This is a genomic window from Spirosoma fluminis (assembly GCF_054778895.1).
On sequence record NZ_BAAGZD010000015.1, the window covers coordinates 57,672 to 115,342 of the forward strand.

The following is a 57,671-nucleotide window of genomic DNA, read 5'->3' on the forward strand; positions in this document are numbered from 1 at the left end:
ACGATTTCAAAAGCACAGCCCCGGATCGATACTTAATTCCCAACGAACTGGATAGTGGTCCATTTGCCCCTAAAAGCGTGGTTATTGATGAGGCCTTTGATTGGGAGAACGATGCGCCACCGACCATACCGTCTCACAAATCGCTTGTCTACGAACTTCACGTAAAAGGATTTACCCAGCAACATCCTTCTATTGATCACTCGCTGAGAGGGTCATACGCAGCCCTGGCTAGCCCCGAAGCAATAAATTACTTCCAGACATTAGGTGTCACTGCGATCGAGCTGATGCCGGTTCACCAGTTTACGAACGAAAGCTACTGGGGCTATAACACCATCGGTTTTTTTGCTCCTCATAACGGGTATGCCTCGTCGGGAAGCCACGGGGAACAAGTTACCGAATTCAAACAGATGGTTAAGGCGCTCCACAAGGCAGGTTTAGAAGTAATCCTGGATGTGGTGTATAATCATACAGCCGAGGGCAACCGGTTTGGCCCTACTTTACTATTCAGGGGCATTGACAGCCGCACTTATTATCGGGTGGTTGAATCGCAGCCGGAATATTACATGGATTACACAGGCACGGGCAATACACTGGATCTAACTCACCCACGGGTGCTGCAACTGGTCATGGACAGTCTACGCTATTGGGTTACTCAGATGCACGTTGATGGGTTCCGGTTCGATCTGGCCACGGCCCTGGCCCGAAACGAGGCTGAAGCCGGCCGAGTTTCGTCTTTTTTAGATACGATCGCTCAGGATCCCGTGTTGGCCCGGGTGAAATTAATTGCCGAACCCTGGGACATCCAGGCCTATCAGGTTGGCCATTTTCCGGTTCGCTGGGCCGAGTGGAACGGACGATTTCGGGACTGCGTACGATCCTTTTGGAAAAGCGATGAAGGAAAGGCCAGGGAAATGACCTATCGGTTACTGGGCAGCCCGGATTTGTATGGCAATGATGGACGCTCACCAACCCATAGTATTAATTTAGTTACTGCCCACGATGGCTTTACCCTCCACGATCTGGTCAGCTACAATGATAAACATAACGAAGCCAACGGTGAAGATAACCGCGATGGCCACGACCATAATTTAAGCTGGAATCACGGGGTAGAAGGTCCCACCGACGATGCTGGTATTATCGAACTGCGGGAACGGCAAAAACGTAACTTTTTAACGACCTTACTACTAAGTCAGGGTATACCCATGTTGGTGATGGGCGACGAGTTTGGTCGCACTCAACAAGGCAATAACAATGCGTATTGTCAGGATAATGAAATCAGTTGGATGAACTGGGAGTGGAGTCCACGACAACAAGCTTTGTTTGATTTCACTAACCAGCTTGTTGCGCTTCGGCAAGCGATTCCGCTGCTTCATCGCCGTAAATTCTATCAGGCTCATGAGATCGTCTGGTTGCGGAGCGATGGCTTACCCATGGGTCATGACGATTTCCATAACCCACACACCCGATGCATGGGCTTATTAATGGACGGCTCAAAAGTAGACGAACAGGGCGAAGATGGTACGTTGATCGGCCAGCGCGACGGTCAACCGGAGGTGTTCCTTTGGCTGTTAAATGCGTATTGGGAAGAGCTATCCTTTCATCTGCCCAAAACAAGTTTTGGGCATTGGGAAATCATTGTAAACACGGCTACGGGCCAGGTTCATCCTCAAGATGATCTGATGCCCGGGGGGAAAATCTATTGGATACCAGCTCGCTCTTCCTTACTATTTCGCGTTCATCCTTAAAATCAGCAGCACCAATTGAGCAATCAACACCAATTTCCTGTACCAGTAATTTAAACTTACTTTCTGACTAAGTTCTAAGTTTCCATTGAGGTGTAAGCGTCATATTACTACGGTTTATAAAAAATAATAGCCATCCGATAGGTATGATTCAGTTTCTTTACACTAAGCGGATTTTATGACTACACTACAACGTTTCTTAAACACTTCATTGCCAGCCCGATTAGCTATGCTCCTGAACATGGGCTTTGTGTCGTGATAGCCCTTTGGGGACCTGGTTGCAGCTATTTACTTTACCAGAATTGAAAACTGAATTCGCCAATGAAAGAACCAGCTTGTTGACCAACAGAGAAAGATAACTTTATCAACAAACAAGAAGACTCAGGACATTCTGTTCACCTCCTGCTTTCCGGCTCATCTGCTTCGAAAGCAGGAGGTGTATTTCAATATGAACTGTGGGCACCGGTGCCCACAAACGCTCAGGAACGCCGGTTGCGTTTTACACGCATGCTCTAATTCTACTTATTCCGCCCATTCGTCAGCCGAAACACGTCTGTGACCGCTCGATAATCAACGTAGCCATGGTGGCCTCGTCATTTTGTTGCGGATTCACGTTTTCCCGGTCTATCTGTAGACTTTCAGCAGAGTAAGAAAACTAATTCAGAGCAATTATTCGACTTCATGCCTTCTACTAAATAAATTAAGGTAACCTTTTGTTGAACAAATGCTTACGATAGCTATCTTATATAAAAATAGCTTAAAAGATTTATGGACAATCCTCCCCCCATCCCGCCAACAACACCTCCATACATGAGTCAGAACGACGAACGGATGTGGGCGATGTTAACGCATTTAAGCGCCCTACCCGGTTCACTTGTGCTTATCGGAAGTATTGTGCTTCCCCTGGTAATCTGGCAGATTCAGAAAGGGAAATCGGCCTATGTAGATTACCACGGCAAAGAGGCCGTTAACTTCAACATCACAATGGCCATTGCCGCGGCCATATCGTTTCTATTGATGTTTATCCTGATCGGCTTTGTATTGATCTGGATAGTTGGCGCTGTGTGGATTGTGTTCACCATTATCGCAGCAATCAAAGCGAACAATGGGGAGTACTATCGCTACCCCGTAACGATACGGTTCATCAACTAGAAAAGTCATTGGTTGTCATTCGCCTTTGTTTGCCAGAACCACTAATGATGGTAAATGACGAATGACAACCAATGACTTAATAATCAAATTTCAGTTCCTTCTTCAACCGCTTCGGGCACCTCCCTACCATCCCCGTCGATACTAGCCGGGCGAGGTCGACGGCGGTTGACGAGGTAAAACAAGGGTGGTATGATCAGCGGTGTAAAGAACAAGGTTGTCGTTAAACCACCGATGATTACCGTTGCCAGAGGCCGCTGTACGTCGGAGCCAATGCCGCTCGAAATGGCCGCCGGTACCAGACCAATGATCGCCACAACCATAATGGCCATAATAGCCCGGAATTGCTCCTGAGCCGTTTCAATGGTAATGTCCAGTAATGGCTTTTCGCTGCTCCGAAGGTTACGGTTAAGAGCCGACACCAGCAAGACACCGGCCATAACCGAAATACCGAAGATCGACACAAATCCTACCCCAGCCGATACGTTAAAATTGTAACCGCGCAGCAGCAAAGCCCCAATACCACCTGCCAATGCAAACAGCAAACAAGTGAGCGTTAACAACGTATCACGGACGTTACCATATAGCATAAACAAGAACAGGAATACGACCACAATCGTCAGCGGAATAGAAATAGCCAGCTGACCACCGGCCCGCTCAAGGTTTTCATACTGCCCGCCGTAAATAACACTATAGCCTTCAGGAATCTTAACGTGCTGCCTTACTTTCTGACTAATCTCTCGTACAAATCCTCCCTGGTCACGACCCCGAATATTGGTCCGTACCGTAACCATGCGTTTGCCATTGATTCGATAGATGTTCGTCTGTCCTTGCACGTAACGAATATCGGCCAGTTCGCTCATCGGAATCAACGCACCCGTTGCCGAAGGAACTTGGAGCAGCCGAATAGCGTCGATACTTCCGCGACTTTCCGGCGTGAAGCGTACGATAATATCATACCGCTTGGCTTCGTCGTAAACCGAGCCGATGGCTTTACCGCCAATGGCCGCTTCGATCATGTTTTCAATCTCCGAAACGTTAATACCATACCGAGCCGCAGCGGGTCGGTTAATCTTAATAGCTAGTTGATCCTGCGGACCTTCCTGCTCAATATTAACGGACACCGCTCCGTTCATCCCCCGCACCAAAGCCGCAATACTATCGGCTTTGGCACGCATCAGATCCAGATCATTACCAACCACCGAAATGGCCAGGTCAGCCGCGCTGCCCGTCACAATCTCCATAACCTGGTCAATGATGGGTTGCCCCGATGAGAAGAACGCGCCCGGAAATGCTTCCTGCAGTTCGTTCTGCATCGAACGTACAATCTCCTTCTTCGACACGCTATCCGCCCAGGTGCTGTAATCTTTCAGGCCAACCAGGATCTCAGTCCGGTCGGATGGAAACGGGTCGGTGCCGTCGTCGTTACGTCCTGACTGCGTAATGACAAAGTTGACGGGCTTGTACTTGCCTATGATATCGCGGATTTTTGGCGCAATCTTGGCGTTTTCCTGAATGGTTATACCGGATGGCATAAACGCCCGCATGAAAATCGACCCCTCGTCAAGCTCTGGCAGGAATTCCGTTCCGAGTTTCAACCCAAACCCGATCATAATCAGCACTATCGCCAGACCACCGCCCACAACCAGGCGTGGAGCCTTGAACAGTGTCGATTTCAGCAGCCACTGATAGCCCCGCTCCAACGGCGACAGTAAGAAGTTCTTGTGTTCTTTAAGCGGCTTACCGTCCGGCGAAAGCGCCTTGCGGAAGGCGAACGATATCAAGACTGGAATTATAGTCAAGGCACAAAGCAACGAACCAATAACGGCAAACGACAACGTCAATGCCATCGGGCTAAAAAGCTTACCCTCCACCCGCTGCATGAGCAGAATCGGCATGTAGGCCAGAATGATAATCGTGACCGAGAAGAAGATTTCCCGAGCTACCTCGCCCGCTGACCGCGCCGTTACGTTGACAACACCCTGATTGCGCTCGGCTGGCCCCGCTGATCGGTACCTTCGAATCAGGTGTTCGGCCATGACGCTCGCTCCGTCGACGATGATACCGAAGTCAATGGCACCCAGTGAGAGCAGGTTAGCCGGAATACCTACCAACTTCATCAAAATGAACGCGAACAACAGCGAGAACGGAATGGTGACCGTCACGACCAAAGCGGCCCGCAGGCTACCCAGGAACAACACGAGCAGAATCACCACAATCGAAATGCCTTCGATGAGCGTATGCGCAACCGTCTCCAGTGAGTGATCAATCAGAAAGCCCCGATCATACAGTACACGCAGATGAACCCCTTTCGGCAGTTCGCGCGCTTCGAGGTCAGCGATTTTCGCTTTGAGCAGCTCAAGAACCTCACTAGGATTTTCACCCCGGCGCAAGAGCACAATTCCTTCGGTTGCGCCCACGACATCAAGTTTCTCGTCCGGTATCCGATACCCCAAAATTCCGGATGGTGAGGGTGGGTTAATCTCGACACTTGCCACATCGCGCACCAAAACCGGTACGCCTTCATTGACCTTTAATACGATATTGCCGATATCTTCGGGTGTCTTGAGCGCCCCAAGGCCGCGAACGGCAAATCCCTGTCCCCCCCGCGCAATGATGTTCCCACCTGTATTCTGATTGTTTTTTTCAACGGCCCCGATCACGTCCTGCAGAGTCAGATTAAACTTGCGGAGATTAGCCGGGTTCGGAATAACCTGATACTGCTTGATCGGTCCGCCAAAGGTCGTTACGTCGGCCAGGCCCGGAACTTGCAGCAATTGCGGAATAATCGTCCAATCCTGCAAATCGCGTAGTTGCATGGGCGTCATACTGGCCGGTGCTTCAATGACGTACCGATAGATCTCACCCACGGCTGTTGTTAACGGGGCAAGTTCCGGCTCGACTCCTTCGGGCAACTGAGCCTGGCTAAGCCGTTCAATGATTTGCTGGCGGGCAAAGTAATCCGATACGGTCTCGTCAAAATTTAGCTGAACGACCGACAGCCCGAAAATCGTTCGCGAGCGCCGATCCGTTACGTGCGGTACGTTGTTGAGCACCCGCTCAATGGGAATTGTAACCTGCTGTTCTACTTCCTCAGCCGCCCTGCCTTCGTACTTGGCAATAACAATGACGTTTGTATCGGCTATATCGGGGTACGCTTCAATCTTCAGGAGTTTGAAGCACCATAAGCCTAGTCCCATCATCGCAACCGCCAGCCCAACAACGACCCAGCGGTTACGAAGAGAAAATATTATTAATTTCTGAATCATAATGTATCAGGAGGAAAGGGAGAGAGGGGAGGAATGGAAGGAACGGGACAAAGTGTACTGAGCACGCCTAATTTTCCCTTTCCCCCTACTCCTCCTCTTTCTTTCCTCCCCCTTTTTATCAATACCCAAAACTCAAACCTTTCAGCTGCAATACATTATCGACAATCACGGACTCATTCTCGCGTAGGCCGCTCTGCACAACAATCCGATCGGCTCGTTGCTGACCGAGCTGAACGGCCCGACGTTCGATCGTCTGCGGGCCCGCCTGGACGAATACGTAATCACGCCCCTGCACGGTCACCACCGCATCGCGCGAAACAGTCATGAACTGACCTTCCGTAACTCCAAACTGCACGGTGGCAAACATGCCTGCTTTCAACCGACCGTCGGGGTTGCTCACGGCAATGCGCAGCTTAATCTGGCGGGTGGTGTTATCGACGTAGTCGTTAATATCGTCGATACGGCCTGCAAACCGCTCATTTGGAAACGAGGCAAAATTGAGTGTACAAGGCAATCCTTTCTTGATACTACCAAACTGGTTCTCAGGAATTTCGCAGACGACCAGAATGGTATTCGGCTTTGCCCGACGTAACGCTTCCGGATCAAAACCAGCGAGTTTAAGCGTGGCTTCGTCGGAAATGATGGCCGCTTCTTCATTGGCCAGTTGCGTTTGGGCTTCAATCACTTCTTTGCCCGATGCCGCTCCGTGGGCCTGCAAATCTTTTACACGCTCCAGGTTTCCGCGCTGCGTTTGAATGTTGATCCGGTGCTGCAAAATGGCCGTGTAATTGTCTGATAAACCAGGATCATCGAACAGAACAAGCCGCTCAGCCGGGTTTTCCACAGACCGCAATACCATGGCGGCTATATGGCCTGGCGCGGCAAAATCAGTTTGTACGGCTCCAGATTTCGCGGGCTGCGTTCTGAATGGCCGGATCATAGCGGCATCTGGAAACGTAATGCGCATGCCATCCGAACTGATTGTCGGACGCGGTACGGAGTTTACCACTGGTTTTGCCTTGTCCTTACAGGCAAATGCAACAAATACCAGCAAGACGAGTGAATGACGAAACTTCATGTTAATAGTTATTGATCTGACCGGTTACATACAGCAGCCGGACGTAGTTTTGACGGTAGGTATAAAGCTCTTCGTAATACGTCGTTTGCGTATCGAACCAGGAGCGCTGGGCTTCTAATAAGTCGATGAGGGTGGTAGCGCCCCGCAGGTACGCGTAGCGGACGGACGCCAACACCCGATCGGCATCGCGCCGGATGCCGGTATAGCGATCGATGTTACGTCGGCTGGTCATAAATGACTGGTACGCCGTTTCGACCTCCGACCGAATACGCGCCTGCGTTAACGTAGCGGTCTGACTGGCCTGCTCCTGTAAGACCCTCGATTTCTGAATTTCGCCCTGATTGCGGTTGTAAACGGGCAATTCAAGTGTCAGAAATATACCCGCATACGGCACAGCGTTCTGCGGGTTCCAGATTAAACCGGCTTCATTGCGGGGCTTAGCCAGCACCTGTTGCAGATCCACGTTGCGACGGGCTGTTTCGAGATTCGCTTCCGCAACCTGCACATCCGAGCGGGTCGTAGCGGCTAGGCGAATCAAACTATCCGGACTGGCCACTACGGTGGGGTACAAACGTAGCGGATTGATAACCATCGGATGAACGATCGAATCGTTCATGGCTACGCTGATGCTGTCGGTTGTCCCCAACACCAACTGCAATTCATTCAGGCGATTACTCAGCGTCTGCTGCGCGGAACGGGTCTGAATGTCATACTGGTCGGAGATTAACTGCGTACGGGTAAGGTCGGTACTGCTAATGACCAAATCTTTAAGCCTTACTTTGTTCAGCTGTACGAGCGTGTCGACGTTTGCTTTTGCGCGTTGCAGTAAGGCAAGCTGCACCCGAGCGTACCAGGCATCGAGGAACCGGTTAGCCACATCGAACAGCAGATTGCGTTCAGTTTCGGCAACGCTTTTTGCGGCCAGGTCGGTATTAGCTTCGGCGAAGCGGCTCCGGTAAGTACGTTTGTTATAAATGTCAAACTCCTTGGTCGCCTGTAACCAAAACTGCCGGCGCTGCCGATTAAACGGGCTTACCGCATCGGAAACCGGAGCGACTGCCCCCTGGTTTAACTGAAAGAGAGTTTGATTATTCAGTACAGGATTCGGCCGGAGATTCGCCGTAACCTGATCGGCCTGCGCAGCATTGATGTTTAAACGCTCAACGCGCAGCACCGGGCTCGTAGCCCGGACTTGTTGCAGGGTCTGTCGCAGCGTCAGTGGCGTCTGTGCAGAAGTGCACAAACTTAACAAACTGACAGACAGTAAATAATAGATGCGTGTTCGGTACAGCATTCGATTAAAAGGAACTCAGCAAAGAAACAGTCCCGTCGATCGAAATACTGCAAAAGCTCAATTAAAAGGTTGTTAAATATACTTAGTAGAATCTTGTGTGCTTCGCTCAGCAAATCATGTCGGCTGGCTAAAACCAGGGTCGACGGACTTTAAATGACTTGCGTAGGCCACTAATCAACAGGAATGCTCCAACAATACCGAAGATAATGGCCAGCAACGTAATGTGTAAGATGGCGAACAGGACGGCGACCAAAATAATGATGACGGATGCCTTTAGCTTCCAGCTAATGCGTTGCCACCAGTTCAGCTCTTCACGTAACGGCAGGCCAAGGCCCTGCCGGATGCGGTTACCGAGCCGAAGCTGATTTTTGGGCTTCGGTTTCGGCCGGGGTTGTTGCGTCGTTGTTTCGGTTGACATTGCCAGTACGGTCTGCATTCGGTGGAGTCGACGCGTAACTCGGGTGTTGGTTAGCTCAATTGGCGATACGTCAGCGCGGGCAACAGCGATATCATTTACGTTCGTATCACGTACGGCCAGCTCCTCTCCTTTATCCAGCAAATCGAGCGCCAGCGCAACCGAATCACGTGTTACGGGCTCCACTGGCAGCCGGGCGGCCGCACGAGGGGTTCGCTGAAAATAAGCAACAGGGCGATGGCAGGACGAAAAGAAAAGGCACAGAGAAGCTGCGAAAAGGATAACGGCGTTTTTCATCAGGTTGTATTTCGTACAAACAAAGTTGTAGGCGCAAAACCGTTTAGACAACGAAACAGGTAAGCCAGTTAATATGATTTGCTTAAAAAAGCGCCAAAAACTGATTGACGTATCGGCGCTCCCGCCGACCAATAAGTATAGATAAGGAGCCTCCCTACTTTTTCAGCTAAACTGTTTGATCCATTGTGTTTATGCGTCGAATTCTGCTCTGGTTAGGTGTATGTATAGGAACCGCTCAACTTGCTAACGGTCAAGCCTCGGAACCTGTTTTCAATTATGATGAAGCGAAAGTAGGTTCCTATACGCTTCCCGATCCCTTACTTGCAGCAAACGGCAAGCGCATCACCACCAAAACCGAATGGAAAAGCCGCCGGACAGAACTGCTTAATCTGTTCGCCGACAATGTGTACGGGAAAACGCCGACCCAACGGGTACGACTGCGCTTTCAAACGACTCATACCAATCCCAATGCGCTAGGCGGACGAGCCATACGCAAACAGGTCTCAATCTTTTTCGCAGACTATCCGAAATTACCCTCAATCGACGTACTGCTTTATATCCCGAAAGCCGCCAAACAACCAGTCCCCGTTTTTTTAGGACTTAATTTCTGCGGCAATCACTGCGTCACAACCGAGGCTGATATTCCGCTGTCGACCCGTTGGATGACTAATGCTCCCGGTGAAGTTTCGGTCAACAGCAAAGCCACCGAAAAAGCCCGCGGTATGCAGGAGCGTCGCTGGCCAATCGACACGATTCTGGCCCGGGGTTACGCGGTAGCGACTGCTTACTATGGCGACATTGAGCCCGATCATCCAGCAGGATGGCGGTCAGGTATACGGTCAGCCCTCGGCGATACGACCCGCTCCGACAACTGGGGAGCCATTGGTGCCTGGGCGTGGGGCATGAGCCGGATACTCGACTACTTGCAAACCGAATCGGCCATCGATACCAAACGGGTTATTGGCATCGGGCACTCGCGCATTGGTAAAGCGGCTTTGTGGGCCGGTGCGCAGGATGAACGCTTTACGGCTGTTATCTCCAACGAATCGGGTGAAGGAGGAGCGGCACTCGCCCGCCGTTGGTACGGCGAAACTGTGGAGCGTCTTAACACCAGCTTTCCGCACTGGTTCTGCAAGCAGTACAAAACTTACAACCAGCGCGTCGACGCCTTGCCCGTCGATCAGCACGAGTTACTGGCTTTGATTGCCCCGCGACCGCTTTATGTTGCCAGCGCCGATGGCGATCAATGGTCAGACCCGAAAGGCGAATTTTCAGGGGCCGTTCAGGCAGAATCTGTTTATACGTTATTCGGCAAAACCGGATTGGGCACAACTTCGTTTCCGGCTATCAATCAACCCGTTGGCCAGACGGTACGTTACCACAACCGCAGCGGCAAGCACGACGTTACCGTATATGACTGGATTCAATATCTGCGGTTTGCCGACGAATTAGTTCGGTAGCCGTGCCTACCTTTAGGGCATGATACCCGAAAATGATCCGCAACCCTGGCAGGTTGAAAACTCCGAGTACATCCACCAACGTCCCTGGTTTACCGTTCGCAGGGACTCCGTTCGGATGGCAAATGGCGGCTACATTCCCGACTATTTCATCTTCGAATATCCGAGCTGGATCAACGTAGTGGCCGTTACCACCGACGGTCAGTTGGTGTTCATCCGTCAGTATCGGCATGGTATTGCGGGCGTTCACTACGAACTGTGCGCGGGCGTTGTCGACGCGGGCGAAGGTCCCCTGGTGGCAGCTCAGCGCGAACTTCTGGAAGAAACCGGCTTCGGCGGTGGGCAGTGGGAGCCTCTGCTGACGCTTTCGGCAAACCCCGGCACGCACTCGAACCTTACTTACTCCTATCTGGCAACCGGCGTTGAGTTGAAGCAAGGCCAGCATCTTGAAAGCACCGAAGAGATTACGGTACATCTGGTGTCACCCGAACGTGCCCAACAGATTATCGACCATGGCGAGATGATGCAGTCATTGCACATAGCACCGTTGTTGCGGTATCTGTTAAGTCTTAACCAACCATCCGTTTAAATTGGCTTTTCAGCTTTGCGGGCAGGTGCGGAAGGGCAAGTAAGGCTTGTAACGCATCCTGATCGGTCGTCTTACCTAAATACCAGTCGGCCACATCCCGGATGGTAACGGGATAAGGCGATTGCTCAAGTAACTGGATGCGGTCTCCCTGCTGCAGGCAGCCCCCCTCAGCCACCCGAAAGTAGATGCCGCACCGAACGGCCTCACTGAACTTCCTGGCCATGAGTCGGTCATCGAAGCGGGCGTTTAGCTTATAACACGGAAAACGGGGCTGAACGGCCCGGAGCGTTACGCTACCGATCCTATACAGATCGCCGATACAGACATCGTCGTCGAGTAAGCCAGCCGTCGTCAGGTTTTCGCCAAACAGGCCATGCGACCAGTCCGTACGCACGGGTAGCTGCTCCTGCCAGTACGCATAATGAGCGACATCATAGGCATAAACGGCCTTATCGAGTCCGCCATGAACGGTCAGGTCGGCCTGTGCATCACCCGCGATGTTTAAGGACGTAACGGCTAACTTGTCCGGAGTCGGCTGTTTATAAATGCCTGTTTCAATAACTCGCCCACCCCAGGTTATGGTGGCTGGCGTTCCCACATTGACGGATAAAACTTCCATACGTATTGCCCCTGTATTGATTTCGTTAAACGTACTACGCGACGGCTTCACAGCGCCCGGCTGCTTACTGCGCTCGAAAATAGCGTATCTTTGTGGCCCTTCGTCAATTGTTCCCGTAGTTAATTAATACGTGTAATACCGCTCAGACAGTGATTATTCCTCTGGCCCATCGCGCCGACCAAACCCAAGAGTACTACTTCTCCGTCAAGCTGGCCGAAGTTCGTCGCCTTCAGGCAGCCGGTCATGATGTCATCAATATCGCCATCGGCAATCCCGACATGATGCCTTCGGATGGCACCATCGATGCTCTCATTGCATCAGCCAGGCAGCCAGGTTCTCACGGGTATCAACCCTATAAAGGTACGCCAAACCTGCGCCAGGCGATTACGCAGTTCTATGCGCACACCTATGGCGTTACGCTCGACCCTGATACGGAAGTCCTCCCCCTCATTGGTTCCAAAGAAGGCATCACGCATATTTCGTTAACATTCCTGAACGATGGCGATGGCGTATTGGTACCTGAACTGGGCTATCCTGCGTACCGGGCCGTTAGCCAGATGCTGGGCGCCACTGTGCGCGAGTATCCGCTGCTCGAACACAGTGGCTGGCAACCCGACTGGGACGTAATGGCCGATTTGGTTGCAGAATCTGCCAACAGGAATGCGGCAAAAATCATCTGGCTAAATTATCCGCACATGCCGACGGGCGCTCCGGCTACGCGCTCGCTGTTCGAACGGGCGGTTCGTTTTGCGCACGATAACCGTGTGCTGCTCTGCCACGACAATCCTTACAGCCTCATTCTGAACAAGAAGCCGCCCATCAGCCTACTTTCGGTCGATGGAGCCAAAGACGTAGCAGTCGAGCTAAACTCCATGAGCAAGTCGCATAACATGGCGGGCTGGCGGATCGGCTGGATGGCCGCAGCCAAACCGTACGTCGACGCCGTATTGACCATGAAAAGCAACGTTGACTCCGGCCAGTTCAAGCCCATCATGGACGCAGCCGCGGTTGCGCTCACCAACTCCGACGACTGGCACCGCCAACGTAACGATGTGTACCAGGGCCGGTTAAATGCGGTTCACGCTTTCCTGGATGCACTCGGCTGTACGTACTCAGCGGATCAGGAAGGGCTTTTTATCTGGGCTAAGCTGCCCGACTCCGTCACTTCTCCCGAAGCGCTGGTCGACGATCTGCTTTATAACAAGCATGTGTTTATCACGCCCGGCTTCATCTTCGGCCCGAAAGGTCAGCGGTACATCCGCGTTTCGTTGTGCATGCCCAAAGAGCGCATCGAGCAGGCAGTGGGTCGTCTGAACCGGGATTGAGAGGATTAAATGGATTAGCAGGATTTTGTTTGAGATGAGACACATGGACTTGACTCGGGAAGTCATCGGCGGAGCGATGGAGGTTCATCGCGTACTCGGGAATGGCTTTCAGGAGGTCATTTATCAGCGAGCCTTGGCTCATGAGCTAAACTGTCGAAGCGTTAGTTTCGCCCGGGAGTTTGAAATGCCAATCTTTTACAAAGGCGTATCTATTGGAAGCCGACGCGTTGATTTCTTGATCGAGAACGTAGTAATGGTTGAATTGAAGGCGTTAATCAAATTAGAGAATACGCACTTAGCACAGGCAATTAATTATCTGGAAGCTTACAACCTTGAAACAGGGCTCCTTATAAATTTTGGCGCATCAAGCTTAGAATTTAAGCGACTGCAAAATCCTCATTTCCGCAACCTGTAAGTAAAACAAAATCCCGTTAATCCATTCAATCCTCTCAATCCCGGTTATGACAATCAGCATTATAGGTATCGGCTTACTCGGCGGCTCATTCGCGTTGGCAGTACGTGAAAAATACCCCAAAGCCCGGTTTGTTGGCGTCGACGCTTCACCGGTACACGGGCAACTGGCGATTGCCAAGGGCATTGTCGATGACGTTCGTTCGCTCGACGAAGCTGTAGCGATAAGCGACCTCATCGTGTTGGCCATTCCGGTTAATGCCATTGTTGAATTACTCCCATCGCTGCTGGATCAATTACCCGAGAAAGCGACTGTAGTGGATCTGGGGTCGACAAAAGAGCTGATCTGCCAGGCCGTAGAAGGACATCCCAAACGTTCGCAGTTTGTGGCAGCCCACCCCATGGCAGGTACGGAAAACTCGGGGCCGGGGGCCGCCTTCCGGGAGTTGTTACCCGGCAAAAATCTCATCATCTGCGACCGGGAAAAGAGCCGCCCCAATAGCCTGAAACTGGCCGAAGCGCTGTTCCTGGACATTGGCATGAAGATTTTCTACATGACGCCCCAGGAGCATGATTTACACCTGGCTTATGTTTCGCACCTGAGCCACATCAGCGCCTTCGCCCTGGGCCTGACGGTGCTGGAAAAAGAAAAAGACGAACAGGCCATCTTCGATATGGCCAGCACGGGCTTCAGCTCGACGGTACGTCTGGCTAAAAGCTCACCCCAGATGTGGGCACCTATTTTCGCTCAGAACCGCACCAACGTATCACAGGCGCTGGCTGATTATATTGAGTTTTTGCAGCAGTTCAAGCAGGTCATCGACGATCAGGACGTACCAACCTCGCTTGAATTTATGCAGCGCGCCAATGTAATCCGGCGCGTGCTGGATGGTATTGAAAAGCGGTGAGTCTTATTGGCCATTCCTTGTCATTAATAATGGGTTATCATTGCTTGTATCAGGCAGAACCAACCTACCCTGACAACCCATGATTAAGGACCAATGACTAATTAACTAAGGTTTTTTGAGAAGGTAGTTGATGCCAACGGTTGTTTGTGTTTGCAGGGTTGAATTATCCGATAAACAACGGCCGTAATTCCGCTCGTGAAGGGCTTCGAGCGACCACCGCTTACCTAGCTGGTACTGGCCCCCTACCCCTGCATTGACCATTCCGAACCGGTTGGTTTCTTCAACCCGCAACGTACCACCGGTTGGCGTTGCTTCAAACGTATACGTCCGGTTGCGGCTCTGGCCGTAATAATAGCCAGCCTGTCCGAATACCGTTACCTTATTCGTACGTATGAAGTAGTACCGGGTCGACAAACCGGCGCCCGTGTAACTGTACTGCTTGCCATTGGTCTCGTGCCGCCCCTCAACATTCACCGACCAGCCATTCTTCACAAAATACTGCGCCCGTGGCGTTATCCGCCCGTAGGTGCCTGCAGGCCCGCTCGTTCCGCCCCCAAGCCCCAGCCCAACGCTAAATTTACCCTGACCCAACAGGTCATTTTGCTTACTCTTCGGTTGGGTCTGAGCCACAGCTACCAACGGGAGCAAGACGAACAGAAGTGAGAGTTGTCTTTTCATAAAACAGTTTCCCAAGTTACGCAGTAGATATATAGTACAGTCGCAGTAATCCAGGCGACTTAACATTTATTAACAATAATCTTAGCGTTTATGCAACCACAAACTGCTCAGCCAGCCACCCAGTCTGGTACGTTCACCATCGGGAACGATATTACCATCAATCGGCTAGGCTACGGAGCCATGCGCATCACCGGCCAGGGTATTTGGGGCCCGCCCAAAGACCGCGACGAGGCCATTCGCGTTTTGAAACGGACGCTTGATCTGGGCATTAACTTTATCGATACAGCCGACAGCTATGGGCCTAACGTATCGGAAGAGTTGATCGCCGAAGCCCTGTACCCTTATCCCGAAGGCTTGCTGATCGGTACTAAGGGGGGATTGCTTCGGACAGGACCGAATCAGTGGCCGGTTGACGGAAGCCGCAAGCATCTGGAAGAAGCGCTCGACGGCAGCCTCAAACGCCTGAAAGTCGACCATATTGATTTGTATCAACTACACCGATTCGACGATAAGGTACCCGCCGAGGAGTTCCTTGGCTTTTTGCAGGAAGCGCAGCAAAAAGGCAAAATTCGGCACATTGGCTTATCAGAAGTGGATGTCGATAAAATAAAGCAGGCGCAGGAATACTTTGAGGTGGTTACAGTCCAGAACATGTACAGTTTCGGCCAGCAGCAATGGAATTCGACGCTGAAGTTCTGCGAAGAAAACAACATCGGGTTTATACCCTGGTACCCGCTGGGCGGTGGCGACCTGGAATCCGAGCAGGCTATTCACCGCGTAGCCGAACGTCACGGTGCCAGTGAATATCAGATTGCGTTAGCCTGGTTGCTGGCCGCATCGCCCGTCATGCTGCCGATTCCCGGTACATCGTCGGTGAAACACCTGGAAGAAAATACGGCGGCCGCTGAAATAAAGCTGACCGAAGAAGACCTTCAGGACTTACCGTTGCCCAAGTAATTCACTGAAACAGACTTCTTATGACTTCTCAACAGAAACAGGATCCACAGCAGTTGCTGATGTCAACGCTGCAACGGCTCCAGGATGGCGTCGAACGCGTTTCGCCGGCCAGCGATTTGATTGATCAGTGGAGTCAGGTGCTCGGCGAAAGCAATCAAACGCTGGAGAACATTGCGGATGAATTGTACGTATTGAAACGATCAATGGCTGAAGGAAAAATTCCGCAGATCGCCGGGGCATTACACACGTTGAGTAAACTCACGAAGCAAGCCGCGAACGAATCGTCAGAGGCTGACTTGGTGGGTCAGTTGAACCAACTCGCCGAACTTCTCGACGATGCCTCAGCTCGTATAGCACAGTCCCGCTAAGCCGGGCCGTTCAAGCACAAAAAAGCCAGCCGTTTACGCGGCTGGCTTTTTTTATGGTCTGATGCAGTACTAAGCAGCTTTGTGCAGCGCTTTCACTTTTTCGAAAGCGGCTTTCAGTTCGCTCAACTGTTTTTGCAGATCCTCCTTGATGTAAGCAGGAATATGATCTTTTTCGATGGCATCCTCATAGGCTTCAACCGCTGCATTCTCACCAAACTCTACCGAGCTCAGGACAGTATCGCGGTCTTTGCCGGTCAGCGCGGATTTGATATCGATCCAGGCCCGGTGAATCTTGCTCGATACATCCGTCGACGTAGCGTCAGATACGGCGGAACCATCGATCCGAACAATGTGATCAGCAAGCTGACTCCGGAAGTTCTGGCTTTGAATGACGTAGTGCCGGAACAGGTCATCCAATTGCGGATCTTCGTTGTCTTCGATGGCTTTTTCAAACCCCATGATGCGGTCGTTATTGATCTTCACCAGATCATTGAGATCATCGACAATTTCTTCATTCTTGATCATAATCGTTGTGTTTGATAGTTGTGAATCAGCCAATATAACTGCGTCTACTCCGAATTGTTCATCCATCGGGCGAACATCTTTTTGCGGAAACTGCGTACGCACGAGCCAGTCATTTAAGTTACTCAAGAATGAACAGTGGAATAAATTTATACTTCGGCCAGCTCATACAGTCTATTACGACTATATAATAAATTCCTACTATAATGATTTTTAGGCTTAGTTTACTTTTTTTTATTTTTCTTTCGTAAACGGCGTGTTTTATCCCGTTAGCTCGGTTAGTTCGTGTTTCAACAAATTATTTTTCGGTCATGCAAAACCATAGTACTAGGTTGTTCGTAGTTACATTAATTCTCTGACGAACAGGGGAACGATGCACTAACTTTTTTACTCAATGAAAACATTACCTCAAGACAATACTGATGTCCGTCAGATGCTGAGCGGTAAAGAATCCGCAGCCGTCGGGCGCCGAATGTTTATGCGTTATGTAGGCGCTACGGCCGCGGCAGGCGTAGCCTTAAGTGCCTGCCGCGATCAGGTTATGGAACCCGTTAGCCGGGGGGCGGCCCGTGCGGGCGACACGGTTGATCTGGGCGATATTGGGTATAACGATGTAGGTGTTCTGAACTACGCATACGCGCTGGAACAGTTGGAAGCTGCTTTCTACACCCAGGTTATTATGACCCCCTACATGGGCATGAATGGCTACGAGCGGACGGTTCTGATGGACATTCGTGACCACGAAATTGCTCACCGCGAACTGTTCAAAGCCGCGTTGAGTAGTGCTGCCATTCCGGGTTTAACGCCCAACTTCAGCAGCATCAACTTCAGCAGCCGGGCGTCGGTACTGGGCACGGCCCGCGTTTTTGAAGCCGTCGGCGTATCTGCTTATAACGGAGCGGGTAAACTGATTAAAAACGCCGATTACCTGACACTAGCGGGTAAAATCGTTTCGGTAGAAGCACGGCATACGTCGATTATCAGTGAAATGTTGAATCCAATGACTGCATCTTTTGCTGGCGACGATATCGTAAACCCAGGCTCAAGTTCAGGCTTAGGGGAGGCACGCATGCCCGAAGAGGTTCTAGCTCTGGTAAGACCCTTTATTCAGGAAACAGTCAACGGTAAAAACTACGTAGTAAGATAAGCCCCCAACAGCCATGAATTTACAAAACATACTTAACGAAATAGAAAACGTTGACGCCGAAGTGTACGAACGGCTTGACCACGTATCCCGTCGCCACGTTTTCCAGAATCTGCTTAAGAAAGCGGTTCTGGGCGTAGCGCCTGTTGCTTTCGGTGCTATTTTAAATAAAGCGTATGCACAAAATTCGGCGGTAGTCGAGGTGTTGAATTTCGCCTTGACGCTGGAATACTTGGAAGCCGAATTTTACAACCGGGGACTGGCAGCGCCTAATCTGATTACCGGTGCCGAGGGTCTGAATACGTTCCGGCAAATTGCCAAGCACGAAAATGCTCACGTAGCGTTGCTGAAATCAGCCCTGGGTGGCGCGGCTGTTGCAAAACCGAATTTCGATTTCACGGCCAAAGGTACATTCCCAACCGTATTTAGCAGTTACCAAACGTTTATCGCCGTGGCGCAGGCGTTTGAAGACACGGGTGTTCGCGCTTATAAAGGCCAGGCCCCTCGTCTGATCGGTGCGCCGGATGTCCTGACCGTTGCGCTGCAAATTCACTCGGTTGAAGCTCTTCACGCGGCTAAAGTACGCTACTTTAATGGTAATAAAGGATGGATTATGGGATCGGCGGGCTTCCCGGCCGCTGTCTACGCGGGTGAAGGAGAGGTAACACAAGGCGGTGTTAACCTTACGTCGCTCACAGGTCTTAGTGCTGACCGTATTTCGGAAGCGTTTGATGAACCACTAACTAAAGAGCAGGTGCTGGCCATTGCCACTCCGTTCCTGGCCTAGTGATTTCTTCTCCCAAACAAAACGACCGACAGAAATCCTGTCGGTCGTTTTGTTTAGAGACTATTTACCTACTTTAGCCATTGGGCGAACTCGAGGTTATGCCGCCGAGACGTAACGTTGCCCCTTTTTCGTAGGCGGTCGGATTAGACGGGTCAAGGCTGATCTGTGCAATGATGCCATTCCAGCCGGGTATCCGGCTCAGGTCAATTTCGTACACCCGATACTGCCCATCCCCAACGATCGGGAAATTGACGTATCGGTCTTCGAACGGCATGAAATCAATATCGCCGGGTCGAAGCCAGCTCAGGCGGGCCGTGGTCGCCTTGGTTTTGAAAGCGGCCTCTATGTACATCTTGGGCACATCACTTGCCTTCCAGAAAACCCACGGACTTTTTATGCGGAAATCCCGCTTTGTGGTATCTGTCCGCTCCCACCGGATGTTCAGCTCGTTCTGAATGGGCCAGCCTTTATCCTGCGCGTTATAATAATGCCATCCTTCGCGGTCGCGGTCGAACCGGAAATTCGGAGCGGCCGAAGGACGGGGCTGACTATAGGCAAATTGCCGGATGTCGGCCAGCGAACCAACAACCAGGTAGTATTCATAGTCGTACTGCCCGTTATGATCGATCACCAGGAACCCGTCGCTGTTCATATATCCGCTGGACTGGTCAAACTCTCCACCGATTTTAGGCGTTCCGAATCCAGCCGTCCGGTACCGGAATTCGTTCCCTCGATACAACCCAACGCCCCGGCCTTTATCGTTCAGTAACGCAACCCAGTTTTCAGTCCCGTACCGGGTAATCATTTCCCGGTCGGTATACTCCGATATGGCAGCATTGGTGAACGGCTGCAGCCCCGTATACGTCACCATCCGGTAGTAGGGACCATTCAGATACACGCAGGGCGTTTCCTGCGTACGGGCTTCATACTGGGTGGTATCGGAACGATTGACCACCAGGCGGCACCGCACGTGCACTACGTTCCCCTGAAGTTCATACCAATGTTCCATAATGCAGTCAGCGGGCTCATCGAAGAGCGGCCAGATCGACGGGATCGTTTTAACGTACAGCTGATTCTGCGTCTGCTGATAGCTAAGGATACGGGCTGGGTGATTGTAGTAATCGCCGGTTTGAACAGGATTCCAGCCTAAGCTTCGCCATTGGTAAACCGGATTCTTACCGTTCACGCTGTACGGAATCGGTCCCGAATAGAACGCCGTCTGGAGTTGCCGCCCTAAATCGGCATTGTTGATCATGTTTTCTGAGCTACCGGCCTCAGCGAGGAAGTTGATCGCCCCTCCCATGTTCAGATCGATGGCGACCCGAACTTTATCGTTGGTCAGGAAGAGCCGCTTTTCGGGGGCGAGTTGCTCCTGAGGGGGTAATCCGGTGCTGGGCGTATTTGGCTTTACGGGCGCTACGTATGGCGCAGTAGCTGGGTAATCCCGCGTACAGGTGAAAGCCAGGAACCCAATACTAATATAAATTATCGACTTGTAGAAGCGAAGCATGAACAGAGAACAGTGTCTGGTTAAACCAAAAATAAGGCGCTTATGCGCGTTTTCCAAGTATACTTATTCTGTAACCCTTCCGTCACGACTTGGTAAAATCTAGGAATAGTCACGCTTTTTTTGGAATAATCATCCGCTGTTTCGGCTGAATCCACTATTTTTGCAGGATTTTTGGCCACCCACTAAGGGCCTCATAGTCACGGCATGACGTATTGTCATCTTTAGGAGCCATCACTCATTTGGAGCCGCCCGCACGGTTTATTGTCCGCTGAAAAATGCCTAAAAACACCAAAATCCGCTCAATTCTTATTATTGGCTCTGGCCCTATTATCATTGGTCAGGCGTGTGAGTTCGATTATTCCGGTTCGCAGGCCGCCCGGTCCTTACGGGAAGAAGGAATTGAGGTCTCGTTGATCAACTCCAACCCGGCTACCATTATGACTGATCCGATCAATGCGGATCACGTTTACCTGCTGCCGCTGGAGAAAAAATCCATTATCGAAATCCTGAAAAAACATCAGGAGATGGGCCGGCCGATCGATGCCGTTCTGCCGACGATGGGCGGCCAGACAGCGCTGAACCTTGCCATCGACTGCGACAAGGCAGGTATCTGGGAGAAGTATAACGTCCAGATCATAGGCGTTGATATTCGAGCGATTGAGACGACCGAAGACCGCGAAAAGTTTCGACTGAAAATGCTTGAACTCGGCATTGGCGTTTGTAAAGGCCGTACGGCGCGTTCGTTTCTGGAAGGGAAAGAGATTGCTCAGGAAATAGGCTTTCCGCTCGTTATTCGGCCGTCGTTTACCCTCGGTGGTACAGGTGGCGGTTTTGTGGAGCGTCCCGAAGATTTCGACAAAGCCTTAACTGCCGGTCTGCACGCATCACCGGTGCATGAGGTGCTGGTTGAACAGAGCGTAATGGGCTGGAAAGAGTATGAACTGGAGTTGTTACGGGACGGTAATGGCAATTTTATCATTGTCTGCTCGATCGAAAACTTCGACCCGATGGGTATTCATACCGGCGACAGCATTACGGTTGCTCCGGCCATGACCTTGCCCGATACGTTGTATCAGCAGATGCGCGACTTGTCGATCAAGATGATGAACGCCATTGGGACGTTCGCTGGGGGTTGTAACGTACAGTTCTCGGTTAATCCGCAGACCGACGACATCATTGCTATTGAGATCAACCCACGCGTAAGCCGCTCGTCGGCACTAGCGTCGAAAGCAACGGGGTACCCAATTGCCAAGATTGCCGCTAAAATGGCCATTGGCTACAACCTCGATGAGCTGATCAACCCGATTACGGGAACCACGTCGGCCTTCTTCGAGCCCGCCATCGACTACGTAATTGTGAAAGTGCCCCGCTGGAACTTCGACAAGTTCCCCGGTGCTGACCGTTCACTGGGCTTGCAGATGAAGTCCGTCGGTGAAACTATGGGTATCGGCCGGAATTTCCAGGAGGCTTTACAGAAAGCCTGCCAGTCGCTCGAAATCCGCCGGAATGGGCTGGGTGCTGATGGCCGCGAACTAACAGACCGGCAGGCGCTGACGCAGAGCCTGGCTCACCCAAGCTGGAACCGGCTTTTTCATATCTACGATGCGTTTAAAGCAGGCATGTCGTTCCGCACGATTCAGCAGCTTACCAAAATTGACCCGTGGTTCCTGCATCAGATTGAAGAGTTGATTGAGCTGGAACGCGAAATCCAGCAATACGATCTGGACGACCTGCCACCGGAGCTGTTACGTACCGCCAAGCAGAAAGGCTACGCCGACCGGCAACTGGCCCACCTGCTGAGCGTAAAAGAAAGTAAGGTATACGAGTATCGCCAGCGCCATAATATTCGTCGGGTTTACAAGTGCGTAGACACCTGTGCGGCTGAGTTTGAAGCGAAAACGCCTTACTACTACTCGACATTCAACAACCAGGTACCGATCACAACCGACCGTCCGGAGCCGGTATCAGATCTGCCGGGCAACGAGTCTGTACGTAGTAACCGGAAGAAAGTGGTGGTTCTAGGTTCGGGGCCAAACCGCATTGGTCAGGGGATTGAGTTCGATTATTCGTGCGTTCATGGCGTACTCGCGGCTAAAGAAGCGGGGTACGAAACGATCATGATCAACTGTAATCCTGAGACCGTATCGACTGATCCGGATATTGCCGACAAGCTGTACTTCGAACCGGTATTCTGGGAGCACGTCCACGCGATCATCATGCATGAGAAGCCCGAAGGCGTGATTGTGCAGTTGGGTGGTCAGACGGCCCTGAAAATGGCAGAAAAGCTGACGCGTTACGGCATCAAGATTATCGGTACGAGCTGGGAAGCACTCGATCTGGCCGAAGACCGGGGGCACTTCTCGGAGATGCTGCGTAAGCTGGACATTCCTTATCCAAAATTCGGTACGGTACGTGAATCAGAAGCGGCTATAGAGCTGTCGAGAGAGCTTGGTTTCCCGTTGCTGGTTCGCCCGAGTTACGTATTGGGTGGCCAAAGCATGAAGATCGTTATCAACGAGTCCGAACTGGAAACGCACGTCATGAAGATCCTGCAGGATATTCCGGACAACAACATTCTGCTCGACCACTTTCTGGAAAATGCCATCGAAGCCGAAGCCGACGCCATCTGCGATGGAGAAGACGTGTACATCATTGGCATCATGGAGCACATCGAACCCGCCGGTATTCACTCGGGCGATTCGTATGCCTTGCTTCCGCCTTTCGACTTAAGCGAACACGTAATCAGCCAGATCGAAGAGTACACGAAGAAGATTGCCGTGGCGCTGAAGACGGTTGGCCTGATTAACATTCAGTTCGCCATCAAAGACGAGCAGGTGTATGTGATCGAAGCAAACCCACGCGCCAGCCGTACGGTACCGTTTATCTGCAAAGCCTATCAGGAGCCGTATGTAAACTACGCCACCAAGGTGATGCTGGGCGATAAAAAAGTCAAAGACTTTGATTTCAAACCCGTTAAGAAAGGCTTTGCGATCAAGATTCCGGTGTTCTCGTTCAATAAATTCCCGAATGTCAACAAGGAACTCGGCCCGGAAATGAAATCGACCGGCGAAGGCATCTATTTCATCGATGATCTTACCGACGACTTCTTCCAGAAGATTTACGGCGAACGTAACTTATACCTGAGTCGATAGACATCGGTGATATGTAAAAAACAGTGTGCCACGCCCTACCGAGCGTGGCACACTGTTTTTATCTTTGTCCAATCTAAACCAGGAGGACGACCTCCCCCACAATGGGAAACTGATTCGGGACGACCCGACCTGCTAAAAAAATCGGTCAGTATCATGTCCTGGGTTTATTTAGTGTTTGCTGGACTATTAGAGGTTGTCTGGGCTTACTCCATGAAGCAGTCGGCTGGCTTTACCCGGCTAATCCCATCCGTCGTTACTATCGTTGCCATGATCGCCAGCTTTGGCCTGTTAGCCTTAGCCATGCGCACTCTACCGCTCGGCACAGCCTACACAATCTGGACTGGCATCGGAGCCGTTGGGGCATTTACGCTGGGCATTCTATGGCTTGGCGAACCAATCAGTGCGACTCGCATAATAGCCGCTTTATTGATTATTGGGGGCCTTATCCTGATGAAGCTCTCCTCAAACCAATGAGCCTACAAGTAACAACGTACAGCCCTATGAATCAAGCCCTCGCAGGGTGGCACAACTGTTTTGTTGCAATTTGTGTTAAGAAAACAGATATTTACGTTGTACGTCTGACAGTAGAAATTATGACGGTTATAGCTGTTAAGTTGGAAGATAAAGTTTTTCAGGATTTGAAAGAAGTCTCAAATGAGTACAGCTTACCGTCCGATGAAATGATTAATCGAATTTTGAAAAACTACCTACACGTAGAAAAGATAAACAAGCTTCGTCGGGAGCTGAAAGGCACTGCTGAAGCCGCTGGGTTTATGACGGAAGAAGATATTTACCGGGAGATTTCGTAAATAAAACCTGATTCGTTTTCTTTAGAGCAGGAAACGCAAAGAGGCTGCGTTCCTACTGCTATCGTAATCATCTATGCAAACGCCATCGCGTTTATCAGCCTCTACAGCACTTATTTTTGACACAAACGTACTGGTTTCGACGTTCGTCTTCCCTGGTTTTGCAGCAGACGTTTATGATCATTGCGCGCTCCGCTTTGAACTTTACACATCAGCGTGGCTACTAAATGAGTTCAATGAGAAGTTAGAATACAAGTTTGGCTACTCATCCGAACGGCGTAACCGCATCATTGAAACGATAAAAGAAAGGCACAATATCATCGCTCCTACGAACGATATACCTACCGCATCAGTCGATCCTGACGATAACCATGTGCTGCGGGCTGCTTTGTTTGTTAAGGCTGACTTTCTGATTACAGGCGACAAAGAACATCTCCTGCCGCTCAAGCGAGTCGAAACCACCGAAATCGTAAGTCCGAGAGAGTTTTAGGAGCGTTATATGACGTATCGTAAGCCCGTTTCCAGACGTTTACAGTCAAATAAATTTCAGATCAATAGCATGTCAGAACTGGTCTCATTCAAACGCAAAACGGCTCCGCCCTATCACTAAGGCGGAGCCGTTTTGTTAGTTAGTCTTGCCGTTAAAACCCTAAACCAACCGTGAATCCACGGATCGTTGCCGTTACCGGAACCGAAGAAACAGACGTAGCAGCGCCCGTTGTCAGGTTGATGGTGTACAGCCGTGTCTGGCCGCCCGAGCGTAGCATGGCGTAGGCCGTACCCGATGTGCCGCCGATATCGAAGCCATTAGCACCTTCTATATTCAGTCCTAACTCACCAACGGGCACCAACGTACCGTTGTTGGGGGGGATCTGGCGATTGAGCAGCGCACTCGAACGAGTATCAATGTCGTACAACGTAGTAGCCGTTGCGCCGGGGAAATTATTGGTGTACGCAGCCGCCGTTACGTTCGGGCCACCCGGATTTAACGTACCATCGACAACAACCGAGTTATCGTTCGGGTTGTAGCGCAGGTTTTGTCCGCTGTTGTTGACGATCCGGATCCGATCCACTGTAGGATTAAAGTCGAATCCATAATCCCCAATGGTAACAGCGGGCGAAATCGGAGCGCCAACCGCTGTAGCGGCCCCACTCGACGTATTGATGGTATAGACCCGTCCGGTGCTGCCCAACGCATACAACTGCCCATTAAGCGGGCGGAAATCGATACCATATACACTTTCACCACTTTGCAGACCCGTGAGTGCTTTCGCCGTCATGATGGACCCCGTAGCTGGGTTGATGAAGTGCAGCGTATTAGCCGCATCAACGGCATACGCGATCGGGTCGGTTGGAATCGCCAGGCCAACGATACTCATGGCACCGGGCAGATTCCCCAGCAACTCTGCCCGACCCGTGGTTAAATTGATTTCGTACAGCCCTTGCGTCAGATTGCTGATGAGGGTTGCAATGGCCGATCCGTTGGGAGCTATGTCGAAGTTACCCACCCCGGCCACATCAATTCCCAGAGAGCCCACTTCGGCTAGTGTACCATCGTTGGGTGGGTTTTGCCGGTATAACTTGTCAGAAAATGGATCAATATCATACAATGTAGTTGTGGTCACGCCCGCCTGATTATTGGTGTAGGCAACCCCCGAAATAGCGGCACCCGGCACCCCGTTGATTGACCCATCGGTGATCATAACCGTACCCGTCTCCGGATTTAAGCGCAGGTTCTGACCCATTTGCGTAACCAGCCGAATCCGGTCGACGGTCGGATTGAAATCAAACCCAACGGCGTTGCCCATAATGGCTGGCGTAAACGGTCCGCTGCCAACAGGTGTTGCAACGCCATTCATTAAATTAATGGTATACAACCGGCTGCCACTGCTAACCGCATACAATTGGCCCGTTGCGGGTCGGAAGTCAATCCCCATCAGCCGTTCGTTGTTCAGAACGCCGGTAATGGACGTAGTGCCCATGCTGACCGATGGATTCTGCGTACTTAACTTCACCAATCGGTTGTCATCCGTCAGCACGTAAAACATAAAGTCCGCGGCCAGACGAGCATTGGCACGATCTGGACCATCGGTCGAAACAAATTGGGGTTCTTCCTTACAGGCGTTGAGCATGAGCAGCGACCCAAACGTTAGCAGGACTGCCAGTTTACGTAGTTCTTTTCTGTAGAGCATAGTCATGTGTTAGTTAACGTTGTTTAACGAAGCGCGTGCTTCATTACTTCGGACTATACGAGCCACAGCTACTTACAGATTCGAGACGTATTAAAAAAAGATTAAAATATACTGAACGGGATGATTTAGGGCAAATCGGTCCGGAATAACTAAGTAAGCGAACTCATTACCAGGATTTTTTCAACCCCAGATAGCCGCCCGCTACGTTGGGAAACAGATCGCCCCGATCAATGGCGAACGTAGTAATTAGCGTAGTGCTCAATTTCCGGTCTAAGGGCCATTGACTCTGGAAGGCACCCGAAAACTGCCGAAAAGGCTGCGGATAAGGCTGGTTGTATGACCCGTAGTTCCGACTGATGGACGCTCTAATTGTAAATAGCGGCCCCCGCCGAAAGCCTCCGCTGATACCGGTATACCAGGCGACGAGCCGATTATTCGGGAAGAAACCACCGCCGGTGAATTGATTAACCGCTGCCGCAAAGCCAGCGCGGGGTGCAATAAAAGGTGTACCTACCGTTCGACCCCGGTACGACCACCCTTCGATATACTGACTGTGATTGAAATAATTATCGGCTCCCTGAAAACGCGCCAGTGGGTCGAAAACCGGGCCGCTCTGATTCATTGTGTTCAGCCATTCCAGAACGATACGCTGAAACCGGAAGCGAGTTCGAGTTTTTGAATGATTCAGAAACCGCAAGCCAGTTAGCCCATCCGGAATGTTTTGCAGGGCCAGTCCAGACGCATCGTCGTAGATATGCTGGTGGTAGAGCAGCCAGTTTCGTTTGGCTCCGTTCCACTCCAACGCTATGTCGTAACTACCAACGTGGTTACCAATGCGATTTTCGCCATCGAATCCCGTGAACCGATCATTCTGGACCGCATCCGGGTAACGCCCGCTTACCATCGACAGGTAATCCTGAAAGGAGGATGCCAGATTACCATCAACGGCCAGCGGTGAACCAATCAGGTAGTCGGCCCGCCCGCCCCACTGTACCTGGTGGTTAAGTCCCAGATAAAGCCGAACATGCCAGTGGGGTTTACCAATCCGACCGTATAAATACTTCTGGTGCAGGTAGCTGCCCTTTATATAGGAATTAGCGAACCAGCCGTGCGCATACCCCACCCGGAGCGCAATCAATTTTTTGATAAAGCCCAACGGCACAAAGTCGGGCGTGTGCAGTTGAATTTTAGGAAAAGGAAGCGCGTTGCCCGACCAGGCCACAAAACCCGACGTTAGCAACGTATCGCCTAGCCCATACACCTCACGCCGGTTGCCCCCATACAACTCTAGTTTCCCGAACCGAATTTTGAGATAGGCATCGGGCAACAATACCGCTGGATTGTCAGCCGTCGGGCGAGGGCCAGCATTGGCGACGGCATACAGTCCAAATCCCCAGTCAAATCGTTTTTTTTGCTTTGTTGTCGAATCCGCTCTGGGCTTATAATCACGCTGTACGCTCATCCGCAGCGTACCAAACGAGCCCTGCAGCGGCACCGTACCGTATTGATTGGTTCGTAGCCAGAACGGGGTTTGCTGATCAGACGCTGCGAGTCCGCCTAACTCAACCGAATACCGTACCACCCGAGTCAAATCAACGGATTGCGCCAGTCCCAGCGATAGGCTTATCCCTAGAAAACCTCCAATCAGGTACAGTAGTCGCATGAGCAGACGGGCCGGGTCAGTTAGATACGGTCATCAAACATACGGCATAAATACGGAATGCGTTTAAGCCGTTCGCACAGTTTTAATTAAGCGTTCCCGTTGGGACCCGGCGAACCCATTTCGTATTTGTTACGTAGTTGATGCGCTCTGCCGTTAAACATCTGACGGCCGTTTTGCATTACGTTAGCAGAACCCATTGAAGTCGATGACCGTACCTACTACCCGCCTGAACAATGGCGTTGACATGCCCATGCTGGGCCTTGGCGTTTACGCACCCAGTCATAATAGTGAAGTACAGCAGGCCGTTGAATGGGCGCTTGAGTTCGGTTGCCGCCTGATTGATACCGCTTCGGCCTACGGCAACGAACGTCAGGTGGCCGACGCCCTGCAAGCCGCTAACCTCCCTCGCCAGGACGTATTTATTACTACGAAAGTCTGGAACGACGACCAGGGCTATGACCGAACGTTACGGGCCTTTGACCGGAGTCTCGAACGGCTGCGGCTCGACGTTGTAGACCTCTATCTGGTGCATTGGCCGGTTCAGGAGCACCGGCTCGATACGTGGAAAGCGCTCGAAAAAATTTACGCCGACGGCCGGGCCAGGGCCATCGGCGTCTCGAACTACTATCGGCCGCACCTCGACGAACTCTTCGAACAGGCCAATATCACGCCCGCCGTTAATCAGATCGAGTTCAGCCCGTATTGCTATCTGCCGGATGTGCTGGCGTATTGCCGCGACAAAGCCATCAAACCGGAAGGCTATGCACCCTTAGTCCGGGGGCAGAAACAGGACGATCTGAAGTTAAACGCCATTGCGAAGAAATACGGCAAATCCGGATATCAGCTGCTGGTGCGCTGGTCGTTGCAGCACGACGTAATTACGATTCCCAAATCAGTGAAGCGGGACCGCATCCGGGAGAATTTCGACGTACTGGATTTTGTCATTTCCGATGAAGATATGGCGACGATGAACACCTTTTACGACAACACCCGCGTAGCACCCGATCCACGCGATATTCCGTGAACTACACAGTCGAGTTGCCAGCGTTCCTGAAGCAGATCAGCCAGTGCCAGCAACCCCCACTCCTCGCTTCGGCGGTGACCGACAGCAATCACGGCTATACCCGTTTCGTCAACTGCTTCCTGCGCTTGCTTTCGGTACTGGCCGGTCAGGTATAATTGGGCTCCCCGGTCGGCGGCTTCGCGAATTAACGTATCGTTCATGGCCCCGACCGCGGCTATGCGGCTGATGTTGTGCATATGAGTAGTCAGGCTTCGTCCGGCCTCGGCCCGGTCGTAGCTGCCGAACATCGTTTTGATCAGATTTAACCACCCATCAAACTCTTGCCCCGCGCTCTCGAACAGCATACCGATAGGGCGCTGCGGTAGAAGTTCGCCGGTGTCAGCAGTGGCCTGTTTAAACCCAATCGGCTGTAAAGGGCCAGTTGTCCCCAGAGCCGCTGCCATTCGGGGACTAAAGCCCATCGTCAGCGTTTCGTCGAACGGCAGATGGTGATAAAATACGCCTACATCCGACGGAAGTGCCCTGGGATTAAGCTGCCAGGGCCGGTGCAGCCAGAGCGCATCCAGTTGCTCGGTACGCACCCACGTTAACAGATCAGGAAATGATTCTAACGCAAGGCCTACTTTCTGAATCGGCCGTTGGGATTCGTGATAGACACCACCCTGTTCAGTAGCGGGATAACGAGCTGCGTGGAACTCGTTCCGTAAAAACTCGTCGAGATCATTCAGCCCAATCAATTGAGTTACCATGCTTAGGTAACTCCCTATCCGGAGCATGGTTTAGTAGTACCACCGGTTAGTTCACCCAAAATGAGCTTATTATGGACTTCTTTCACCCGGATATAAAGGTTTTTTGACCGTTTACTCAAGACATTTGACGTTTTAAAATCCGATAATGTATGTTTGTGGCCTTAAACGCGGTCGCTACGTCGATCGGTCAATGCCCATGATTTTCCTCGCTTAAGACCCCACGCGGGTTTTCGTTTTTCTTCAGTTTTGCCACTACCCGGTCTATCAAGCGGCCCGGTGGCTGTTTCTCAATTCTCATCATCCGTTAATACGTAGTCGCTGGCCGTCAGGCTGGGGCATACCTTCTTATATCAATGACCAGGTTTCTACGGTTATTCCTGGCCGCATTGCGCGGTACGGAAACTAATTTCACATCCGGAAGTATCAACCGGGCCATCTTTCTGCTTTCCGTTCCCATGATTCTAGAGATGGTGATGGAATCGCTGTTTGCCGTAGTGGACGTTTTCTTTGTTGCCAAAATCGGTACGGAAGCCATTGCTACGGTCGGCTTGACTGAGTCGGTGCTGACGCTCGTCTACTCGGTGGGGATTGGCTTCAGTACGGCCGCTACGGCCCTGGTATCTAGACGTATCGGCGAAGGCAACCCACGCGGAGCCGCTACAGCGGTAGGCCAGGTTATTCTGGTTTCTCTTACGCTCGCCCTGCTAATGGGTTTGCCCGGCTATCTGTTCGCCGATGACATTCTGCGGCTGATGGGTGGCGACGAACGGCTGATTACGAACGGCGTAGGGTTCACCCAGATGATTTTCGCCAGTGCACCGGCCATCGTGCTCCTGCATACGTTAAGCGGTTGCCTGCGGGGTGCGGGTGAAGCATCTATCGCAATGCGGTCGCTATGGATCGCCAACGGGATCAACATTGTGCTTTGTCCGGTATTTATTTTCGGCTGGGGACCGTTTCCGACAATGGGTGTACTGGGTTCGGCTGTTGCCACAACGACTGGCCGTACGGCGGGTGTGCTGTATCAGTTGTATGCGTTGACCCGGCCCAGCAGTATTGTGCAAGTCCGCCGGTCCGACATGGCTCCGGATCTGGCCATCATCCGAAACCTCATCAGCTTAGCCATTGGCGGAACGAGCCAGTTTTTGGTTGGATCAGCCAGTTGGGTGTTTCTGACCCGGGTACTATCGACTTTCGGCAGCGACGTTGTTGCGGGCTATACCATTGCCATTCGGATCATTGTGTTCACCATCCTTCCCTCCTGGGGTATGGCCAATGCAGCGGCAACACTGGTGGGGCAAAACCTGGGGGCAGGACAGCCCGAACGAGCCGAGACCTCAGCCTGGCGAGCCGCCTTCTGCAACATGCTCTTTCTGTTAGCGGTGGGGATCGTCTTCTTCATCAGCGCTGCTGAGGTGGTGAGCTTATTTAATGATGAACCACGTATTGTTGCCATTGCGGTTCAGTGCCTGCGCATATTTTGCATCGGCTATATGTTTATGGCATACGGCATGGTACTTAGCCAGTCGCTCAATGGGGCAGGCGACACACGAACACCAACCCTCATCAACATTGTGTGCTTCTGGCTGGTCGAAATCCCGTTGGCGTATCTGCTGGCAACACCGCTGGAATGGGGTCCTTCGGGGGTGTTCTGGTCCGTTGCGATCAGCGAAACGCTACTGGCGCTTATTGCCATCTGGGTGTTTCGGCGAGGGCGCTGGAAAACGGTTCAGGTGTAGCAAAAACGGCGTTTACCACTCGCTTTTCAGGCGAAACTTTTCCCAAAACAGGGAGGTTATCACTAACAGGGCCATTCATAAATTCCTCAGTTTGTGCTTACTCATTACCATAATGAGCAATCCCTACTAACGACCGAATGGCCCCCTAATGACAAAGCCAATTTATGATCGACACACATAAACAACCCGAAACCGCTGTTCTGGTCGCGCTGATTACGCAGAAGCAGACCGCTGAACAGACTAAAGAATATTTGGATGAATTAGCGTTTCTGGCCGAAACGTCTGGCGTGCAAACCGTCAGGTCGTTTACCCAGAAACTCGACCGACCCGACACCCGTACCTTTGTGGGGAAGGGTAAGCTGGAAGAAATCCAGACCTTTATACTGGACAATCCGGTCGACTCCATCATTTTTGATGATGACCTGACCCCGGCGCAGGTTCGTAACCTCGAAGCCGAGTTTAAGGAGATTAAGGTTCTTGACCGCAGTCTGCTGATTCTGAATATTTTCTCGATGCGGGCGCAAACGGCGCAGGCACGCGTGCAGGTAGAGCTGGCTCAGTACCAATATCTTTATCCACGACTGACACGCATGTGGACCCACCTTAGCCGCCAGAAAGGCGGTACGGGTATGCGCGGACCCGGTGAGAAAGAGCTCGAAACGGACCGCCGGATTGTAAAAGACCGGATTGCGTTCCTGAAAGAGAAGTTGGGCAAGATAGATAAGCAAAGTGTGACACGCCGGAAAGAGCGCGATCGGCTTGTTCGGGTGGCGCTGGTTGGATACACCAACGTCGGTAAGTCGACGCTGATGCGCACAATGGCGAAAACCGACGTATTTGCCGAAAACAAGCTATTTGCTACGGTCGACTCGACAGTTCGGAAGGTCACCTTAGGCAACATACCGTTTTTGCTGACCGATACGGTAGGGTTCATCCGCAAATTGCCGACAACGCTCATCGAGTCGTTTAAATCAACGCTCGACGAGGTGCGCGAAGCCGATATTCTGGTGCACGTAGTGGACGTATCGCACCCGAATTTTGAGGAGCAGATTGAGGTCGTTAACCAAACGCTGGCCGACATCAAAGCGGCTGACAAGCCAATGGTGCTTGTTTTTAACAAGATGGACCGCTTTGAGCCAAAAGACGAGTGGCTGGAGAAAGCCTTGCCCGCTGGCAACGACGAACCGCTCGACGATGAAGATGCGAATCAGGACATCGCCGTGCCGATAACTGCACGTAAGAAGACTGCGCTTGAGTATTTGAAGAAGACGTACCTGACGCACAAAGCTGACCACGTAGCGTTCATATCGGCTGAGACCGGCGAAAATGTTGGCGAGTTGCGTGAGTTATTGTATAACCTTGTAAAAGAGAAGCATTACCAGATTTACCCGAACTGGGTACACGTTCCGCTGACCGAGTCGGCTGAATATGGTGATGGTTTGGCAGGTTAACGGATTTTCAGCATTTTTGTACGTAATACACGAGCGGTCAACGTTGACCGCTCGTTTTTTGGTCCCGTAGTTCAACGGATCGAACCGAAGCGCCGGAGCGGACGTTTCCCGAACGCCTGGTTTACGTTCGATTCCCGTCGGGACTAGAAATTATCTGTATTCATTTGGTCCCGTAGTTCAACGGATAGAATAGACGTTTCCTAAACGTTTGATATGGGTTCGATTCCCGTCGGGACCACCCGTCATAGAAGCCCGGTACGTATGTATTGGGCTCTTTTGTTAACCAGTGAGTAAGTCTGTAAAGTCTACAAGCAGCATATAAAGCTTCTGGTAGATCAAGCAACTTCCATGATGCAGCGACCTCACGGACTTATTCACGCACCGAAGTATTTTGTATAATCTATGTTTTTCCAGTGAGCCGGAATTGATAGCTATCACAATTATAGAGTAAATCTTTTACGGTTTCTGATAGTGAAGCGCCACACATCCAGATTTGAAAACGATCGTATCCACCAGCTTTAACGTAAGCGCTTCCTGAAGGCTGCCCCCATCGATTAATAGTCTTCCTCTCCCCACCATCACCGGATGGACAACCAAATGAAATTCATCGATCAGGCCGGCTGTGATCAGTTCCGGAAGTAGGCTTACACTGTCTACGGAAATTTTATTACCGGGTTGCTGCTTCAGTTTCAGGAGTTCTTCTGCCGGATTGCTGCGAACAATTCGCGTAGTACTGTCCACGCTGTCTAATGATCGTGAGACAACCACTTTGTTAATTGCCGTCAGTTTTTGGGCAAATCTATTTTCATCGTCTGTTCCGGATTGGTTTTTTGCTACATCGGCCCAATAGGGGAACATGAGCTGATACATGATCCGCCCCAAAAAGAGCAGATCAACATCATTCAACATGTTGGTGAAATAATCGTGAACATCTTCACCAGGGTTAAAAAGAGTATGGTCACAATAGCCATCCAGGCTAATATTCATACCGAATGTTACTGTTCTCATTTTATTAGTCGATGTTAAGTTCTTAAGTGTAAACCGAGCTTTACAGAACAAGTCTGCATGATTTTGGTAGAGGACGCCAGTCCGGCCCAATCAAAAGCTCAACTTGCAATTGACGATATGCTCGGAGGGTCTAGTGGTTATCCTGATTACCCTCAATCGAAACTAGTTAAAGGTGGTAAAGGATGCGAGCTACTATGCCACTCGCCACGAAAGCCCAATGCAAATACGTATCGGGCTTTTGTTGGCTTATATTTACAGGAATTTTAGCTCAGTATGAAATCTATAGTTTCTTTATTCCTGCTTCTGTCAGGTACGGTGTTTGCCCAGGTTAAATTGCCAACCAACGAAGCGGGGCAGGTGCAGTACCAGGAGATTGTCCGGATGCCGGATGCGGCCCGGCCAGCCCGTCAGGTTTACAATCAGATTCGGCAGTGGGCCAGCGAGCATTACGTAGCGGAGAATGAAGCGGAACAGCAACGCGACGACATACACGGCATTCTGTTTGTTCGCTCGTTTTATCCCATCGGCAAACGTAACATTCGCTATACGCTTACCGTCGAAGCCAGAATCGGCCGCTACCGGGCTACGATTACGGATTTAGTCGCCGAGGACGAAGGCATTACGTTGCCACTGCTCCCTGCCAGCTCTACCGTAGACGACCTCAAAAAAGCCGCTAATGGTGAGGTGAAGAGCGAACAGGTCCTTGAACAGATTGCTCAGGATCAGGCCGAACTGTATCAGGAGATTGACAAAGCCTGCCGGGCAACACTAGCTGTCTTAAAAGAGTCGCTGACGGCTTCAACTGCGAAAAAGCAGGAATAATAGCGCACAAAAACGCCCTGCGTTACGTAGCGCAGGGCGTTCTGACCAGAGCAACTAATTAACAAACTACGTATTGCTTACGCAATCACCTTGGTCAGGTTCTGGTAGCTTGTCTGGATGCTTTCAATGCCGGGTGCCATATCCTGCTCCACAAAGATGTATTTCAGACCCGCGGTTTTGGCAGCCGTGAAAATGCGCTTGAAGTCAACGACGCCATTACCGACTTCGGTGATCGTTTTCATATCCGCCTTGATGTCTTTGATGTGCCAGAGCGGGAACCGGCCGGGCTGACCTTTGAACAACTCAACCGGGTCTTTCCCGGCTTTAGTCGCCCAGGCTAAATCCAGTTCCATCTTAACCAGGTCTTTGTCGGTCTGCGACAGAATCAACTCGTACGGAGTTTTACCACCCTCAACAGCATCAAACTCGGTAGCGTGGTTATGATACGCAAAACCGATGCCTGCTTTCTTGGCAGCTTCGCCTGTTTTCTGAAACACCTCGATCGACTTGTTGATCTCATCGACAGTACCGACCGGCGTGCTGGAACATACCAGATACGACAGTCCGCCCTCGCCTGCTTCGTCAATCAACTGCTGGTAATTATCCCGCAGATTCAGCATCGGCGGCATGTTTGCAGGCATCGGATTAGCCTGGCCACCCTGTGGTGCATTGCCGGCTGCGCCACCCGCCGGAGCAGGCCGCGGCCGACGCGGTGCTCCGCCCGCATGGTGTGCCCGCCATGTCATGCCCAGGTCCTCAACCAGCTTCTTAAAATCTTTGGCATTGTAGCCGTAGTACCCACCCCGCGTATTGAACGCCGATTCAACTTCTTTATAACCGGCAGCGGCTACTTTCTGCAAGGTATCCTTGGGGTCTTCGTTCATCTGTCGAAACAGGGTGAACAGCTGGATACCCACCGGACGGGCCGCGGCCGAACCAATAAGAGATTCAGCCTGGATCAGGTGCGGCAGCGCTAATCCACCCAGGGTTAGCGCTCCGGCATTCTTCAAAAAACGTCTACGATTCGTTTCCATGTCTGTATAAAATGGGGATGGGTTATTAATTGCCGGCGCCGGTAGCCGTTACGTCCCCGGCCGGCATAAACTGAATGTTAACCACCTGCATGATTACCTGATCGGCAGCGGCCTGTGGGTTTTTGAACACGAAATAGACATTGTGCATACCCGTTGTGGGTGTAAGTGTGGCCATCACTTTTTGCGACATCCGGCGCTGCATGGTAGCCCGATCGGGCTGACCAGCCGGAGTAACCGTCGACGTACTGGCCGGCGTCGTTGCTGAGGCTGTTGCCGGGCGTTGTGCGGTGGCTGCTGTCGGTGGAGCAGGATTTGCCACTTTAACGGGAGTCGTTTTGCCGATCAGCGGACCGGTTGGCGAATCGAGGTGTACTTCGACTGTACCGCCAAGGGCTCCTACCCGACTCGTTGCCTGCGCTAAGAAGTCAATCTGGCCAATGTCGGTCAAATCAATTTTGTTGTAGCCGATGTACGAGTCATTGCCAATGGTCAGGAAGGACTTACTCGGGGTAATGGTGAACTGCGTACTTTTCTTTTCATCGGCATCTTCGGGCAGCACTTCCGGATTACGCAGGATGATGATACTTTCCGACGAGACAGGCTTCATGACTTTGGTGCCCCGGTCGGTATAAGACGCCCGTAACGCAAACCCGCCTTTACCGTTTTCACCCTCCGGTATTTTTGGCATGAAGCTGCCCTGCACCGGATACGTTTTGGCGGCCATGGGCTTTTCGTCGAGGCTCATGATGTAGTTAACCATGGCCGTAGCGTCGGAATTGGTCAGTTGCGGGTGAGCGCTCATAGAGTGATCGCCCCAGACACCGCCCCCACCGCTGATCACTTTCTTCGCCAGCCGGTCGACCGCGGCTGCATCAGTTTTGTATTTTTTCGCTACGTCGACATAGCTTGGCCCTACTGACTTTTTGTCGATCATGTGGCAGGACTTACAGTCGTTCTGGTTGATAAGCCGCTGGCCAGTGGCGTAACGCGCTACAGTTTCAGTGCCCCGATGATTCTGTGCGACCTCGATAGGATCGAATCCTTCGGGCAGGTAATCGATACTAACCGCTACCTGAGCCGGTGCAATTTTATGAGTAGCCAGGCTCCCGTCTTCTATATCACTCACCCGAACGGCGTAGTCGATAGGGCGATTCGGAAAGAAGAACGACTTGTTGCCTTTCCTGATGTCGAAGGAGACAACCGGCGGCTCATTTCCGGCTTTAATCTCGATGGATTTGCTGCTTTTTGCGCCCTTCGCGTCGGTCACCGTCAGCGTCGCCTGGTACACGCCCGGCTTGTCGAACGTAACGTTTGGATTTGCCTGCTTCACCGTTCGGGCAGGGGTTGTTTTCGACGTAATTTTCCAGCTATACGTTAACGCATCCCCGTCGTAGTCCTTGGTGCCGTTGGCGGAGAGGGCAACGCTGAATGGAATGGCTCCGCCCGTTTTGCTGGCGGACGCCTGCACCAGCGGTGGTCGGTTGCCGCCATTGTATTCGATCTTCACAATGCGGGCATTATCATTCCCCCGGAACCAGGCACTGCCGTATTCCAGTACGTAGAGATCACCATCGGGCGAGAACTTCATGTCGATGGCACTGCTGAAGTTTTCGTTGGGCAGAAACGGCTCCATCGACTTGTAGTTACCTTGCTCATCGAGCGTTACAGCCATGATCCAGCCCCGCATAAACTCCACGATTAACCACTTTCCTTCGTAGTAATCCGGAAAAGCGCGTTTGGCGTTTTTAAAATCAGCTTTGCGGAACACCGGCCCACCCGTAGCGCTACGTCCCGACCGACCAACTAGTGGGAATTCGGGGGAGTTTGCGTAGGGATACCAGATCATCGCTTTCTGCGCGGGTGGCAATTCCGTTAACCCGGTGTTGCTCGGTGAGCGGTTAATCGGCCGGGCCGGATCGTAAGCTGAACCTGCTTTGCCAGCCGCAAAATCGTAATACGAATATGCTTTATTGTCGCCAATCAGGTAGGGCCAGCCGAAGTTACCGGGCCCTTTGGCCTGGTTAAACTCGTCGTACCCACGTGGCCCACGCCCCGTAGAGTCGACGCTCGCATCCGGACCAACCTCACCCCAGTAGATGTAGCCGGTCTTGCTGTCCATCGAAATCCGCCAGGGGTTCCGATGGCCCATGGTGTATATTTCAGGGCGGGTTTTGTCGATACCCTTTGCAAACAGATTCCCGTCGGGAATGGTGTACGTACCGTTGGCTTCGGGATGAATGCGGATGATTTTACCCCGCAGGTCATTGGTGTTTCCCGACGATTTCTGCGCATCCCACGGCCCACGCCCTTCGCGCTCGTCGATGGGGTTAAACGGCGTATCGCGCGGGGACGTATTGTCGCCGGTCGTCAGAAACAAGTTGCCCCGGTCATCGAACATCATGCCTCCGCCCGTATGGCAGCACTGCTCACGCTGGGTCGGAATTTCGAGCAGCACTTTCTTTGAACTCATTACCAGTTCGTCACCTTTCAACTCATAACGCGTCAGGACGTTCTTAGCCACATCGCCAGGTTCTGAGTAATAGAGATAAATCCAGTGGTTCTGCGCGAAATTTGGGTCGGTTACAATACCCAAGAGACCATCTTCGGCTTCGGTAATACGTCCGTCTTTAGCCGTGTACTTCGTGTTGACGGGGATGTTGGCAATCACCGACATATCTTTAGTGGCTGGATTGTAGGCTTTCAACACGCCTTTCCGTTCGACGATCAGGATTCGCCCGTCGTTCAGAAACGTCATTTCCATCGGCTCATCGAGCTTTTCGGCCAGCACAATCTTGGTGAAGCGATTCTCTTCGGGCTTATCGCCGGGGGGTGTCTGCGCCGGGCGCGACGACAGCAGTCCAATCGTTACCAGACCCAGCAGCGCCATTCGCGACACGGGGTGGCTAGTCAGTACATTCAACATCATAGGTTAGCTACTTATTTTTGGCTTACTACCCGACTTGGTTACGCTACGCGCAGAGAATCAATTGAGCACAGCTTACCCTGCCCAATTTACCCACCTACGAAGGTGCAACCAGAGCGTTAATTCCAAAAGTGAACGTAGCGGAGTGCCGGGTTTTTGCAACCGAATGCGGCTAATCCGGGGCTGAATATCCTGTAATACTTGGGGTATAGTCGCTTAAAGAAGTCACACGCGGTCAACCTGGGTTAGCGGTGTCGCTCCACCCCGACCTGTTCGCAAAATTCTAAAACGGGGCAGGTGGAACAATGCGGTAACGTACCGGTGCAGATGTGTTTGCCAAAGGGCATTAACAGCCGATTGATGTTCACCCATTGCTCGTGAGGCACCTGAGCTTCCAGTACTTTCAGGGTTTGTTCGGGCTGTTTGGTCTGTACGTATCCCCACCGGTTAACGACCCGATGCACATGAACATCTACGCTGATGGCAGCCTGTCCGGTAGCCACACCCAGCGCCAGGTTGGCACATTTCGGGCCGACACCTTTCAAGGAGGTGAGTGTAGTGAAATCGGCCGGGAGTTCGCCGTTGAACTCATTGACAATCCGCTCGGCAATGCCGTGCATGGTATAGGCTTTCTGGTCGAGATAAGTAGTGCCGTAGAGCAGATTCGTCAGCGTCGGGATGTCTAACGCCAGCAGTTGTTCGGGCGTTCGGGCCGCTTCAAACAAACGTAACGAAACGGGAATCGTGGTTTCGTCGAGGGTTCGGATCGAGACGATACAGGAGATGAGCTGCTCGAACAAAGTGCCGTAGCCCCGTTCGGCCAGCTCGAACATAGCGGCTTTCGGGTACGGTTTGATGGCTTCTTCAATACGGGCAAGAACAACGCTGAGGTCAAAATTCGGCTTCATAGGTAATCGTCTGTGGTCAATGAGCAGTCCGTTGGTTGTATAAACTATTCAAACCACAGAATGACTACGCATTGACCACAAATGACGATTGAAGGCGCCCCTACACCTTTACGACCACCATCTCGACGCGTCGGTTTTCGGGCCGTTCCTTCAGGCTTTTATTCGTGTTGATGGGTCGCGAAGGACCGTAGCCAATAGTTTCAATACGTCCGGCGCTGATGCCTTTGCTGACCAGGTATCGTTTCACTTCGTTCACCCGATTTCGGGAGAGTTCAACGTTCGCATCGAAGTCGCCAACGGTATCGGTATGGCCTTCCAGCCGGATATTCAGGGTCGGATTCTCCTGCATAACCGTTACCAGTCGATCCAGTTCCGGGAACGACTCCGACTTCAGGTCATATTTCGAGACATTGAAATAGATGTTCTTCAGCGTAATCTTGGCCCCGGTTTCAATGGGCACCAGATTGAAGTCGCGCGTTACGTCAATGCGGTTGGTGGCCAACGTATCGCTCTGGCTGAAATAGCCTTTCGCGGATGCGGTTACCGCATACACGCCCCGCCGGTCAATGGGAATGGTGTAGTTGCCGGTCGGGCTATTGCTGCGGACGGAATCGGCAGGGTCGTCGCCCGAAGCTTCGGCACCGGACAGTAACTGATACGTAACGGTTGCGCCGATTGGCTTCTTCGTTCGGGCGTCGCGGGTGATTCCGTTGATGGCAATAGCAGTTGTTGTTGGGGCGGGTGCGGTCTGTGGCTGGGCTGGTGCCGGGTCAGTACCCACACCGGGCGAGTTGCGCGGTGTGTAGCGCGGCTGCTGGGTTTTGGGCTGCACGGGCGCAGGCTTTGGCGTCCGCTGTGCATACGTATCCTTGGGCTTCCGAAGCGGGTTGATGATATGAACACCCCAAAAGTTAAAGCAAACGTATCCGCTACCATCCTTGCATTCAAAGAGATCGAACGTAGTGAAGCCGGGGTCAATCCGTTCGAAATAGGCCACAAAGTCAACCCGTTCGCCCGGCTGGACCCGACGGCGGGTTTCGGCGGGTATATTTTCGGCCCGCACGAATTTATAGGACCGCTCCCCCTGATTCACGTACAGTCGGGATGTCGACTGGAAGCCAATGTTACTCTCATTGATTTTAAACTCCCGCCCGTTTGGCATCGGAAACAGTTCACCCAAGGGATTGGACCGAGCCTGAAATTTCATGTAGATAATGGTGTACTGGCTGGTCAACTCCACGCGCTTTATGGCGACGTCGCGGTCGTTGACATCATCCACGCGTGGATTTTCGGTTGTGTACTGCACCTGCGCCCAAACGGGTTGGGTTAACAGCAGTACAAAGTGGAAGAGAAGTAATCGAGCGTTCATGGTCGTTGTCTACCTGGCGTTGCAGTAACGTTTAGACAATAACTAGTATTGGATGGTTTAAGCTTGATTTATAGCGTTTTTGTTAGATTTTGAACAGAACAAAAGATGTTCGACTCCCGGTCGACTTTTTCTCGGCCTTAAACCTGAGCGAATCCATCCTGATCCTGCTTACCGGAAGCCAGCGACCCCTACCGAAGAAATAAAAGTAGGCGCGAAAAGGGCAAATCACAGGCTTATAGATTTATAATTTTTCCAGTATATTATCCTATTGTTAACTTTTTAAAATTATTACTTTCTACCTTATTTTCCATATTTAATTTGGCCGAGCGCACATATAACAGGCCATCGTTTCACTAGAGAATAACTTATGTTAGTACTATTTGTAGACAGTTCTTTTATTACATTTGCCTATATTGCATTTTTACAATTTTGATCTTTAATAACCATAAACTAACGAGTATGAAAAAACTCCTACAGGCCAGCTTTCTGTTAGTACTGTTGATAACACAGAGCGGTTATGCGCAGAGTCGAATTATTACGGGTAGGGTCACCTCGTCTGACGATGGCGCTGGCCTGCCGGGTGTTTCCGTTGCCGTTAAAGGCCAAACGCAGGGAACACTCACCAACGAAACCGGCGATTACCGGCTTTCGACCAGCGAAAATGCTACGCTTGTTTTCAGTTTTATTGGCTTTACGTCAACCGAAGAGAAGGTAGGTAATCGTTCGACGATTAACGTCGTGCTGAAGTCGGACGTACGAAACCTGAACGAAGTAGTGGTAACCGGATTCGGCGCGCAGATCAAGCGCGACCTGACGGGCAACATCGCTAAGGTAAAAGCAGCCGACATTCAGGATCAGCCCGTTACTACGTTCGATCAGGCCTTGCAGGGTAAAGCCGCCGGGGTGCAGATCAACGCCGGTTCGGGTAAACTGGGTCAGGGAATTCAGGTGAACGTGCGGGGTCAGTCGTCGGTTTCGGCGTCGAATCAGCCCTTATACGTTCTGAACGGTATCCCGATCACAACGGACAACCTGAGCTTCATTAACGCAGCGACCAACCCCCTGACCGACATCAATCCCCAGGATATTGAGTCAGTCGAAATTTTGAAAGACGCTTCAGCCGGAGCGATCTATGGTTCGCGGGCGGCAAACGGCGTGGTACTGATTACCACCAAAAAAGGAAAAGCCGGCCGCACAAACGTTAATTTTGGCGCGCAGTACGGCTCCAGCAAACCAACGCGGAAACTGGATTTTCTGAATACGAGTCAATACGTCGATTTCTACCGCCGGGCCGCTGCCAACTCCGACCGTATCGACGGACTTGACCAGAGCGATCCGGATTCGTATACGTCCTACATCAACGGGTATATCGACGCGCAGTCGCTGGGTACCTTTGGTACACCTAACCAGGCTAGCACCAACTGGGGCGATCTGGCTTATCAGGATGCACCGTATCAGCAGTACGACCTGAACGTAAATGGCGGCAACGAAAAAACGTCGTTTTACCTGTCGGGGCAGTTGCTGGATCAGAAAGGTATTTTGATTGGGAACGCCATCGAACGCTATTCGGGCCGACTCAACATTGATCACCAGGCTTCGAACCGGCTTCGGATTGGCTTCAACATGGGTCTGACCCGGACATTGAACCACCGACTTTCCAACGATAACCAGTTCGACAACCCGATGCAGATGGTGGCCCTGCCCCCGATGACGCCTTCGAAAGACCCCGCAACGGGCCTGCCGGTCGGTACTCCGCCGGGCGACTTAAGCATCCCGGTTTATTATAATCCGCTGATCAACATTGGCAATGCGTATTACAATACGACCGTTTATCGTAACATCAGCAATATCTACGGTCAACTGGAGATCCTGAAAGGCTTGACCTTCCGCAGTGAGTTCGGTCTGGACGTTCTGGACCAGCAGGAAGAGTTGTATTACAACAGCAAAACCCAGCGAAATTTCAGCGCTCCACAAGGTGTTGGGCAGAACCGGTTTGTACGGGTAGAAAATTATACGACAAACAACTTCTTTACGTATGGCACCACCATTGGCCGCCAAACTATCGATGCTACGTTGGGGATGTCGTACCAGCAGTCACAAACCAAAACAAACTTTATCGAAGGCCGCGATTTCCCGTCTGACGCTTATCGTCAGATTGCCAGTGCAGCCCGGAAAACCGATGGCAGCTCAACGCAAACCGACTACCGGTTCCTGTCTTACTTCGCACGGGCCAACTATAAGTTTGCCGATCGCTATTTGTTAGGTCTGAGCGCCCGTATTGACGGTTCGTCGCGGTTCGGCCGGAACAGCCGTTATGGGTTCTTCCCGGCGGTTTCGGCGGGCTGGGTTCTGACGGAAGAGGAGTTCCTGAAGAATACGCGCAGCATCAGCTTCCTGAAACTACGGGCCAGCTACGGGCAAACCGGTAATGCCGAAATTCTGAACTTCCCGCAGTTAGGTCTGTACACGGGTGATGCCAGCTACGGTACGCTGCCCGGTCAGCGGCCTTCGCAGTTAGCGAACCCCGATCTGAAATGGGAAACCACGAACCAGTTCGATATCGGTATTGATTTCGGGTTCCTGAACAACCGCATCAACGGCGAAATTGACTACTACGACAAGCGGACAAGCGGTCTGCTGCTGAACGTTAACGTGCCGGGCACAACGGGTTTTGCTACGCAGTACCGTAACGTAGGTGGCCTGCAGAACAAAGGGTTCGAGCTGGTAATCAACTCCGATAACGTAGTGGGTGCTTTCCGCTGGAGCACCAGCCTCAACGCATCGACCAACCAGAACAAGATCACGAACCTGCAGGGTCAGATCATCGAAGGAGGTATCAACGCCATGAGCCGCGCCGTAGAAGGCCAGCCACTGGGTGTTTTCTTCACGCAGGAGTACGCCGGTGTTGACCCCGCCAACGGTGATGCGCTCTGGTACAAAAACACGCCAAACGCCGACGGAACGGTTGACCGCAGCACAACGAATGTATATAGTCAGGCGACGCGGGTTGTGGTGGGCAGCCCACTGCCGAAGTGGACGGGCGGTATCACCAATACGTTCAGCTATAAAGGCATCAGCCTGAGCGTCTTCTTCAACGGTGTATTCGGCAAGAAAAACAATTTCTACGGCGTAGGCCGTTACTCGTCGGCAAACGGCCGGTTTGAAGACAACCAGACGGTGAATCAGTTGGCCGCCTGGACGCCCGAAAACCCAAATACCGACGTACCGGAAGCCCGCTTATATTTCAACAATGGCGCGCAGTCATCCAGCCGCTTTGTTCTCGACGGTTCATTTGTTCGCTTACGTACGGTGACCCTGTCGTACAACCTGCCTAAGACGCTGATCAACAAGGCTAAGCTGAATACGGTTCGCCTGTTTGTTTCGGGTCAGAACCTGCTCACGTTCACGAACTACGCAGGCTGGGACCCCGAAGTTAACGCCGATTACATTGTGTCGAACATTGCGCAGGGGTACGACTTCTACACGGCTCCCCAGGCACGGACGATTACGGGCGGTATTAACATTGGTTTTTAATCTAGACGCATTCTCAATCATGAATTCATCCATAAAATATTGGTTTGTAGCCGGAGCGGTGACTGTACTGGTTACGGCCTGCGACAATCGGCTGGACGTTCAGCCAACGCAGAGTATTGAAGCCAGCCAGGCGCTGAACACCGAGCAGGACGTACAGATCACGCTGACGGGGGCTTATGACGGGTTAAGCGACGTCAATTTATACGGCGGAGGCATTCAGTACATCGGAGATCTGGTCGGTGACAACCGCGACGTCGTCTTTGGGGGTACGTACGCGACCGTCGACGAAGTATGGCGTAAGGCCGTTACCACGTCCAATACAATTGTTCGTGACTTTTGGCTTGATGGCTATAGCACCATCAACCGGACGAACAGCGTTTTGGAGGCATTGCCTAAAGTATCGGCGGCCAACCGGGCCAGCATCGAAGGTCAGGCCCGCTTTATCCGGGGTTCGTTGTTCTTTGAGTTAGTGAAAGCGTTCGCCAAGAGCTGGAATGATGGTACTCCTGCTTCCAACCCAGGTGTTCCGCTCGTGCTGACGTCTACATCAACGGTGACTGAAGCCGATAATCGCGCCCGGAACACGGTTGCTGAGGTCTATGCGCAAGTGCTGGACGATCTGACCAAAGCCGAACAACTGCTTCCGGCCACTCAACCGGGTGGTAATGGTTTCGCCACGAAAGGTGCGGCTGCCGCTCAGTTGTCCAGGGTTTATTTGCAGCAGCAAAACTACGCGGCTGCCCGCGACGCGGCTAACCGCGTAATTACGTCCGGCACCTATAGTCTGGCACCTAATTTCGCAGATGTGTTCAACGACGCCACCAGCGGCTCAGAGATGATTTTTAAGATCATCATAACCGATCAGGACGGCATTAATGACCTCAATACGTTTTACGCGTCTTCGCTCAATCAGGGCCGGGGTGACGTACGGGTGCAATCGAAATTCCGGCAGCTCTACGAAGCCGGTGACGTACGCGGTCAGTTTTTCAATACGGCTACGAACAACACATTTACCAGCAAATTCAACGACCAGTACGGCGACGTTCCGGTGGTTCGGCTGGCAGAGATGTACCTGACCCGCGCTGAGGCCAATTTCCGGTTGAACACCAGCGTCGGCGCGACTCCGCTCGAAGACGTCAATCTGATTCGTAACCGCGCGAAAGCGGCTCCGCTGGCGTCGGTTACCCTGAATGCAATCCTGCTGGAGCGCCGACTCGAACTGGCGTTTGAGGGTCAACAACTAGCCGACGTAAAACGGACAGCAGGTACGATTGGCACAACAGCTTATAATGCCAACAACCTCGTGTTGCCGATTCCGCAACGCGAGATTGATACGAACAAAAGCCTGACGCAAAATCCAGGCTACGGTTTATAACGTTCAACTCCTTTTACGCAAACCGGTCAATCCCTGGGTGATTGACCGGTTTGCGTTGTGATAGGGGTAAAACAAATAATCTTTACTGTACTGTTAAACAGCCCTATAGTCTATCAGTTTTTATTATCCCGACGCCAGGGGCAGGCAGCCGGAATAACAAAAGTCGACTCTGTGGCTCAGATGCTCCTCTATAATTCAACTTAAGCTACAACTCAATACGGCCTGGAAGGTATTAAACCGTTGACGTTCCATGAGTTGCCCCTCACGTTCAAGCAATAAAACAGAAGGGGCTGGTTATTAACCAGCCCCTTCTGTTTTATTGCTTCACGATACGTTTTCGGAAGACCTGTTCACCGATTCGCACCTCGACGAAGTAAACTCCGCCCGGTGCGGATCTTAAGTCTAACGCCTGCTGGAACGTATCGCCCGTTTTCTGATGCTTCTGCTGGAGCATCTGCCTTCCGGACAGATTGAGTACGCTGAGCGTTAACGCGCCCCGCTGTGGTCCGCTGAGCGATACGGCCATCTGCCCGTCCGTTGGGTTCGGCGTTACCATGAACGATTGATCGACCGACGAGGGATTGGCGGTTACGGTTCCGCCCCGGACGTACACCTGCACAACCGCCTGGCTGGCGCAAAGATCCAGACCCGATCCCGACACAGTATAGGAGGTCGTTTGCGTTGGCTGGGCGATTACCTGCGGTCCCAGCGTCGTATTCAAGCCGGTTCCGGTCCAGTTGAATACGCTGGCTCCGCGCGCATTCAGCGTAACGGTTTCGCCCGGATTAATAAAGATCGACGAGGTCGCCACCTGTACTGACGACTTCATGCCGATACGGGCCGCAATATTGTGCGCTACGTTCAGCCCCAGGCTATCGGCGTAGCGAAGCCAGTCTCCGCGGTTGTTCTGCCGCCAGGCGGTGGCAAACACCGATTCACCATTCTGCGTCGTCACCAGAGCCACCGTATCACCCGAAGCATACGGCAACGTAATGCCAACGTGGAACGGCAACCCGCTAACGGGTACATTCCGATCGAACGTAACGGTGGTTGGACGATTGTTGGCTACATCCTCAAGAATAACACGCAGGGGAACATCTTTCTGCTCCAGAATAGCCCCCGGACCATTCTGAATACCCCGGCCGTTCCAGACCGTTACGGTAACGACGGACTCGGTGGCGGCCCCCTGTGCGGCCTTGGCAACGCCAAACCTCAATGATGCCCCGGCCAGATTACTATAGCCAAGCGAGTTGTCGAAGAACTCCGATACCGCCCGCGAGCGGTGACTGTTTTGCCCGGCGACGTACCCCGTTCCGTTCGCTTCCCGAAGCACCGTTGGCGTACCGTTAAAATTCGTCAGGTCAGCACAAAGTCCCTGATTCAAGACTTCGATGTATTCCGTACGGATCAGCGGGTCCGACTGTCCGACACTATTGTAGGTGACTAGCGTTACTTTAAACTTGCCTGGTTGAGTATATGTAACGGTCGGATTCTGCTCAGTTGACGTGGAAGGTGTTCCGCCTTCAAACGTCCACTCCCAGCGCGTTGGGAAACCGCCGGATAAATCGTTGAACCGGACCTGACCACCCAGTAATACCCGTTGGGTTTCGGCCCGGAAATTGGATTGCGGCCGGGTAACCACCAGCGTACCGCATACGTTGGAAGTCAGCAGGCTCGTCCGCCGGGGGCTCACGTCCATCACGGCCCGTATTCTGGCTTTCTGATCCAGCGTGAAAATATTCATGCAGACATCGTCCGAATAGTCCATGTAGTTCTGAACCATGTTCGTGGTTCCGCAGCTGACGCGGCCAACCTGACAGCCGCGGCTTTCAGACGCCTGCGGGGGCGTATCACCACAGAAGTCGTCGCCACAGTTCGTATCGCCCCAGATGTGCCGCAAGCCCAGCCAGTGACCTGTTTCGTGCGTTAGCGTACGGCCCAGGTTATAGGGAGCTTCCATAACGGGGAAGTTACCTTTCGATGCGTTCCCGAATGAGCGGTAATAAATGACGACGCCATCGGTACTGGCCGGTCCGGCCGTTGGAATACCCGGCAGACTCGACTGACTCGGGAACTGAGCGTATCCCAGGAGCCGTTCGGACGTAGCGAAATCGACGACCCAGACGTTGAAATACTTGTCGGGATTCCAGTACGTACTCGGCTTCAGTACCCCTTCGATATCATCCTTGGTCCAGTTTGTCTTGTTGCCATTTACGCGGTCAATACCCGGCTCGGCCATGGTACGGCCCTGCCGGTCGACAGAGGCCAGGCAAAATTCGATCTCAATATCGGCCCCGAGCGGATTGTCATTAAATCCTTTCGTGCCCGGTTTCCGGCGAAAGTCTTCGTTCAGGGTAGCGAGCTGAGCCTGCACCTGCGCCTGGCTGATGTTACGTCCCACGCCGACAGCTTCGCCGTTGTGTACGACGTGCACGATAATCGGAATGGTGATGACAGTAGCCGCGGCTCGCCCAGAGGCCATTTTGGCTTTTATATCAACAATTCTTCGTTTCAAGTCCCGCTCGAAGTCGTTGAGCGTTCCCAGTTGCGGATAGCGGGCGCGCAGCAAGCTATCCATTTCCATCGTAGCGCACTGTTCCTGCTTGCGGGGCGGTATCTGCGCCTGTAACGCGGAGAATGTAATGACGCACAAAAACAGGCTAAGTAGTAATCGGAACATAGGCCTATTGAGAAATTGAATTAAACGTAAACCGGTAGCTGGCGTCAATATCAGGGAAATAGTATTCAATCGTCAGCGACCGATCCGTCAAGGTTTTAATTGTCCAGGGAAATTTGCCGCCCAGAATATCCAGGTAAAACTCCAGCGACGCGTTGGCGTTAACGAGCGTCCAGGTATCCGTTACGTAAATGTCATTGGCATCGGCTGTGCACTTCGACGCGCCCTCGCCAATCTCGAATGTATGCTGTTCATCGGCGTAGAACGTATACAGGTCATCCGTCTGGCATGTCTGCTGAAACGGTATTGCCCCTGTCCCCTTTCCTTCATCAAGGATCTGATAGGATACCAGCCGCCAGGACTTTTTAGTCGTACCCGTCAGCAACTGAGAATAAGTGACGGGCTTGGGTTCGATTCGTTCTGAACAACCACCCAGTAACCACCCAAGCAGGACCGGAACCAGTAGTAAGCGTATAAATTGTCGCATAATCGCCATGCTTTAATTCTTAGTAGTGGTGTTATTGGGGGAAGTACGTCTGGGTAAAGCGAAGCGTCGTATCGCGGAACGTTCGCACCGTATCACGAATCATCGTGATCCGTACTTTGGCCTGAAGGTTCAGCGTGATCTGGCGGTTACGGGGATTCCAGGCACCGGTACCGCTGAGTGCCCCGTCGTCTCCCAGAGCGGTATTGACCTGCTCAGGCACCGTCAATGAGTTATCCCCGTTGTCGATAAAGACTAAGGTGGGCTTTTCGGCATTGAACGAAAACAAGGTGTTGTCCCCAACAACCGCCAGGTTCGTCAGCCCAATGTTCCAGTTGCTCACGCTGTACTGCTTACAATCCGTACTGGTTATGGCAATGTTGGCGACCGACGCATTGCCTCCGTTCACCACCCCGGCTCCGGTGTAGGTGCCTCCTAACAAACAGTCATCCTGAATCGTGACCGTAAGCTTCTTGCCGACAACTCCTTCCCGCCCGAAGCCGACCTGCAAGGAACTGGGTTCTACGGACGTTAACGTAAAGACGAGCGACTGCGATTCCAGGATGTTATTGGCGTTGTTGATCAGCTTTAACTTGATCTCGCCAAAGCTCTTGTTAGCCGGAATGACCACGGTGCCTTTGACACCTTCAATCGAATAGTCTTTTCCTTCCCGAGCCGATCCGCTGATGGTGTAATTAACGGTGATCGGCTGATTCAGAATCGGCCCCGCGTTGTGCACCCGGACCGGAATAATGGGGCTGTAGCTTTCTTTGTACGTTAGCGACGAATCGGTGAAGCGCACAAAATAAGGCCCCTGAAAGGTTCGGTCTAAATCCTGTTCTTCGCAGCCAATGGTAAGCCAGCCAACCGCAACGATGGGAACCAGCCTCATTAGCCAATATCCCATTCGTTTCATCTGCCGGTTGTTGAGTATCGTATTCATACGGACAATATCTGTGATTCGGTTGGAGTTAATAACCCGGGTTTTGCTGGCCTTTCAGGGCCGTATTCTGTTGAATTTCGGTTTGCGGAATGGGCCACAGTTCATAGCGCGAATTCCAGTTTGGCGAGAAAGCCGTCATCACGGCCTGAGCCCGACCCGTGCGTACAAGGTCATACCAGCGCTGGCCTTCAAACGCTAGTTCGTACACTCGTTCTCGCTCGACCGCCAGCAGAAGGTCGGCCTGATTGGCATTGGCAACGGCCGGTGCTTTGGCGCGGGTACGCAGTACGTTCAGATCGGCCACGGCTCCATCGGCACCGGTGAGCTTGCCTTGCTGCGCCCTGGCTTCCGCCCGGATGAGGTACATCTCGGCCAGCCGAATCAGCACAATGTTGTTATTGTCTTCCGACGCGGTGCCGTACTTGGCTACCGTCCAGCCGTTGTCGTTACCCCGCAGATTTTGGGCGTTGAAAGTAATAGTCTGGTTACGTGTCCCTGATTCATTCGACACGAGCGCGGCTACAACCTGATTGGAAGGAATGACCTCCCGACGGCCAACCAAGAGGTTATTGAGCGCAAAATTACCGGTCCCCGGGTCGTCGCTCAGGCTATACCCAACTTCCAGGATGGATTCCTGCGTGAAATCGCGGGTAACTACATCTATGTAATTCGGCAGGAGACTATAGACGCCCGAGCTAATTACCTGCGTAGCGAGTTGTTCGGCCTGCGCCCAGTTTTTCTGGTATAGATATAACCGGGCCAGCAGCGCCCGACACGTAATCCTGTTCAGATACGTAGCGTTGGTCGTTACGTTAGTCGATCCGGCCTCTACACCCGGCAGGTCGGCTAAGGCAGCCTTCAGGTCGGCTTCTACAGACGCCAGTATGGTTGCTTTGGGCGTACGGGGAATCGTGCGGTTCGTAGCCTGATCGGTCGTTGTCACCTGTGGAATATCGCCATACGTATTCACCCCGATAAAATTGGCGTAGCCACGCATGAACCGCGCTTCGGCCGTGACCTGTTTACGGGTCGTTTCGGGCACACCACTCACCTGCGGCAGCTTTTCCATAATGAAATTGGCGACGTAGATCGTGCGGTACAGGCTTCCCCACAAGGCCCCAACGGCTCCGTTGGTGGCCGTGATCTGCTTGGTCGCCAGTTCCCGATAGTCGGTAAAGGTGCCGTTATGCTGAATGTAATCAGCGGTAAAATCTCCGGCAATAATCGTCGGCGAAGCGGTACCGCGCAGGGCGCTGTACATACCGATCCGAACGGGCTGAACGTCGGCGGGTTCATTTAATACCAGATTGTCAACCAGGAGTGCCACCGGCTTAGGTTCCAGAACCTCCCTGCAGGAAGCCAGCCCAACCAGCAACAACACTGTACAATATCTTAGGAATTGATTCATGGTAAAACGGCTAGAATTTGACTGGTCCTGACTTAAAAACCGATTGTCAGACCAGCTAGTACGGTTTTGATTTGTGGAAAGGTGAATAAATCAATGCCCTGCGCTGCGGTTGACCCGTCGAGCGTACTCACTTCTGGATCGGGGCCGGAATAGCGTGTGTACGTGAACAGGTTAGTCGCCGATGCATAGACCCGTACGTTTCCAATCTTGTATCGGCTAACAAGCTTTTTAGGCAGGTTATACCCAAGAGTTACATTCTTCAACCGTACGTACGATCCATCTTCCAGAAACCGGCTGCTGAGGTAGTTGTTGTAGGTGTTCTGGTAAACGTATCGGGGTACGCTCGTGATATCCCCTTCTTTACGCCAGCGCTGCAGGGCTTTCCGACTCTGGTTGTTCTGCAAATCTGCCCCAGAATTTAGTAGCGTGGTATTTGAGAAATTCAGAGTACTGTTGCCATACGAGAACTGCACGAATGCACTCAGGTCGATGCCTTTCCAGGAAACCTTGTTGGTGAGTCCGCCAAACAATTTCGGTTGGGCATTCCCGATGACCTGGGCATCGTCGGGGGTGATGCGGCCGTCGCCGTTTTTGTCTTCGTAGATCGCGTCGCCGGTGGCGGGGTCAACACCCAGAAACTTCAACCCCCAGAACGTACCGAGCGGCTGACCAACTAAGATGACGTTAGTATTACTAACCCCATTACCAGCATACCCACGGAAGATCGGTTCGGTACTGGCCAGTTCGACGACCTTGTTTATGTTGCGCGACAGATTCAGATCCGTGTTCCAGCGAACTGGCCCGTCGACGTTCACGGTCGAAATGGTGAACTCCAATCCCCGGTTCGAGATTTTGCCGATGTTCCCCTGAAGGGAGGCAAAACCGGTAGTCTGCGGAATGGGTTGGGCGAACAACAGGTTATCCGTTACGTTGTCGTAGGCATCGACCGTCAGGCTAATCCGCCCGTTGTAGAACGAAGCGTCAAAGCCAATATTGGCTTCGCGGGTGCGCTCCCATTGCAGACCGGGATTGGCCAAAGCCGCCGGGCCCACCCCCGTCGATCCGCTGTAGGTAGTCGACGCCCAGGTGCCCAGAAACAGGAAGTCGCCAATCCGCTCATTCCCCGTAAAGCCATAACTGGCGCGCAGTTTAAGGTCGTTCAGGAAGCGGAACTGCTGCATGAATTCCTCACCGGAGAGACGCCAGCCCACCGAAGCCGACGGGAACAAGCCAAACCGACGATTCTGCCCGAAGCGCGACGATCCATCGTAGCGGGCGGTTATCGTAGCGAGGTATTTGTCGCTATAGTCGTAACGCACCTCCGCAAACGTAGACACTAACCCGCTGTTGGTGACCGACGAGGAACCCTGATCCACGATACCGGCGGAGGCAATGTAGGTGAAATCATCGCTTGGGAACAACCGGCCCTCTACATAGCCGTTCCGTTCGGTACGCTTTAACACCTCAAAACCGGCCAGGGTGCTGAAATGATGCTTTTCGGCCAGTTGAAAATTATACGTTAACGTATTGGTGTTGATGAAAGTCGACAGGCCTGAATTGATGTATACGCCGTACCCTTGTCCACCCACGCTGGGCAGAAAACCACCAATCGCCGTAGAGGCCGGTTCAAAGTTATCTTCGGTAATGTTGTTGTAATCAATACTAACTTTCGAGCGGAACCGCATGTTCGGAATGATTTCGTATTCCGCATAGAGCCCGCCGAGAAGTTTATCCGTATAGCTTACGAATCGGGGCAATACGGCCTGGCCCACCGGATTAAAGTTCGGAAAACCGGGGTAGTTCGGGCTACTGGGGACGTATAGCTTTCCCTGCTCATCGTAGGGGGAGTAATAAGGCAAGCTTTTTACCGCCCCGGAGTAAACACCATCGAGAAAATTGTCGCCTTTAACTCGCTTGTTTTCAGCGCGCGACAACGTAATGTTCGTGCCGAACGAAAGCTTCGCATTGGCTTTATGGTCGAGTTTCAGTTGGCCAGTGTAGCGGGTAAAGCGATTGTTCAGTTGAACGCCTTCTTCATCGCGCATATTCCCGCTGATGTAAAATTGGGTCCGGTCGTTTCCGCCCTGGGCGGCCAGTTGATACTGCTGGTAGATTCCTTTTCGAAGTACGGCATCTACCCAGTCGGTGTTTATACCATCCGTAACGCCTTTAACCAGGCCCAGCTGATCGGGATTCAGGCCCGCGTTCGTGACGGCCTCGCGCTGCAATTCCAGCAATTCGGTCGAATTTAACAGGTCCGGGCGACGCGTTACGTCGGTCATGCCGCGCTGCACATCGGCCGTAAAGGTTGTTTTCTGATTGGATTTGCCGCGTTTAGTCGTGATCAACACCACACCATTAGCCGCCCGTGAGCCGTAGATTGCCTTCGCCGACGCATCTTTCAGGATCTGGAACGACTCGATATCGTTCGGGTTAAACATGGCCAGGGCATTGTCGGTCTGCCCGCCAAACTCACGCGCTGACAGCGAACCATCTTCTACCGGTACGCCATCCACAATAAACAGCGGGCGGTTGCTGGCTGATATAGACGTATTGCCCCGAACGCGAACGGTCAGGCCACCACCGGGCGTTCCCGACGACTGCGTAACCTGCACGCCAGCGGCCTGCCCCTGCAGGGCCTGATCAAAGCTGGCAACTGGAATGTCCTTGAACTTTTCGGGCGATACGGAAGCAATCGAGCCGGTAATGTCTTTCTTCTGGGTTGTGTTGTAACCGGTTACAACAACCTGGGTCAACTCATTGATGGCTTCCTGCATCTGCACGTTCACCACCGTGCGATTGCCAACGGCGACTTCCTGAGCGACCAGGCCAATGGAGGTAAGCACAATAACCGCGTTGTTTCCGGGTATGGCCAGGCTGTAGTTACCGTTGGCATCGGTACTTACGCCATTCGTGGTTCCCTTAACAACAATATTCACACCGGGCAAAGCCTGGCCGTCCTGAGCAGACGTGACCCGACCCGTTATCCGCTGGGTCTGAGCCAGCAATATTGCTGGCAGCAAAGCCAGCAGGACTCCGCAAACAAAGACGTAATAGTTTCTCATGTACAGGTTTATGGTCCAAACAAAATCGTTTAGCGTTGCTCTATTTCTTACCTTTTACTGACGGGGAAAAGCCATACAAGATAATAGTTTCTAAACGAAAAAATATTCTGATCTTATATTCAGTCGTCAAGCATTTTCTCAGCGTGTCGTTCATGGGACGCGCGGGTGCCGATCCACCATATCCGTCAACAGCTAGCCAACGAACCGATACCAGTCGTATTTAGTGGGTTATCTCTCCTTTATAAACGCAGCGAAGCGGCTCCAATTTGGACTGGAGCCGCTTCGCTGTATGGGTAAATGCTACGTACTGACTCTGCTTGTTACTTCGGATTTTTGATGGGCGCACTGTTAGCCGCTGGCGGGTTATACGCTACCTCATTATCGGGGACATCCCAGTAGTCGAGAAAGTTGTAGTTGATGGTGGCCTTCGTGCTCACCTTACCCGCCTTATCCACGACCACCGCCCCTTTGCGACCTCCGCCTTTGCTCACGTCATCGATTACGCCCCACCGGCGGGCATCGTAGAACGACAGGGCACGAAAGGCCAGAGCAACGCGTCGCTCTTTGCGAAGTTCTTCTTTGGCCGCGTCTGCCGACAGACCCGACAGGGAAGCCAGACCGGCCCCCTGATACGTTCGTACGGCGTCGATAGCGGCCAGCCCACCAGCTACATCACCAGTATAGATTTTCGCTTCTGCCTTCATCAATTCGTTTTCCTCGTAGGTGCTCGACAGATACAGCTCATAGCCACCCACATCCTGGTTGGTCAGCACAACCGTACCGGCCATACCTTTTCCTTTGTTCACCAGCTGCCAGCGCGTATTGAACGAGTTGCCGCGGTCAGAGTTGAAAATGCCCGGAGCGGCCAGTTGGGTAAAATTGTTCGCCAGTCGTTTGTCGCCCGCGGAGAAGTCCTGAATCAGGCGTTCGCTCACTTTATACGTAATGGAGCCGACAGCGCCCGTCGATTTAGCGGCCAGGTTGCCATCTACGTTGCTGAAGAAATCGCCATTCGCGTTCGAGCGGCCCGTCAAAACATTATCCGTCGCCTGTACGCCGTCGTTGGTAAGCGTCAGAATCTGTCCCCACTGCGCGGCCGTCATGGTTTTGGCGGTGGTGTTCACCAGAATGTTACGTGCCTTCAGGGTATTGATGGTTCGTTTCCACATATCCGGGCTCATGATAGCGCCTTTACCAACCCGGTTGTAATCGGCGATTAAGCCCGACATGATGCCATCGTAGGTAGCGTCTTTCGTTAATCCACCAAGCAGTGCAACGACCTGATCGAGGTTTTTGGTGGCTTCATCGATGATTTTTTCTTTGGCCACGTACGTTCCGTTCGTCACACCAACTTTGTCGTTGATGATTCCGGCGAAATAAATCGAGCCAATGCGCGAATAGGCATACCCTTTCCAGAAATACGCCCAGGCCTTCACCGTATTTTTCTTCGCCGTCGCTACAGCAGCCTCTCCTGAGAACGTGGTTTTATCGGCAATCTCAAGCACCGAATTCATCGACGTAATGATGTTGTACATATACGCCCATTCAAAATACGTAGGGTTAGCACCCGCGTTGGCATTCACATTAACGGTACGTAACAGACCTATCTGCGTCGGCACCGAACTCGGGTTGTTGACGCGGGTACCGTCGTCGAGCAGCACGTAGTCGGGCATGCCGATCTGGTTACCGTACTGGTTGGCCGCTTCTTCCCCGACGATGTCGCCCATCAGTTCGTGAAAGCCCATCGCCCCCGTCCAGAAGCGACCCGGTACGCCATCGTAGTATTTTAACTCTTTGAACCCACTTACGTACACGCCCCCCTGCGCCAGCGAGATTACGCCCGACTCCGTGGCCGCGCTTCCCGGTGTGGGCTGATTGGGATTTTTAACGTCCAGTTGTTCCTTACAGGCGCCCATGCCCACGATCAGCAGGGTGCTATAGACGAATAGTTTGGTCTTATTCATTAGATATATCGATAAAGAAAGCAGCCGGGCCAGCCATCAGCTGACCGTATTCGTCTGCGGTCAGTTATTTAGAAAGTAATGTTCAGCGAAGCCTGGTAGGAACGTAGATTAGGCATCGTGTTGTGGTCGGTTCCGCGGTCCCAGGCGGAGTTTTCGTTGCCGGTTGTGCTGCCCGAACTCACTTCGGGGTCCATACCGGTGTATTTGGTAAAGGTCAGCAGGTTACGCCCCGACACCACCAACTGCGTCTGTTTCAACACCGGAATCCGCAGGAATTTCGAGAAGTCCAGTCCCAGCGAAATGTTACGTAACCGCAGGTACGATGCATCTTCGTAGAAGTAATCTTTGGTACCGTTGTTCGCTCCCGCCTGATAAACACCCCGGTAGAAGGCCGTCCAGGCACCGGTTTGACCATTGATGGTGATCGGTTCGGCATAATCGCTGGAGATACCGTCGCGGTATAACCACGATTTCGTTTGGTTGTAGATATGACTGCCGTACACCCAGTCGAACTGGAAGCCCAGCGTAACGATGCCGCGGTAGCTGATGTCGTTAATGAACGAGGCATTGAAGATTGGGTTGGGGTCGCCAAAGCTGTACTGGGCGGAGCTGAACAGCGGCTGTTTGGTCGTTTTGTTGACGACGTATCCGTTACTGGCGACCTCATAAGCTGGCTTCTGGGCTTCGGTTAAGGCGGGTTTACCATCGGGCAGAATCTGGTCGAGCGAACGGATCGCCATGAACCCGAATAACTGACCGATTTTCTGACCTGCTTTCAGGACGTAGTTGGTGCTGCCAGCGGCCGACGTAACCACGATCTCACCGTTTCCTTTGACGGCCGTAATCTCGGAGGTCTGGCGAC

Annotated in this window: 44 protein-coding genes and 1 tRNA gene (2 of these 45 cut by a window edge); 22 read left to right on the forward strand and 23 right to left on the reverse strand. The window is 52.2% G+C overall.

The annotated features are described in order from the left end of the window. Both glgX and ACYVBJ_RS17745 read left to right on the forward strand, forming a co-directional pair. On the forward strand, nt 1-1,745 hold the 3' portion of the coding sequence (gene glgX, locus ACYVBJ_RS17740) for a glycogen debranching protein GlgX (RefSeq protein ID WP_460983646.1). The gene continues 370 nt to the left of window position 1, outside the view; the window shows 1,745 of its 2,115 coding nt (coding positions 371-2,115); its start codon lies beyond the left edge, outside the window; it ends in the stop codon at nt 1,743-1,745. 807 nt (nt 1,746-2,552) lie between these two features. Continuing rightward, on the forward strand, nt 2,553-2,894 hold the full coding sequence (locus tag ACYVBJ_RS17745) for a DUF4870 domain-containing protein (protein WP_460983647.1): 342 nt from the start codon (nt 2,553-2,555) through the stop codon (nt 2,892-2,894). A gap of 83 nt (nt 2,895-2,977) precedes the next feature. Here the strand turns inward: ACYVBJ_RS17745 and ACYVBJ_RS17750 are convergent, their stop codons facing one another. The 4 genes from ACYVBJ_RS17750 to ACYVBJ_RS17765 all read right to left on the reverse strand — a co-directional run bounded on the left by ACYVBJ_RS17750 (nt 2,978) and on the right by ACYVBJ_RS17765 (nt 9,244). Next, nucleotides 2,978-6,160 (reverse strand): efflux RND transporter permease subunit, encoded by a 3,183-nt coding sequence (locus tag ACYVBJ_RS17750; protein WP_460983648.1) that lies wholly within the window; start codon nt 6,158-6,160, stop codon nt 2,978-2,980. A 118-nt stretch (nt 6,161-6,278) separates the two neighbouring features. After that, nucleotides 6,279-7,238 (reverse strand): efflux RND transporter periplasmic adaptor subunit, encoded by a 960-nt coding sequence (locus ACYVBJ_RS17755; protein ID WP_460983649.1) that lies wholly within the window; start codon nt 7,236-7,238, stop codon nt 6,279-6,281. 1 nt (nt 7,239) lies between these two features. Then, nucleotides 7,240-8,532: a TolC family protein gene (locus ACYVBJ_RS17760; RefSeq protein ID WP_460983650.1), complete on the reverse strand. Its 1,293-nt coding sequence runs from the start codon at nt 8,530-8,532 to the stop codon at nt 7,240-7,242. A 127-nt stretch (nt 8,533-8,659) separates the two neighbouring features. Next, complete coding sequence (locus tag ACYVBJ_RS17765; RefSeq protein ID WP_460983651.1) at nt 8,660-9,244, reverse strand: hypothetical protein; 585 nt, start codon at nt 9,242-9,244, stop codon at nt 8,660-8,662. Nucleotides 9,245-9,435: 191 nt separating this feature from the next. Between ACYVBJ_RS17765 and ACYVBJ_RS17770 the strand changes: the two genes are divergently transcribed. Both ACYVBJ_RS17770 and ACYVBJ_RS17775 read left to right on the forward strand, forming a co-directional pair. Further along, on the forward strand, nt 9,436-10,704 hold the full coding sequence (locus tag ACYVBJ_RS17770; protein ID WP_460983652.1) for a glucuronyl esterase domain-containing protein: 1,269 nt from the start codon (nt 9,436-9,438) through the stop codon (nt 10,702-10,704). 19 nt (nt 10,705-10,723) lie between these two features. After that, nucleotides 10,724-11,290 carry an NUDIX hydrolase gene (locus tag ACYVBJ_RS17775; protein ID WP_460983653.1) on the forward strand — a complete coding sequence of 189 codons (567 nt, stop codon included), beginning with the start codon at nt 10,724-10,726 and terminating at the stop codon, nt 11,288-11,290. Here the strand turns inward: ACYVBJ_RS17775 and ACYVBJ_RS17780 are convergent. Then, nucleotides 11,271-11,909 carry an MOSC domain-containing protein gene (locus ACYVBJ_RS17780; protein ID WP_460983654.1) on the reverse strand — a complete coding sequence of 213 codons (639 nt, stop codon included), beginning with the start codon at nt 11,907-11,909 and terminating at the stop codon, nt 11,271-11,273. The genes ACYVBJ_RS17775 and ACYVBJ_RS17780 overlap by 20 nt on opposite strands. Nucleotides 11,910-12,058: 149 nt before the next feature. Here ACYVBJ_RS17780 and ACYVBJ_RS17785 point away from each other — a divergent pair, with 149 nt between their 5' ends. Genes ACYVBJ_RS17785 through ACYVBJ_RS17795 form a run of 3 tightly spaced genes read left to right on the forward strand, consistent with a single transcriptional unit; the run spans nt 12,059 to nt 14,553 of the window. Then, nucleotides 12,059-13,234, forward strand: coding sequence for a pyridoxal phosphate-dependent aminotransferase (locus ACYVBJ_RS17785; protein WP_460983655.1), 1,176 nt, complete (start codon nt 12,059-12,061; stop codon nt 13,232-13,234). Between the two features lie 34 nt (nt 13,235-13,268). Then, on the forward strand, nt 13,269-13,649 hold the full coding sequence (locus tag ACYVBJ_RS17790) for a GxxExxY protein (protein WP_460983656.1): 381 nt from the start codon (nt 13,269-13,271) through the stop codon (nt 13,647-13,649). 46 nt (nt 13,650-13,695) lie between these two features. Then, nucleotides 13,696-14,553 (forward strand): prephenate dehydrogenase, encoded by an 858-nt coding sequence (locus ACYVBJ_RS17795; RefSeq protein WP_460983657.1) that lies wholly within the window; start codon nt 13,696-13,698, stop codon nt 14,551-14,553. A gap of 105 nt (nt 14,554-14,658) precedes the next feature. Here ACYVBJ_RS17795 and ACYVBJ_RS17800 read toward each other — a convergent pair whose 3' ends face one another. Continuing rightward, entirely contained in the window at nt 14,659-15,231 is a 573-nt protein-coding gene (locus ACYVBJ_RS17800; RefSeq protein WP_460983658.1) for a porin family protein, read from the reverse strand. 90 nt (nt 15,232-15,321) lie between these two features. On the opposite strand from ACYVBJ_RS17800, the gene ACYVBJ_RS17805 reads away from it, so the two are divergent. Both ACYVBJ_RS17805 and ACYVBJ_RS17810 read left to right on the forward strand, forming a co-directional pair. Then, nucleotides 15,322-16,188: an aldo/keto reductase gene (locus ACYVBJ_RS17805; RefSeq protein ID WP_460983659.1), complete on the forward strand. Its 867-nt coding sequence runs from the start codon at nt 15,322-15,324 to the stop codon at nt 16,186-16,188. 20 nt (nt 16,189-16,208) lie between these two features. Beyond that, nucleotides 16,209-16,556 (forward strand): hypothetical protein, encoded by a 348-nt coding sequence (locus ACYVBJ_RS17810; RefSeq protein ID WP_460983660.1) that lies wholly within the window; start codon nt 16,209-16,211, stop codon nt 16,554-16,556. A gap of 69 nt (nt 16,557-16,625) precedes the next feature. On the opposite strand, the gene ACYVBJ_RS17815 is transcribed toward ACYVBJ_RS17810, so the two are convergent. Next, nucleotides 16,626-17,081, reverse strand: coding sequence for a ferritin-like domain-containing protein (locus tag ACYVBJ_RS17815; RefSeq protein WP_460976273.1), 456 nt, complete (start codon nt 17,079-17,081; stop codon nt 16,626-16,628). A 391-nt stretch (nt 17,082-17,472) separates the two neighbouring features. Between ACYVBJ_RS17815 and ACYVBJ_RS17820 the strand changes: the two genes are divergently transcribed. Then, nucleotides 17,473-18,225 carry a ferritin-like domain-containing protein gene (locus ACYVBJ_RS17820; protein ID WP_460976274.1) on the forward strand — a complete coding sequence of 251 codons (753 nt, stop codon included), beginning with the start codon at nt 17,473-17,475 and terminating at the stop codon, nt 18,223-18,225. Between the two features lie 13 nt (nt 18,226-18,238). After that, nucleotides 18,239-19,009 carry a ferritin-like domain-containing protein gene (locus ACYVBJ_RS17825; RefSeq protein ID WP_460976275.1) on the forward strand — a complete coding sequence of 257 codons (771 nt, stop codon included), beginning with the start codon at nt 18,239-18,241 and terminating at the stop codon, nt 19,007-19,009. Between the two features lie 73 nt (nt 19,010-19,082). Here ACYVBJ_RS17825 and ACYVBJ_RS17830 read toward each other — a convergent pair whose 3' ends face one another. Further along, nucleotides 19,083-20,519, reverse strand: a complete 1,437-nt coding sequence (locus ACYVBJ_RS17830) for a hypothetical protein (protein ID WP_460983661.1) — start codon at nt 20,517-20,519, stop codon at nt 19,083-19,085. A 275-nt stretch (nt 20,520-20,794) separates the two neighbouring features. Here ACYVBJ_RS17830 and carB point away from each other — a divergent pair, with 275 nt between their 5' ends. The 4 genes from carB to ACYVBJ_RS17850 all read left to right on the forward strand — a co-directional run bounded on the left by carB (nt 20,795) and on the right by ACYVBJ_RS17850 (nt 24,967). Continuing rightward, nucleotides 20,795-23,671, forward strand: coding sequence for a carbamoyl-phosphate synthase large subunit (gene carB / locus ACYVBJ_RS17835; RefSeq protein ID WP_460983662.1), 2,877 nt, complete (start codon nt 20,795-20,797; stop codon nt 23,669-23,671). Between the two features lie 153 nt (nt 23,672-23,824). Then, entirely contained in the window at nt 23,825-24,145 is a 321-nt protein-coding gene (locus ACYVBJ_RS17840) for a DMT family transporter (protein WP_460983663.1), read from the forward strand. Nucleotides 24,146-24,171: 26 nt separating this feature from the next. Further along, nucleotides 24,172-24,480, forward strand: a complete 309-nt coding sequence (locus ACYVBJ_RS17845; RefSeq protein WP_460983664.1) for a hypothetical protein — start codon at nt 24,172-24,174, stop codon at nt 24,478-24,480. Between the two features lie 73 nt (nt 24,481-24,553). Next, nucleotides 24,554-24,967 (forward strand): putative toxin-antitoxin system toxin component, PIN family, encoded by a 414-nt coding sequence (locus ACYVBJ_RS17850; protein WP_460983665.1) that lies wholly within the window; start codon nt 24,554-24,556, stop codon nt 24,965-24,967. A 151-nt stretch (nt 24,968-25,118) separates the two neighbouring features. Here ACYVBJ_RS17850 and ACYVBJ_RS17855 read toward each other — a convergent pair whose 3' ends face one another. Beyond that, nucleotides 25,119-26,669, reverse strand: coding sequence for a DUF4394 domain-containing protein (locus ACYVBJ_RS17855; RefSeq protein WP_460983666.1), 1,551 nt, complete (start codon nt 26,667-26,669; stop codon nt 25,119-25,121). A 166-nt stretch (nt 26,670-26,835) separates the two neighbouring features. After that, nucleotides 26,836-28,332 (reverse strand): capsule assembly Wzi family protein, encoded by a 1,497-nt coding sequence (locus ACYVBJ_RS17860; RefSeq protein WP_460983667.1) that lies wholly within the window; start codon nt 28,330-28,332, stop codon nt 26,836-26,838. Between the two features lie 205 nt (nt 28,333-28,537). On the opposite strand from ACYVBJ_RS17860, the gene ACYVBJ_RS17865 reads away from it, so the two are divergent. After that, nucleotides 28,538-29,356 (forward strand): aldo/keto reductase, encoded by an 819-nt coding sequence (locus ACYVBJ_RS17865; RefSeq protein ID WP_460983668.1) that lies wholly within the window; start codon nt 28,538-28,540, stop codon nt 29,354-29,356. On the opposite strand, the gene ACYVBJ_RS17870 is transcribed toward ACYVBJ_RS17865, so the two are convergent. Further along, nucleotides 29,311-30,105: a Nif3-like dinuclear metal center hexameric protein gene (locus ACYVBJ_RS17870; RefSeq protein WP_460983669.1), complete on the reverse strand. Its 795-nt coding sequence runs from the start codon at nt 30,103-30,105 to the stop codon at nt 29,311-29,313. The genes ACYVBJ_RS17865 and ACYVBJ_RS17870 overlap by 46 nt on opposite strands. Before the next feature lie 353 nt (nt 30,106-30,458). Here ACYVBJ_RS17870 and ACYVBJ_RS17875 point away from each other — a divergent pair, with 353 nt between their 5' ends. The 3 genes from ACYVBJ_RS17875 to ACYVBJ_RS17885 all read left to right on the forward strand — a co-directional run bounded on the left by ACYVBJ_RS17875 (nt 30,459) and on the right by ACYVBJ_RS17885 (nt 33,533). Next, nucleotides 30,459-31,844 (forward strand): MATE family efflux transporter, encoded by a 1,386-nt coding sequence (locus ACYVBJ_RS17875; protein ID WP_460983670.1) that lies wholly within the window; start codon nt 30,459-30,461, stop codon nt 31,842-31,844. A 164-nt stretch (nt 31,845-32,008) separates the two neighbouring features. Continuing rightward, a complete protein-coding gene (gene hflX / locus ACYVBJ_RS17880) occupies nt 32,009-33,295 on the forward strand; it encodes a GTPase HflX (protein ID WP_460983671.1) in 1,287 nt (428 codons plus the stop codon). A gap of 166 nt (nt 33,296-33,461) precedes the next feature. Next, a tRNA-Arg gene (locus tag ACYVBJ_RS17885) sits at nt 33,462-33,533 on the forward strand. A gap of 218 nt (nt 33,534-33,751) precedes the next feature. Here the strand turns inward: ACYVBJ_RS17885 and ACYVBJ_RS17890 are convergent. Continuing rightward, nucleotides 33,752-34,303 (reverse strand): dihydrofolate reductase family protein, encoded by a 552-nt coding sequence (locus ACYVBJ_RS17890; protein ID WP_460983672.1) that lies wholly within the window; start codon nt 34,301-34,303, stop codon nt 33,752-33,754. 273 nt (nt 34,304-34,576) lie between these two features. Here ACYVBJ_RS17890 and ACYVBJ_RS17895 point away from each other — a divergent pair, with 273 nt between their 5' ends. Continuing rightward, a complete protein-coding gene (locus ACYVBJ_RS17895) occupies nt 34,577-35,125 on the forward strand; it encodes a hypothetical protein (protein WP_460983673.1) in 549 nt (182 codons plus the stop codon). Between the two features lie 77 nt (nt 35,126-35,202). Here the strand turns inward: ACYVBJ_RS17895 and ACYVBJ_RS17900 are convergent, their stop codons facing one another. The 4 genes from ACYVBJ_RS17900 to ACYVBJ_RS17915 all read right to left on the reverse strand — a co-directional run bounded on the left by ACYVBJ_RS17900 (nt 35,203) and on the right by ACYVBJ_RS17915 (nt 41,359). After that, nucleotides 35,203-36,159 (reverse strand): sugar phosphate isomerase/epimerase family protein, encoded by a 957-nt coding sequence (locus ACYVBJ_RS17900; protein WP_460983674.1) that lies wholly within the window; start codon nt 36,157-36,159, stop codon nt 35,203-35,205. A 25-nt stretch (nt 36,160-36,184) separates the two neighbouring features. After that, complete coding sequence (locus ACYVBJ_RS17905) at nt 36,185-39,085, reverse strand: PQQ-dependent sugar dehydrogenase (RefSeq protein WP_460983675.1); 2,901 nt, start codon at nt 39,083-39,085, stop codon at nt 36,185-36,187. A gap of 242 nt (nt 39,086-39,327) precedes the next feature. Next, nucleotides 39,328-39,990: an endonuclease III domain-containing protein gene (locus tag ACYVBJ_RS17910; RefSeq protein WP_460983676.1), complete on the reverse strand. Its 663-nt coding sequence runs from the start codon at nt 39,988-39,990 to the stop codon at nt 39,328-39,330. 100 nt (nt 39,991-40,090) lie between these two features. Next, nucleotides 40,091-41,359 carry an OmpA family protein gene (locus ACYVBJ_RS17915; RefSeq protein WP_460983677.1) on the reverse strand — a complete coding sequence of 423 codons (1,269 nt, stop codon included), beginning with the start codon at nt 41,357-41,359 and terminating at the stop codon, nt 40,091-40,093. A gap of 459 nt (nt 41,360-41,818) precedes the next feature. On the opposite strand from ACYVBJ_RS17915, the gene ACYVBJ_RS17920 reads away from it, so the two are divergent. Both ACYVBJ_RS17920 and ACYVBJ_RS17925 read left to right on the forward strand, forming a co-directional pair. Next, nucleotides 41,819-44,893, forward strand: a complete 3,075-nt coding sequence (locus ACYVBJ_RS17920; RefSeq protein WP_460983678.1) for a SusC/RagA family TonB-linked outer membrane protein — start codon at nt 41,819-41,821, stop codon at nt 44,891-44,893. A gap of 19 nt (nt 44,894-44,912) precedes the next feature. Further along, the gene (locus tag ACYVBJ_RS17925; protein WP_460983679.1) at nt 44,913-46,268 is read left to right on the forward strand and encodes a RagB/SusD family nutrient uptake outer membrane protein; all 1,356 of its coding nucleotides are present in this window, start codon (nt 44,913-44,915) and stop codon (nt 46,266-46,268) included. Nucleotides 46,269-46,584: 316 nt separating this feature from the next. Here the strand turns inward: ACYVBJ_RS17925 and ACYVBJ_RS17930 are convergent, their stop codons facing one another. The 7 genes from ACYVBJ_RS17930 to ACYVBJ_RS17960 all read right to left on the reverse strand — a co-directional run. Further along, on the reverse strand, nt 46,585-48,948 hold the full coding sequence (locus tag ACYVBJ_RS17930; protein WP_460983680.1) for a M43 family zinc metalloprotease: 2,364 nt from the start codon (nt 48,946-48,948) through the stop codon (nt 46,585-46,587). Between the two features lie 4 nt (nt 48,949-48,952). After that, the gene (locus tag ACYVBJ_RS17935; protein WP_460983681.1) at nt 48,953-49,432 is read right to left on the reverse strand and encodes a hypothetical protein; all 480 of its coding nucleotides are present in this window, start codon (nt 49,430-49,432) and stop codon (nt 48,953-48,955) included. Between the two features lie 31 nt (nt 49,433-49,463). Beyond that, nucleotides 49,464-50,372 carry a hypothetical protein gene (locus tag ACYVBJ_RS17940; protein WP_460983682.1) on the reverse strand — a complete coding sequence of 303 codons (909 nt, stop codon included), beginning with the start codon at nt 50,370-50,372 and terminating at the stop codon, nt 49,464-49,466. A gap of 28 nt (nt 50,373-50,400) precedes the next feature. Continuing rightward, nucleotides 50,401-51,780 carry a RagB/SusD family nutrient uptake outer membrane protein gene (locus ACYVBJ_RS17945; protein WP_460983683.1) on the reverse strand — a complete coding sequence of 460 codons (1,380 nt, stop codon included), beginning with the start codon at nt 51,778-51,780 and terminating at the stop codon, nt 50,401-50,403. A gap of 32 nt (nt 51,781-51,812) precedes the next feature. Then, a complete protein-coding gene (locus ACYVBJ_RS17950; RefSeq protein WP_460983684.1) occupies nt 51,813-54,845 on the reverse strand; it encodes a SusC/RagA family TonB-linked outer membrane protein in 3,033 nt (1,010 codons plus the stop codon). A gap of 320 nt (nt 54,846-55,165) precedes the next feature. After that, nucleotides 55,166-56,809 (reverse strand): RagB/SusD family nutrient uptake outer membrane protein, encoded by a 1,644-nt coding sequence (locus ACYVBJ_RS17955; protein ID WP_460983685.1) that lies wholly within the window; start codon nt 56,807-56,809, stop codon nt 55,166-55,168. Nucleotides 56,810-56,877: 68 nt separating this feature from the next. Then, nucleotides 56,878-57,671 carry the end of a SusC/RagA family TonB-linked outer membrane protein gene (locus ACYVBJ_RS17960; protein WP_460983686.1) on the reverse strand. The gene runs 2,395 nt beyond the window's last position, so only the last 794 of its 3,189 coding nucleotides appear in the window; the start codon falls outside the window, past its right edge; it ends in the stop codon at nt 56,878-56,880.

Excerpts from the sequence above, each read along its gene's own strand:
- ACYVBJ_RS17745 (WP_460983647.1), top strand. The coding sequence starts at position 2,553 with ATGAGTCAGAACGACGAACGGATGTGGGCGATGTTAACGCATTTAAGC.
- ACYVBJ_RS17750 (WP_460983648.1), bottom strand. The coding sequence starts at position 6,160 with ATGATTCAGAAATTAATAATATTTTCTCTTCGTAACCGCTGGGTCGTT.
- ACYVBJ_RS17755 (WP_460983649.1), bottom strand. The coding sequence starts at position 7,238 with ATGAAGTTTCGTCATTCACTCGTCTTGCTGGTATTTGTTGCATTTGCC.
- ACYVBJ_RS17760 (WP_460983650.1), bottom strand. The coding sequence starts at position 8,532 with ATGCTGTACCGAACACGCATCTATTATTTACTGTCTGTCAGTTTGTTA.
- ACYVBJ_RS17765 (WP_460983651.1), bottom strand. The coding sequence starts at position 9,244 with ATGAAAAACGCCGTTATCCTTTTCGCAGCTTCTCTGTGCCTTTTCTTT.
- ACYVBJ_RS17770 (WP_460983652.1), top strand. The coding sequence starts at position 9,436 with ATGCGTCGAATTCTGCTCTGGTTAGGTGTATGTATAGGAACCGCTCAA.
- ACYVBJ_RS17775 (WP_460983653.1), top strand. The coding sequence starts at position 10,724 with ATGATACCCGAAAATGATCCGCAACCCTGGCAGGTTGAAAACTCCGAG.
- ACYVBJ_RS17780 (WP_460983654.1), bottom strand. The coding sequence starts at position 11,909 with ATGGAAGTTTTATCCGTCAATGTGGGAACGCCAGCCACCATAACCTGG.
- ACYVBJ_RS17790 (WP_460983656.1), top strand. The coding sequence starts at position 13,269 with ATGAGACACATGGACTTGACTCGGGAAGTCATCGGCGGAGCGATGGAG.
- ACYVBJ_RS17795 (WP_460983657.1), top strand. The coding sequence starts at position 13,696 with ATGACAATCAGCATTATAGGTATCGGCTTACTCGGCGGCTCATTCGCG.
- ACYVBJ_RS17800 (WP_460983658.1), bottom strand. The coding sequence starts at position 15,231 with ATGAAAAGACAACTCTCACTTCTGTTCGTCTTGCTCCCGTTGGTAGCT.
- ACYVBJ_RS17805 (WP_460983659.1), top strand. The coding sequence starts at position 15,322 with ATGCAACCACAAACTGCTCAGCCAGCCACCCAGTCTGGTACGTTCACC.
- ACYVBJ_RS17810 (WP_460983660.1), top strand. The coding sequence starts at position 16,209 with ATGACTTCTCAACAGAAACAGGATCCACAGCAGTTGCTGATGTCAACG.
- ACYVBJ_RS17815 (WP_460976273.1), bottom strand. The coding sequence starts at position 17,081 with ATGATCAAGAATGAAGAAATTGTCGATGATCTCAATGATCTGGTGAAG.
- ACYVBJ_RS17820 (WP_460976274.1), top strand. The coding sequence starts at position 17,473 with ATGAAAACATTACCTCAAGACAATACTGATGTCCGTCAGATGCTGAGC.
- ACYVBJ_RS17825 (WP_460976275.1), top strand. The coding sequence starts at position 18,239 with ATGAATTTACAAAACATACTTAACGAAATAGAAAACGTTGACGCCGAA.
- ACYVBJ_RS17830 (WP_460983661.1), bottom strand. The coding sequence starts at position 20,519 with ATGCTTCGCTTCTACAAGTCGATAATTTATATTAGTATTGGGTTCCTG.
- carB (WP_460983662.1), top strand. The coding sequence starts at position 20,795 with ATGCCTAAAAACACCAAAATCCGCTCAATTCTTATTATTGGCTCTGGC.
- ACYVBJ_RS17840 (WP_460983663.1), top strand. The coding sequence starts at position 23,825 with ATGTCCTGGGTTTATTTAGTGTTTGCTGGACTATTAGAGGTTGTCTGG.
- ACYVBJ_RS17845 (WP_460983664.1), top strand. The coding sequence starts at position 24,172 with ATGAATCAAGCCCTCGCAGGGTGGCACAACTGTTTTGTTGCAATTTGT.
- ACYVBJ_RS17850 (WP_460983665.1), top strand. The coding sequence starts at position 24,554 with ATGCAAACGCCATCGCGTTTATCAGCCTCTACAGCACTTATTTTTGAC.
- ACYVBJ_RS17855 (WP_460983666.1), bottom strand. The coding sequence starts at position 26,669 with ATGCTCTACAGAAAAGAACTACGTAAACTGGCAGTCCTGCTAACGTTT.
- ACYVBJ_RS17860 (WP_460983667.1), bottom strand. The coding sequence starts at position 28,332 with ATGCGACTACTGTACCTGATTGGAGGTTTTCTAGGGATAAGCCTATCG.
- ACYVBJ_RS17865 (WP_460983668.1), top strand. The coding sequence starts at position 28,538 with ATGACCGTACCTACTACCCGCCTGAACAATGGCGTTGACATGCCCATG.
- ACYVBJ_RS17870 (WP_460983669.1), bottom strand. The coding sequence starts at position 30,105 with ATGGTAACTCAATTGATTGGGCTGAATGATCTCGACGAGTTTTTACGG.
- ACYVBJ_RS17875 (WP_460983670.1), top strand. The coding sequence starts at position 30,459 with ATGACCAGGTTTCTACGGTTATTCCTGGCCGCATTGCGCGGTACGGAA.
- hflX (WP_460983671.1), top strand. The coding sequence starts at position 32,009 with ATGATCGACACACATAAACAACCCGAAACCGCTGTTCTGGTCGCGCTG.
- ACYVBJ_RS17890 (WP_460983672.1), bottom strand. The coding sequence starts at position 34,303 with ATGAGAACAGTAACATTCGGTATGAATATTAGCCTGGATGGCTATTGT.
- ACYVBJ_RS17895 (WP_460983673.1), top strand. The coding sequence starts at position 34,577 with ATGAAATCTATAGTTTCTTTATTCCTGCTTCTGTCAGGTACGGTGTTT.
- ACYVBJ_RS17900 (WP_460983674.1), bottom strand. The coding sequence starts at position 36,159 with ATGGAAACGAATCGTAGACGTTTTTTGAAGAATGCCGGAGCGCTAACC.
- ACYVBJ_RS17905 (WP_460983675.1), bottom strand. The coding sequence starts at position 39,085 with ATGATGTTGAATGTACTGACTAGCCACCCCGTGTCGCGAATGGCGCTG.
- ACYVBJ_RS17910 (WP_460983676.1), bottom strand. The coding sequence starts at position 39,990 with ATGAAGCCGAATTTTGACCTCAGCGTTGTTCTTGCCCGTATTGAAGAA.
- ACYVBJ_RS17915 (WP_460983677.1), bottom strand. The coding sequence starts at position 41,359 with ATGAACGCTCGATTACTTCTCTTCCACTTTGTACTGCTGTTAACCCAA.
- ACYVBJ_RS17920 (WP_460983678.1), top strand. The coding sequence starts at position 41,819 with ATGAAAAAACTCCTACAGGCCAGCTTTCTGTTAGTACTGTTGATAACA.
- ACYVBJ_RS17925 (WP_460983679.1), top strand. The coding sequence starts at position 44,913 with ATGAATTCATCCATAAAATATTGGTTTGTAGCCGGAGCGGTGACTGTA.
- ACYVBJ_RS17930 (WP_460983680.1), bottom strand. The coding sequence starts at position 48,948 with ATGTTCCGATTACTACTTAGCCTGTTTTTGTGCGTCATTACATTCTCC.
- ACYVBJ_RS17935 (WP_460983681.1), bottom strand. The coding sequence starts at position 49,432 with ATGCGACAATTTATACGCTTACTACTGGTTCCGGTCCTGCTTGGGTGG.
- ACYVBJ_RS17940 (WP_460983682.1), bottom strand. The coding sequence starts at position 50,372 with ATGAATACGATACTCAACAACCGGCAGATGAAACGAATGGGATATTGG.
- ACYVBJ_RS17945 (WP_460983683.1), bottom strand. The coding sequence starts at position 51,780 with ATGAATCAATTCCTAAGATATTGTACAGTGTTGTTGCTGGTTGGGCTG.
- ACYVBJ_RS17950 (WP_460983684.1), bottom strand. The coding sequence starts at position 54,845 with ATGAGAAACTATTACGTCTTTGTTTGCGGAGTCCTGCTGGCTTTGCTG.
- ACYVBJ_RS17955 (WP_460983685.1), bottom strand. The coding sequence starts at position 56,809 with ATGAATAAGACCAAACTATTCGTCTATAGCACCCTGCTGATCGTGGGC.